46 protein-coding genes (1 of these 46 running past the window's edge) are annotated in these 46,031 nt (G+C 64.5%); 25 read left to right on the top strand and 21 right to left on the bottom strand.

Annotated elements, in window-relative coordinates; translation table 11 throughout:
• Positions 1–253: 253 nt before the first annotated feature.
• Positions 254–892: a YceH family protein gene (locus tag NKI95_RS17930; RefSeq protein WP_352718522.1), complete on the top strand. Its 639-nt coding sequence runs from the start codon at positions 254–256 to the stop codon at positions 890–892.
• A 211-nt stretch (positions 893–1,103) separates the two neighbouring features.
• On the opposite strand, the gene NKI95_RS17925 is transcribed toward NKI95_RS17930, so the two are convergent.
• A complete protein-coding gene (locus NKI95_RS17925; protein ID WP_352517650.1) occupies positions 1,104–1,529 on the bottom strand; it encodes an OsmC family protein in 426 nt (141 codons plus the stop codon).
• A 31-nt stretch (positions 1,530–1,560) separates the two neighbouring features.
• On the opposite strand from NKI95_RS17925, the gene NKI95_RS17920 reads away from it, so the two are divergent.
• The 3 genes from NKI95_RS17920 to NKI95_RS17910 all read left to right on the top strand — a co-directional run bounded on the left by NKI95_RS17920 (position 1,561) and on the right by NKI95_RS17910 (position 2,989).
• A complete protein-coding gene (locus tag NKI95_RS17920) occupies positions 1,561–1,974 on the top strand; it encodes a hypothetical protein (RefSeq protein ID WP_352718520.1) in 414 nt (137 codons plus the stop codon).
• A gap of 2 nt (positions 1,975–1,976) precedes the next feature.
• Positions 1,977–2,333 (top strand): YciI family protein, encoded by a 357-nt coding sequence (locus tag NKI95_RS17915; protein WP_352718518.1) that lies wholly within the window; start codon positions 1,977–1,979, stop codon positions 2,331–2,333.
• Between the two features lie 128 nt (positions 2,334–2,461).
• Positions 2,462–2,989 (top strand): hypothetical protein, encoded by a 528-nt coding sequence (locus NKI95_RS17910; RefSeq protein WP_352718516.1) that lies wholly within the window; start codon positions 2,462–2,464, stop codon positions 2,987–2,989.
• A gap of 227 nt (positions 2,990–3,216) precedes the next feature.
• Here NKI95_RS17910 and NKI95_RS17905 read toward each other — a convergent pair whose 3' ends face one another.
• Both NKI95_RS17905 and NKI95_RS17900 read right to left on the bottom strand, forming a co-directional pair.
• The gene (locus tag NKI95_RS17905) at positions 3,217–3,906 is read right to left on the bottom strand and encodes a hypothetical protein (RefSeq protein ID WP_352718514.1); all 690 of its coding nucleotides are present in this window, start codon (positions 3,904–3,906) and stop codon (positions 3,217–3,219) included.
• A gap of 599 nt (positions 3,907–4,505) precedes the next feature.
• Positions 4,506–5,747 (bottom strand): ubiquinone biosynthesis hydroxylase, encoded by a 1,242-nt coding sequence (locus NKI95_RS17900; protein WP_352718539.1) that lies wholly within the window; start codon positions 5,745–5,747, stop codon positions 4,506–4,508.
• 100 nt (positions 5,748–5,847) lie between these two features.
• Here NKI95_RS17900 and tesB point away from each other — a divergent pair, with 100 nt between their 5' ends.
• The 6 genes from tesB (at position 5,848) to NKI95_RS17870 (ending at position 13,393) form a co-directional block, all read left to right on the top strand.
• On the top strand, positions 5,848–6,723 hold the full coding sequence (gene tesB / locus NKI95_RS17895; protein WP_352718512.1) for an acyl-CoA thioesterase II: 876 nt from the start codon (positions 5,848–5,850) through the stop codon (positions 6,721–6,723).
• Positions 6,724–6,942: 219 nt separating this feature from the next.
• Positions 6,943–7,281 carry a P-II family nitrogen regulator gene (locus NKI95_RS17890; RefSeq protein WP_292664109.1) on the top strand — a complete coding sequence of 113 codons (339 nt, stop codon included), beginning with the start codon at positions 6,943–6,945 and terminating at the stop codon, positions 7,279–7,281.
• A 49-nt stretch (positions 7,282–7,330) separates the two neighbouring features.
• Positions 7,331–8,653 carry an ammonium transporter gene (locus NKI95_RS17885; protein WP_292664120.1) on the top strand — a complete coding sequence of 441 codons (1,323 nt, stop codon included), beginning with the start codon at positions 7,331–7,333 and terminating at the stop codon, positions 8,651–8,653.
• A gap of 327 nt (positions 8,654–8,980) precedes the next feature.
• A complete protein-coding gene (locus NKI95_RS17880) occupies positions 8,981–11,635 on the top strand; it encodes an FtsK/SpoIIIE family DNA translocase (protein ID WP_352718510.1) in 2,655 nt (884 codons plus the stop codon).
• Between the two features lie 134 nt (positions 11,636–11,769).
• Entirely contained in the window at positions 11,770–12,453 is a 684-nt protein-coding gene (locus NKI95_RS17875; RefSeq protein WP_352718507.1) for an outer membrane lipoprotein carrier protein LolA, read from the top strand.
• Between the two features lie 133 nt (positions 12,454–12,586).
• The gene (locus tag NKI95_RS17870) at positions 12,587–13,393 is read left to right on the top strand and encodes an exodeoxyribonuclease III (protein WP_352718504.1); all 807 of its coding nucleotides are present in this window, start codon (positions 12,587–12,589) and stop codon (positions 13,391–13,393) included.
• A 20-nt stretch (positions 13,394–13,413) separates the two neighbouring features.
• Here NKI95_RS17870 and NKI95_RS17865 read toward each other — a convergent pair whose 3' ends face one another.
• Genes NKI95_RS17865 through NKI95_RS17855 form a run of 3 tightly spaced genes read right to left on the bottom strand, consistent with a single transcriptional unit; the run spans position 13,414 to position 16,608 of the window.
• Positions 13,414–14,265 carry a TIGR01459 family HAD-type hydrolase gene (locus tag NKI95_RS17865; RefSeq protein ID WP_352718501.1) on the bottom strand — a complete coding sequence of 284 codons (852 nt, stop codon included), beginning with the start codon at positions 14,263–14,265 and terminating at the stop codon, positions 13,414–13,416.
• Positions 14,262–15,563: an FGGY-family carbohydrate kinase gene (locus NKI95_RS17860; RefSeq protein ID WP_352718499.1), complete on the bottom strand. Its 1,302-nt coding sequence runs from the start codon at positions 15,561–15,563 to the stop codon at positions 14,262–14,264. Before NKI95_RS17860 ends, NKI95_RS17865 begins: the two co-directional genes overlap by 4 nt.
• Before the next feature lies 1 nt (position 15,564).
• A complete protein-coding gene (locus NKI95_RS17855) occupies positions 15,565–16,608 on the bottom strand; it encodes a class II aldolase/adducin family protein (RefSeq protein WP_352718496.1) in 1,044 nt (347 codons plus the stop codon).
• 229 nt (positions 16,609–16,837) lie between these two features.
• On the opposite strand from NKI95_RS17855, the gene NKI95_RS17850 reads away from it, so the two are divergent.
• From NKI95_RS17850 to NKI95_RS17825, 6 genes are all read left to right on the top strand, one after another.
• The gene (locus NKI95_RS17850; RefSeq protein WP_352718494.1) at positions 16,838–17,620 is read left to right on the top strand and encodes a DeoR/GlpR family DNA-binding transcription regulator; all 783 of its coding nucleotides are present in this window, start codon (positions 16,838–16,840) and stop codon (positions 17,618–17,620) included.
• Positions 17,617–18,996, top strand: a complete 1,380-nt coding sequence (locus tag NKI95_RS17845) for an FGGY-family carbohydrate kinase (RefSeq protein ID WP_352718492.1) — start codon at positions 17,617–17,619, stop codon at positions 18,994–18,996. The genes NKI95_RS17850 and NKI95_RS17845 overlap by 4 nt, the downstream gene beginning before the upstream one ends.
• Positions 18,993–20,537, top strand: a complete 1,545-nt coding sequence (locus tag NKI95_RS17840; protein WP_352718489.1) for a sugar ABC transporter ATP-binding protein — start codon at positions 18,993–18,995, stop codon at positions 20,535–20,537. Before NKI95_RS17845 ends, NKI95_RS17840 begins: the two co-directional genes overlap by 4 nt.
• Before the next feature lie 20 nt (positions 20,538–20,557).
• Positions 20,558–21,535, top strand: coding sequence for an ABC transporter permease subunit (locus NKI95_RS17835; RefSeq protein ID WP_502909187.1), 978 nt, complete (start codon positions 20,558–20,560; stop codon positions 21,533–21,535).
• Between the two features lie 85 nt (positions 21,536–21,620).
• Positions 21,621–22,559 (top strand): ABC transporter substrate-binding protein, encoded by a 939-nt coding sequence (locus tag NKI95_RS17830; RefSeq protein WP_352718484.1) that lies wholly within the window; start codon positions 21,621–21,623, stop codon positions 22,557–22,559.
• Positions 22,560–22,669: 110 nt separating this feature from the next.
• Positions 22,670–23,563, top strand: coding sequence for a sugar phosphate isomerase/epimerase family protein (locus NKI95_RS17825; RefSeq protein WP_352718482.1), 894 nt, complete (start codon positions 22,670–22,672; stop codon positions 23,561–23,563).
• 142 nt (positions 23,564–23,705) lie between these two features.
• Here NKI95_RS17825 and NKI95_RS17820 read toward each other — a convergent pair whose 3' ends face one another.
• Together NKI95_RS17820 and NKI95_RS17815 are read right to left on the bottom strand one after the other, a co-directional pair.
• The gene (locus tag NKI95_RS17820) at positions 23,706–24,161 is read right to left on the bottom strand and encodes a Crp/Fnr family transcriptional regulator (RefSeq protein WP_352718480.1); all 456 of its coding nucleotides are present in this window, start codon (positions 24,159–24,161) and stop codon (positions 23,706–23,708) included.
• 125 nt (positions 24,162–24,286) lie between these two features.
• Positions 24,287–24,970 carry a response regulator transcription factor gene (locus NKI95_RS17815; protein ID WP_023680479.1) on the bottom strand — a complete coding sequence of 228 codons (684 nt, stop codon included), beginning with the start codon at positions 24,968–24,970 and terminating at the stop codon, positions 24,287–24,289.
• Between the two features lie 144 nt (positions 24,971–25,114).
• On the opposite strand from NKI95_RS17815, the gene NKI95_RS17810 reads away from it, so the two are divergent.
• Complete coding sequence (locus tag NKI95_RS17810; protein WP_352718537.1) at positions 25,115–25,651, top strand: L,D-transpeptidase family protein; 537 nt, start codon at positions 25,115–25,117, stop codon at positions 25,649–25,651.
• A gap of 109 nt (positions 25,652–25,760) precedes the next feature.
• On the opposite strand, the gene NKI95_RS17805 is transcribed toward NKI95_RS17810, so the two are convergent.
• Positions 25,761–26,006 (bottom strand): hypothetical protein, encoded by a 246-nt coding sequence (locus NKI95_RS17805; protein ID WP_352718478.1) that lies wholly within the window; start codon positions 26,004–26,006, stop codon positions 25,761–25,763.
• A gap of 162 nt (positions 26,007–26,168) precedes the next feature.
• Here NKI95_RS17805 and gcvA point away from each other — a divergent pair, with 162 nt between their 5' ends.
• Positions 26,169–27,089 carry a transcriptional regulator GcvA gene (gene gcvA, locus NKI95_RS17800; RefSeq protein WP_352718477.1) on the top strand — a complete coding sequence of 307 codons (921 nt, stop codon included), beginning with the start codon at positions 26,169–26,171 and terminating at the stop codon, positions 27,087–27,089.
• A gap of 3 nt (positions 27,090–27,092) precedes the next feature.
• On the opposite strand, the gene NKI95_RS17795 is transcribed toward gcvA, so the two are convergent.
• The 6 genes from NKI95_RS17795 to tsaD all read right to left on the bottom strand — a co-directional run bounded on the left by NKI95_RS17795 (position 27,093) and on the right by tsaD (position 31,233).
• A complete protein-coding gene (locus tag NKI95_RS17795) occupies positions 27,093–27,509 on the bottom strand; it encodes a DUF1761 domain-containing protein (RefSeq protein ID WP_352718475.1) in 417 nt (138 codons plus the stop codon).
• 48 nt (positions 27,510–27,557) lie between these two features.
• Complete coding sequence (locus tag NKI95_RS17790) at positions 27,558–28,214, bottom strand: class I SAM-dependent methyltransferase (protein ID WP_352718473.1); 657 nt, start codon at positions 28,212–28,214, stop codon at positions 27,558–27,560.
• A complete protein-coding gene (locus NKI95_RS17785; protein ID WP_352468158.1) occupies positions 28,211–28,636 on the bottom strand; it encodes an EVE domain-containing protein in 426 nt (141 codons plus the stop codon). The genes NKI95_RS17790 and NKI95_RS17785 overlap by 4 nt, the downstream gene beginning before the upstream one ends.
• Before the next feature lie 181 nt (positions 28,637–28,817).
• Positions 28,818–29,114 (bottom strand): YciI-like protein, encoded by a 297-nt coding sequence (locus NKI95_RS17780; protein ID WP_352718470.1) that lies wholly within the window; start codon positions 29,112–29,114, stop codon positions 28,818–28,820.
• A 26-nt stretch (positions 29,115–29,140) separates the two neighbouring features.
• Positions 29,141–30,151, bottom strand: coding sequence for an NAD(P)H-dependent glycerol-3-phosphate dehydrogenase (locus NKI95_RS17775; RefSeq protein ID WP_352718469.1), 1,011 nt, complete (start codon positions 30,149–30,151; stop codon positions 29,141–29,143).
• Positions 30,148–31,233: a tRNA (adenosine(37)-N6)-threonylcarbamoyltransferase complex transferase subunit TsaD gene (gene tsaD / locus NKI95_RS17770; protein WP_352718534.1), complete on the bottom strand. Its 1,086-nt coding sequence runs from the start codon at positions 31,231–31,233 to the stop codon at positions 30,148–30,150. Before tsaD ends, NKI95_RS17775 begins: the two co-directional genes overlap by 4 nt.
• Positions 31,234–31,337: 104 nt before the next feature.
• Between tsaD and hemC the strand changes: the two genes are divergently transcribed.
• The 6 genes from hemC (at position 31,338) to NKI95_RS17740 (ending at position 37,846) form a co-directional block, all read left to right on the top strand.
• A complete protein-coding gene (gene hemC, locus NKI95_RS17765; protein ID WP_352718467.1) occupies positions 31,338–32,264 on the top strand; it encodes a hydroxymethylbilane synthase in 927 nt (308 codons plus the stop codon).
• A 1-nt stretch (position 32,265) separates the two neighbouring features.
• Positions 32,266–32,982, top strand: a complete 717-nt coding sequence (locus NKI95_RS17760; protein ID WP_352718464.1) for a uroporphyrinogen-III synthase — start codon at positions 32,266–32,268, stop codon at positions 32,980–32,982.
• 495 nt (positions 32,983–33,477) lie between these two features.
• Positions 33,478–34,968, top strand: a complete 1,491-nt coding sequence (locus tag NKI95_RS17755; protein WP_352718462.1) for a COG4223 family protein — start codon at positions 33,478–33,480, stop codon at positions 34,966–34,968.
• 7 nt (positions 34,969–34,975) lie between these two features.
• Positions 34,976–36,592 carry a heme biosynthesis protein HemY gene (locus NKI95_RS17750; RefSeq protein ID WP_352718460.1) on the top strand — a complete coding sequence of 539 codons (1,617 nt, stop codon included), beginning with the start codon at positions 34,976–34,978 and terminating at the stop codon, positions 36,590–36,592.
• A 39-nt stretch (positions 36,593–36,631) separates the two neighbouring features.
• The gene (locus tag NKI95_RS17745; RefSeq protein WP_023678200.1) at positions 36,632–37,111 is read left to right on the top strand and encodes a tellurite resistance TerB family protein; all 480 of its coding nucleotides are present in this window, start codon (positions 36,632–36,634) and stop codon (positions 37,109–37,111) included.
• Between the two features lie 18 nt (positions 37,112–37,129).
• Positions 37,130–37,846 carry a glutamine amidotransferase gene (locus NKI95_RS17740; protein ID WP_352718458.1) on the top strand — a complete coding sequence of 239 codons (717 nt, stop codon included), beginning with the start codon at positions 37,130–37,132 and terminating at the stop codon, positions 37,844–37,846.
• Between the two features lie 82 nt (positions 37,847–37,928).
• Here NKI95_RS17740 and NKI95_RS17735 read toward each other — a convergent pair whose 3' ends face one another.
• From NKI95_RS17735 to NKI95_RS17710, 6 genes are all read right to left on the bottom strand, one after another.
• Positions 37,929–39,170 carry an MFS transporter gene (locus NKI95_RS17735; protein WP_352718457.1) on the bottom strand — a complete coding sequence of 414 codons (1,242 nt, stop codon included), beginning with the start codon at positions 39,168–39,170 and terminating at the stop codon, positions 37,929–37,931.
• A 184-nt stretch (positions 39,171–39,354) separates the two neighbouring features.
• Positions 39,355–39,819: a Ros/MucR family transcriptional regulator gene (locus NKI95_RS17730; RefSeq protein ID WP_292657166.1), complete on the bottom strand. Its 465-nt coding sequence runs from the start codon at positions 39,817–39,819 to the stop codon at positions 39,355–39,357.
• A 164-nt stretch (positions 39,820–39,983) separates the two neighbouring features.
• Positions 39,984–40,688, bottom strand: a complete 705-nt coding sequence (locus NKI95_RS17725) for an ROK family protein (protein WP_352718455.1) — start codon at positions 40,686–40,688, stop codon at positions 39,984–39,986.
• Between the two features lie 19 nt (positions 40,689–40,707).
• Positions 40,708–42,084, bottom strand: coding sequence for a glucose-6-phosphate dehydrogenase (zwf, locus tag NKI95_RS17720; protein WP_352718453.1), 1,377 nt, complete (start codon positions 42,082–42,084; stop codon positions 40,708–40,710).
• A 22-nt stretch (positions 42,085–42,106) separates the two neighbouring features.
• Positions 42,107–43,123: a phosphogluconate dehydrogenase (NAD(+)-dependent, decarboxylating) gene (gene gnd / locus NKI95_RS17715; RefSeq protein ID WP_352718451.1), complete on the bottom strand. Its 1,017-nt coding sequence runs from the start codon at positions 43,121–43,123 to the stop codon at positions 42,107–42,109.
• Between the two features lie 46 nt (positions 43,124–43,169).
• The gene (locus NKI95_RS17710) at positions 43,170–45,623 is read right to left on the bottom strand and encodes a glucan 1,4-alpha-glucosidase (RefSeq protein WP_352718449.1); all 2,454 of its coding nucleotides are present in this window, start codon (positions 45,621–45,623) and stop codon (positions 43,170–43,172) included.
• Between the two features lie 217 nt (positions 45,624–45,840).
• On the opposite strand from NKI95_RS17710, the gene NKI95_RS17705 reads away from it, so the two are divergent.
• A protein-coding gene (locus NKI95_RS17705; RefSeq protein ID WP_352718446.1) for an ABC transporter substrate-binding protein crosses the window boundary here: on the top strand, positions 45,841–46,031 show its 5' portion. It continues 823 nt past the right edge of the window; the window shows 191 of its 1,014 coding nt (coding positions 1–191); the start codon lies at positions 45,841–45,843; its stop codon lies off the right edge, out of view.

Here is a 46,031-nt window from a genome sequence, read left to right as displayed (position 1 = left end):
AGATGATGGTGGAGCGACGGGTATAGGGTTGCGGCCGGGATTGTCTCATCCGCAGCGATCCTTCGCGCCCCCCTCTGTCCTGCCGGACATCTCCCCCTCTAGTGGGGAGATTGGCAGTTTCGGCGCGGGGCTTTATTCGGCAACGCTGGAGATTGGCGAAATCGGCTATATTGCCAATCTCCCCCCTGGAGGGGGAGATGTCCGGCAGGACAGAGGGGGGCGCTGTCCCGCCGACTTCAAATGGATACCACCTATGACCGACTCCGACCTTCCCATCCTCTCCCCCGTCGAGGCGCGCGTGCTCGGCTGCCTGATCGAGAAGAAGGAACTGACGCCCGACGTCTATCCGCTGACGCTCAATGCAGCACTTGCCGCCGCCAACCAGAAGACGGCGCGCGAGCCGGTGATGTCGGTCGAGCTTGGCGAGGTTAGGCGGGCGCTTGGCCAGCTCGAGCAGAAGGGCCTTGTCAGGCAGGTGTTCGCGTCGCGCGTCGAGCGCTACGAGCATGTGGTGGCACAGCGCTTTTCCCTGACCTCGGCGCAGATCGCGCTGCTCGGCCTGTTGCTGCTGCGCGGCCCGCAGACGGCCTATGAATTGCTGGCACGAAGCGAGCGCATGGCGCGGCTGCCGTCGATCGACGAGCTTCGCGGCAACGTCGATCTGCTGATCGGCCGCCGGCCACCGCTGGTGCAGCAGATCGATCGCGGGCCAGGCCAGCGCGAGGATCGCTATGTCCATCTGCTCAGCGGACCGCCGCAGCTGCCGGCTGCCGCAGCCCTGCAGTCGTCCTCGCCGGCGTCGGATCTGGAGACGCGCGTGCACGCCCTCGAGCAAGAGGTCGCGGCATTGCGCGCCCGCCTCGACGCGCTGTCCGGCGACGGCACTACATAGTCACTCGAATGCCGGCGGGACAGCGCCCCCCTCTGTCCTGCCGGACATCTCCCCCTCAAGGGGGGAGATTGCGCTGTCATCTCCACTTTCGCCAATCACCAAGGTTGAAGGACGAGAGCCGTCGCCAAAACTGCCAATCTCCCCACTTGAGGGGGAGATGCCCGGCAGGGCAGAGGGGGGCGCGAAGGATCGCCGACGTTCGTTTGGCGGCTCACCCGAGCCTGGCGTCGAGCGATACTTTGATGGCGCCGAGCGCTTTTGAGACCGGGCATTCGGCCTTGGCCTTCTCGGCCAATTCCTTGAACTTGGCGGCATCGATGCCCGGCACCTTGCCGACCAGCGTGATCGCGCTGCCGGTGATGCCGGTGCCGGGGACCAGCGTTACCACGGCCTTGGCGTCGAGCTCGGCGGCCGGCGTGCCGTTCTCGGCGAGAAAATGCGAAAGCTGCATGGCGTAGCAGCCGGCGTGGGCGGCGGCGATCAGCTCTTCCGGGTTGGTGCCGGATTTGCCGCTCTCGTCCTCGAAACGCATCTTGGCCGAATAGGGCGTGCCCTTCAGCACCCCGCTCTGGGTTTCGAGTGTGCCTTTGCCTTCCTTGAAACTGCCTTTCCAAACGGCGTTGGCGGTGCGGTCCATCAATTCCTCCTTGATTGTCGTGGCTGAGCCCGTGATCGGCATCCAGTCGACTATAGCGCGCGCGGGAGCGAAGGCCACCCGCGCTTTCGTATCGACAGCAGCATGGTCGGGCAAAATCGCTCGGGAAAAAAATCGCGAAAAAAATATGCGTGCAAAAATGTCGACTTCCATCTGTCCCGGCCGTCCTGCGGGCGGCCCCGGAATTGGTGGCCGGATGGAGGACCACATGAACAATCTGTTTTCTGCTCACTGGGCAAGCACCAGCCACAGGGCCGGTGAACAACAAGCCGACTGGTCGCACCTGCCGCCTTCCGGCTTCGGCCGGCTGCTTGCGGCGATTGCCATTATCGGCATTGCGGTGTCCTTTCTCGATTATGCAGCGGCCAAGGGCCAGGCCAATGTTTCCGTAGCCTCGTCCTACGGTCCAACCCAGGAATGGAGGTAAAGATGAAATACGTTTGCCTGGTCTACGGTGAAGAAAAAGATCTCTACGCCATGACGCCAGCGAGACTGGCCAAGCTCGACGCCGATTCGCTGGCCTATGACAGGTCGGTGGCGCAAAGCGGACGGCTGGTCATCGCGCAGGCGCTGCAATCGGTGAAGACGTCGAAGACCGTGCGCCGGCGCCAGGGCAAGCGGCTGGTCACCGACGGCCCCTTCGCCGAGACCAAGGAGCAGTTGCTCGGCTTCCTGATGATCGAGGCCGGGGATCTCGACGAGGCACTGGAGATCGCCGGCGGCATTCCGCTGGCCGAAATCGGCACGATCGAGGTGCGGGCGATCTACAACGTGCCGGGGTCATGAAGGTGTCTCGGCAGTTGGCGGCCAACAGCGCGGGCGGACCGTCGTTTTCTTGGTTGCACGCAACTTTTGCGTGTTGAAGCAAAGCAATACTTCTCCTATCGTCGCCCGAGGTTGGGGGATCTTGGGGCATGCATATATTGATTGCTGCAATCGGCCTGCTGGGGGCAGCGGCGTTCTGGTGGTACCGGCTGAAGACCATGAACGACGCGGCGCGTGAGGTTGCCGACGTCGTTGGCCGCGTCCAGGGCAATATCCGCCGCAAGAAATTGCGCAAGCAGGCGGCGCTCTCGCCGCTGACGGCAATCGACGATCCGGTCGTGGCCGCCGCGACGCTGATCACCGCCATTGTTTGCGAGCATGGTCCCGTGCTGCCGCAACGCGAAGCTGCCATTCGATCGGTGATCTCGGAGATTGCCGACAAAAAGCAGACCGATGAAGCGGTGATCTACGCCAAATGGGCGGCATCGCAAATCGACGACGCCACGGTCGTCATCGACAAGCTGGCACCGTTCCTGCGCGAACGGCTCGACGTAACGGAGCGAAACGATTTGCTGCAGATGGTGAACCGCGTGGCGCAGACCGGCGAGCAGCGCCTGCAGATATCAGACCAGCGCATGCTGCGGTTGCGGCAGAAGCTCGGCTTCGAAGTGAGTTGAGCCATCGCATTCCACTTTTGAAAGAACGAGAAGGTACCCATAACCATGGCTAGGACGTCAAAGCTCTAGGTGTAGCGGTCCGAGATTATCCGCACTCCGGCCCGTGATCATCGCGATTTTCGGACCACATTAATTGCGACTATAGATCCCGATCCGCGCCGGCCCACAATAATTCAGACTGGCCCCAGATTATGTGAGACGGGACCAGTGGGTGGAGTTGAGGGCAATTAGCCCTCAACAGTGATCTTGATAGCCGAAGGATCGACGCCGAAAGTGAGAGCAAGGCGGCGCTTCGCCTCGGGAATAGTCAACGGCTCGGCAACGATCTCGGCGACAGCGGCGGCGAGTTCACTCGACTCATCAGCTTCGGCTAGGTCTTCCTCCTCAACCTCGTTACTGGTTGCGCCGAACAGCGGAACGCGATCCTTTGGCGGAAACTTCAAACCGATACCAGCGCCGACAAATGAAACCGGCTCGTTGGCTTCCTTGTGGTACAGGGAAATCCAGTTGCCATGTGAGGTATCGACATTCGGGTTTGCCGCATAACGGGCCTTGAAATTCCTATTCAAGCGATCCCGAACCTCAGAGGCTGAAAAGTCGTGAACGAGGCCAATCTTTTCCTTCCCTTCCTCGCGGGTATTGAGAGCGACAACGATAACTCGCTGCACCTCGACATCATCCATGCCCAACCAATTGCCGGTCGCGTCCTCGCGGGGGAAGGCAAACCACTGGTCCTGTGACGTACGGATAGCGACGTTGAACTCCTCCTTGCCCTTCTTCACACGGCGCAGGCTCTTCTTTCCGGCACGCAGAACGCGCGAAACCTCATAGCCCTGAGCTTCTAGGTATTCGATACCGATTTCAAACAACCGCTTGGCGTGCTGTATCTTTTCAGGCGATGCATAGATGTTGGCCATTTCTTCCTCATTTAACTTGCATTCTACGCTTACATTGTGCCAACAAATCGACGGCAAATCAAGGACAATCGGCGGACAAATATAAAATTGGTACAAAATACCCTAAAATCCCAAAATAAGTCCATACGAAATGAAAGAGAACAGCACTTTGAGATTTTTTGGGTAAATTATTCCTACCGCCGGAGGTTTCAGAAGGCGTTCGGCCGCCGGGAACGTTCGTGATGAAAGCCATCCCAGCCCGGCGAACTGTTGCGCGAGGACGTGCTTGCGCCACTCGGCATAGAGGTGACCGATGCTGCGCAGCGGCTCGGGACTTCTCGCACCACCCTGTCGCGTGTTGTTAACGGCCAGGCATTTATTGCGGGCCGGCGCAGATCCATAGTCGCGATTAATGTGGGCCGAAAATCGCGATAATCCCAAGTGCCGATAATCTCGGGCCGCGACATCTAGGGTACAAATGGAACCAGTGGCCTATGTTGCGGCGCAGTAGCCGATCTGATCGGCACGCTGTTGTGGGACTGATTGAGGAAATGCAGAGCGGGCGGTTCGGGTTCGGCGTCCTGATTGCCGTGGTGGTTTTCTGCCATCCTTTGTGGGCGCTAGATCGCTTCCCCTTTCAATAGCCGCGGCGTGTCGCCGGACAGCCCCGATGCCTGGCGGATGAAGAAATCCTTCAGGCGCGGCATGCGCTCGACCAGGCCGAGGCCGATGTCGCGGACGGCGCGCAGCGGGCCGATGTCGTTGGAAAACAGCCGGTTGAGCACGTCGGTTGTGACGCCCATCTGCACCGTGTCGAAGCGCCGCCACTGCTGGTAACGCTCGAGCACGTCCAGCGCGCCGATGTCCTGGCCGAGCCGGTCGGCCTCGACCACCACTTCGGCCAATGCCGCCACATCCTTGAAGCCGAGATTGAGGCCCTGGCCGGCGATCGGATGGATGCCGTGGGCGGCATCGCCGACGAGCGCAATGCGCCGTGCGACGAAGGCGCGGGCAAGCGTCAAGCCGAGCGGCCAGGCGCGCGGCTTGTCAGCAAGGTGGATTTCACCAAGCTTCAGACCAAAACGCAGTTCCAACTCATGCTCGAAGACGAGGTCGTCGCCATCGACCAGTTTCTGCGCATCCTCTGTCCGCTCGACCCAGACGATCGACGAGCGGTTGCCGTCCTTGCCAGGCTTCAGCGGCAATGTGGCGAAGGGGCCCGCCGGCAAAAAATGCTCTTCGGCGCGGCCATTGTGCGGGCGCTCATGGGCAACGGTGCAGACGATGCCGGACTGGCCATACTCCCATTTCACCGTCTTGATGCCGGCCATGTCGCGCAGCTTCGAGTTGACGCCGTCGGCGGCGACCAGCAGGCGCGCCTTCAGCGTCGCGCCATCGGCAAGATGCACGGTGATGCCGGCACCGTTGATGTCGAAGGCGCTGACGGCGACGCCTTCGATGATGCCGATGCCGAGTTGTTCGGCGCGCCGGCGCAAGGCGCCGTTCAAATCCTTGTTGGCGACCATATGCGCAAAGGGTTCGCCGGGCGCGACCTCGCCGTCGAAGGTGAGGAACACCGGGCGGACCGGATCCGTCGTGCGCGAATCGGTGACGATCATTTCGGTGATCGCCTGCGCCTCCGGCGCGATCTCGTTCCAGACGCCGAGCTGGTCGAGCATGCGGCACGCGGCGGCGGCAATCGCCGAGGCGCGGCCGTCCTCCTGCCAGACGCCGGCCGGTGCGGCATCGACGACGGCGACGGCGAGGCTCGGCCGCGCCTGCTTCAGCGACACGGCGGCGGCCAAGCCGACATAACCGGCGCCGGCGACCAGAACGTCGAGCGAATTCTTGCTGTCGACCATGGCAATTCCTTTCGCAGCCTGACTGTCGCCGGGCATTCCGCCCTTGACTGCCCGCTGTTCCTGTCGGAAACCGCCATGGTAATTTTGCGGCGAGGTCAAGATGACGGCAGCCATGGACGAGCTTCTCAGCATTCTCGACCTCGAGCAGCTGGAACACAATCTGTATCGTGGTCGCAGCCCCAAGCTCGACTGGCAGCGCATCTTCGGCGGCCAGACCATCGCCCAGGCGCTGATCGCCGCGCAGCGAACGGTTCAGCCCGAGCGCCACGTGCATTCGCTGCATGGCTATTTCATGCGGCCGGGCGACACCAAGGTGCCGATCATCTACGAGGTCGACCGCATCCGCGACGGCGGCTCCTTTACTACGCGCCGCGTCGTGGCGATCCAGCACGGCCAGGCGATCTTTTCGCTCGAAGCTTCGTTCCAGCAGGATGAGGTCGGCCTGGAACATCAGGTGCCGATGCCGCAGGACGTGCCGGCGCCCGACACGTTGCTGTCGCAGCGCGAATTGCTGGGCAAGTTCGGCGAAGCCGTGCCCGACGGCATCAAGCGCTATTGGGAGCGCGACCGGCCGATCGAGATGAAGCCGGTGATGCTGAAGCATTATACCAGCCGGGAAAAGCTCGAGCCGAAGCAGAACATCTGGATCCGCACCACCGGCCCGGTGCCGGCGGACCGCGGCACGCAGGCGGCCGTGCTCGCTTACCTCTCCGACATGACGCTGCTCGACACCTCGACCTTTGCCCATGGCCGCGCCATTTTCGATCGCGATATCCAGGCAGCCAGCCTCGACCACGCCATGTGGTTCCATCGCAGCCATCCGCTCGACGACTGGATGCTGTACACGCAAGACAGCCCGTCGACGCAAGGATCGCGAGGCTTTACCCGCGGCTCGCTGTTTGCGCGCGACGGCACGTTGATCGCCTCGGTTGCCCAAGAAGGACTCATCCGGCTGAAGCGGCCGCCTGCGGAGTAGGCATTTTTCGAAATTTGCCTATTTTTTAAGCATATGCCCTGCCGCGCCTGTGAACAGGCAGTCGGCAAACCTTCCCGATTTCGTTGTTTAACAATAGCTTAACACCCTGCTTCGGCAATTGGCACGGAGCTTGAATCCTAGCGGGCACTCTCCGGCTCTCATGGGGATCGGCGAAGTCGTGCAAACGCGGGGACCCGCAACAGCAAAGGGTGAAACCTTATGAAGATCGTGATGGCAATCATAAAGCCGTTCAAGCTCGACGAGGTGCGCGAGGCGCTCACCGCAGTCGGCATCCAGGGCCTGACCGTCACCGAAGTAAAAGGCTACGGACGTCAGAAGGGGCACACGGAAATCTATCGCGGGGCGGAATACGCGGTCAGCTTCCTGCCGAAGATCAAGATCGAAGTCGCGGTCGCTGTCGACATGGTCGACAAGGCCGTCGACGCCATCACCGCGGCGGCCAAGACCGGCCAGATCGGCGACGGCAAGATCTTCGTTTTCGGCATCGACCAGGCGGTGCGCATTCGCACCGGCGAAACAGACACCGACGCGCTTTGAGCCGCGGATACGTATTCCAATGGAGAGTTCAATGAATATTCCTTCCACCTTGAAGATAACGGGACGCGCGGCCGTTTTGGGCTCGCTCGCTCTCGCTGCACTGGGCACGGTTGCTGCGTTCGCGCAGGAAGCGGCTCCGGCAGCACCGGCTGCCCCTGCGCCCGCGCTCGACACCGGCAACACCGCCTGGATGCTGACCTCGACGGCCCTGGTGCTGATGATGACTATACCGGGCCTGGCGCTGTTTTATGGCGGCATGGTGCGCAAGAAGAACGTGCTCGCCACCATCATGCAGAGCTTTGCCATCACCTGCCTGGTGACGGTGCTGTGGTTCATGTTCGGCTACTCGCTGGCCTTCTCGGATGGCGGCGGCATGAATGCCTATCTCGGCGGCTTCTCGAAGTTCTTCCACAACGGCATCACCACCTCGTCGCTGTGGCTGCCGGGGGTGGCGAACATTCCTGAGTTCGTCTTCTCGATGTTCCAGATGACCTTCGCCATCATCACGCCGGCGCTGATTGCCGGCGCCTTCGCCGAACGCATGAAGTTCTCGGCGCTGCTCATCTTCATGGGAGCGTGGCTGCTGGTCGTCTATGCCCCGATCGCGCACTGGGTGTGGGGCGGCGGCTTCCTCGGCACAGCCGGCGTTCTCGATTTCGCCGGCGGCACGGTCGTTCACATCAATGCCGGTGTTGCCGGCCTGGTCTGCGCGCTGGTTCTCGGCAAACGTGAAGGCTACGGCACCACCAACATGGCGCCGCACAACCTCGTCTACTCCGTGATCGGCGCTTCGCTGCTGTGGGTCGGCTGGTTCGGCTTCAACGCCGGCTCGGAACTGGCCGCCGACGGCCTTGCCGGTGCCGCGATGCTGAACACCCAGGTTGCCGCTGCCGCTGCGGCGCTCGCCTGGATGTTCGCCGAATGGATCGTCGCCAAGAAGCCGAGCATTCTCGGCATCATCTCGGGCGCCGTCGCCGGCCTGGTCGCGGTGACACCGGCTTCCGGCTTCGTCAATCCGACCGGCGCCTTTATCGTCGGCATCGTCGCCGGCGTGCTGTGCTATGTCTCGGCCGTCAAGCTCAAGCACGCGTTCGGCTATGACGACTCGCTCGATGCATTCGGCGTGCACGGCATCGGCGGCATCATCGGCGCATTGCTGACCGGCGTGCTCGCCGATCCGGCGATCAACAGCCTCGGCTCGGGTGCCTCTGTCGGCAAGCAGCTCTACGGTATCGTCTTCACCATCCTGTGGACGGCGATCGCGAGCTTCGTGATCCTCTACATCGTCAAGGCGCTGGTCGGCCTGCGTCCTTCCACCCAGGAAGAGGTCGAAGGGCTCGACATCAGCCAGCACGGCGAAGTGGTGCCGTAAGGTTAAGGCAATTGGCTGGCGCCGGTGTTTTGCCGGTGCCGGGAATATCCCGTCGTGATGCTCCTGAAAGGGCTCACGCCTTGAGGCCCGGAAGATCTCCGGGCCTCTTTTTTTGTGTGCAGGCGGCCGTTATGGCTCGATCACAATCGCTTGATCAAGGTGCTCGATCCACCGGCGGCGTGAAACAGCGGCCGCAGCTGCGCCCGTTCCGACGACGCAGATTGCCCATGGTTAATGCGCCCTTAACCTTCCCGCCGCTAGTCTGACAGCCGAATCTGCCGTGTTGCGCGTCCGCGCCCGGCCGGGCAACGACAGACGAGGAAGAGCATGCGTTCAGGGGCTTCAGCACCGCTTGCGCTGGCCGATACGGAGCACGGCATCCGGTCGTTCGCGAGGCGCCAGGTCGGGCGGCTGGTCGGTGCCGGGCTGTTTGCTCTGGTTGGTTTCGGCGTCGCCGCCCTTGCCACCTGGAACGTCGCCGATCCGAGCTTTTCGCACGCCACCGATAATATCGTCACCAATGCAATGGGTTATGCCGGCGCCGTCTTTTCCGACATTGCCATGCAGTTCTTCGGGCTTGCCGCCGTTGCGGCGCTGGTGCCGGCGGTGATCTGGGGATTTCTGCTGTTTACCGCGCGCGGCGTCGACCGGCTGCCGAAACGGGCGCTGGCCTGGTTCGGGTTTTCGCTGCTTGGCGCGGCAATTGCCGGCTGCGTGGTGCCGCCCAAGACATGGCCGCTGCCGACCGGCCTCGGCGGCGTATTTGGCGATATGGTGCTCAACATTCCCGGCCTGGTCATCGGCGGTTATCCGACCGGCCTCGTCGCCAGCGTGCTCGCCGTGCTCCTGGCAGCGCCGGCGCTGTGGGTATTCTTGTATGGCTCGGCGCTGATTTCACGCAAGAACGGCTTTGCCGTCCTCGAACAGCCTGCCGTGCCCGATCCGCAGGACGACCTGCTTTTCGACAATGAAGAGGACGAGGGCGACGAAGGTATATTGGCGCTTGGCGCCATCACCCACTGGTGGCTGTCGCTGCGCGCCTATCTGCGCCGCCGCGCCGCGCGCCGGCGCGAGCACGACGATTTCGAGCCGGAGATGGAGCCGCGCCCCAGCGCCTGGCGGCGGGCGGCCGAACGGGTCGAGTCGGCCGAGTTCGCCGAAGCGCGGATGAGCCCGGGCGGGCGCGCCCGCGTCGAGCCGGAATTCTTCGCCGCCATGGTCAACGACCGCAGTGCCTCGATCGACCCCGACGATGCCGACGTCTTCGACAACGATGACAATGACGACATGGATTTTGCACCGGAGCCCGTGGGCCAACGGCGCAGCGCCCCGACAGCGCAGGTTCAGAATTTCCGATCCGATGCGGCCACGCGCGTCGCAGCGCCGGCACCCCGCCCGGCTCCGGGCGCCCGCGTCCAGCGCGAAGCGCAGACCACACTGATCGGCTCGGAAAGGTTTGAAATGCCGTCGCTGCATTTCCTGTCCGAGCCGAAGAATGTCGTGCGCGATGCCAGCCTGTCCAAGGACGCGCTGGAGCAGAATGCCCGCCTGCTCGAAGGCGTGCTGGAGGATTTCGGCGTCAAGGGCGAGATCATCCATGTGCGTCCCGGCCCGGTCGTCACGCTTTATGAACTGGAGCCGGCGCCCGGCATCAAATCGTCGCGGGTCATCGGCCTTTCCGACGACATCGCCCGCTCGATGAGCGCCATCGCCTGCCGTGTCGCCGTGGTGCCAGGCCGCAACGCCATCGGCATCGAGCTGCCGAACGCCAAACGCGAGACCGTCTATCTCAGGGAGATACTCGCCAGCCGCGATTTCGAAACGACAAAGTCCAAGCTAGCGCTGGCGCTGGGCAAGACCATCAATGGCGAGGCGGTGATCGTCGACATCGCCAAAATGCCGCACGTGCTGGTCGCCGGTACCACCGGCTCGGGCAAGTCCGTCGCCATCAACACCATGATCCTGTCGCTGCTCTACCGGCTGACGCCGCAGGACTGCCGACTGATCATGATCGATCCAAAGATGCTGGAGCTCTCGGTCTATGACGGCATTCCGCATCTTCTGACGCCGGTGGTCACCGATCCGAAGAAGGCGGTGGTGGCGCTGAAATGGACCGTGCGCGAGATGGAGGACCGCTACCGCAAGATGTCGAAGGTTGGCGTCCGCAACATCGACGGCTTCAACGCGCGCGTGCAGCAGGCCGAGAAAAAAGGCGAAAGGATCTCGCGCACCGTGCAGACCGGCTTCGACCGCCAGACCGGCGAAGCGATCTACGAGACGGAGAACCTCGACCTCGAGCCGATGCCCTACATCGTCGTCATCATCGACGAGATGGCCGATTTGATGATGGTCGCCGGCAAGGACATCGAAGGCGCGGTGCAGCGCCTGGCGCAGATGGCGCGCGCCGCCGGCATCCATGTCATCATGGCGACGCAGCGTCCGTCGGTCGACGTCATCACCGGCACCATCAAGGCAAATTTCCCGACCCGTATCTCGTTCCAGGTGACATCGAAGATCGACAGCCGCACCATCCTGGGCGAGCAGGGCGCCGAACAGCTGCTCGGCATGGGCGACATGCTCTACATGGCCGGCGGCGGCCGCATCCAGCGCGTGCACGGTCCCTTCGTCTCCGACGACGAGGTGGAGAAGATCGTCGCGCATCTGAAGCTGCAGGGCGTGCCGGAATATCTCGACGCCATCACCGAGGACGACGACAAGGACGACGATGAGCCGTCGGGCAAAGGCAGTGGCGGCGGCGACGGCGGCAATTTTGACGATTCCGACGACCCCTACGACCAGGCGGTTGCGGTGGTGCTGCGCGACGGCAAGGCCTCGACCAGCTACATCCAGCGCCGGCTCGGCATCGGCTACAACCGCGCCGCCTCGATCATCGAGAAGATGGAGAAGGAAGGCATTGTCGGCCCGGCCAATCATGCCGGAAAACGCGAAATCCTGGTACCGACGGAGGACGACAAGTTCTAGAGCGCATCAGCGCCGGCAACTTTGAACCTTTTGGCGCGTTGCAACGGATGAGCGCCGTGCGGCCCGCCAAACTTAAGCCCAACTGGGGGGCCAGACCAATATAACGAGCAAGCAATCAAATGATGGTGACCGGCATGAAAAACGCAACTCTCGCCCCAAGCAGGGATTTCGCCCCAACCCGCCGGCATGTGCTCGGCCTCGGTCTGGTCCTGGCCGGTGCGGCGGCCGCCAACCTCGTGCCCGGCTTCCAGTTGCTAGCGTCGGCGCAAGCAGCGGTTCCGGCGACGGCGCAGAAAATCGCCGATCATTTCTCCTCGGTCAAATCGATGAGCGGCGAGTTCGTGCAGTTCGGACCCAAGGGCGAGCAGACCGGCGGCAAGTTCTTTCTGGAACGGCCGGGCAAGATCCGCTTCAATTATGACGGCGCCTCGAATTTCAGGGTGATTTCCGACGGCAAGTCGGTGGTCATCCTCAACAAGAAGCTGCGGACCTCCGACCTCTATCCGCTGTCGAAGACGCCACTGAAGCTGCTGCTCGACGACAAGATCGATCTCTCGGGCGGACGCGTCAGAAGCGTCAAGGAAGAAAACGATCTCACCACTATCCAGCTTGCCGACAAATCCGTGTTCGGCAATTCGAAGATCACCATGATGTTCGATCCGAAATCCTATGAATTGCGGCAGTGGACCATCACCGATGCGCAAGGCAAGGACACAACGGTGATGATCTTCAACACCAAGGAGGGCGTCAGCTTCGCCCCCGACACCTTCGCCATCGACTATACGGCCAACCGGGAACTGAACACCAAGACTAGGTAGCTTTCTACCGCTGCGGGATGGCTTTCCGCGTTGGTGCGGGCGGCTTGTCTTTACGGTGCGCGGCTGGCAGTAGTTTCCGCGATTGACTTCCGTCGGAGCCATCCGGCGGATCTTGCGTTGTCCGGAACCCCACATGCCGTTTTCCGTCGCTACCTGGAACATCAACTCCGTCCGGCTGCGCATGCCGATTGTCGAGCGCCTGCTGGTCGAGCAGGCGCCGGACGTGCTTTGCCTGCAGGAAACCAAGGTTCCGGACGAATTGTTTCCGGAGAAGGCGTTCCGCAAGCTTGGCTACGAGCACATCGCCTTCCATGGCCAGAAGGGCTATCACGGCGTTGCGACCATAGCGCGTCGTCCGATCGAGATCGTCGAAAAGCGCCGCTTCTGCGAGATCGACGACAGCCGGCATCTGTCGGTCACCGTCAACGCCGGCGGCAAGACGATCCTGCTGCACAATTTCTACGTACCGGCCGGCGGCGACGAGCCCGACCCGACCGTCAACCGCAAGTTCAAGCACAAGCTCGATTTCGTTGCCGAGATGAACGCCGTCCGCGCCGAGCATGACGAGGTTTCCGGCTCGATCCTGGTCGGCGATCTCAACGTCGCGCCGCTCGAGCACGATGTCTGGTCGCACAAGCAGCTCCTCAACGTCGTCAGCCATACGCCGGTCGAGACGGAAAATTTCGAGGCAATGCGGCTCGCCGGCGACTGGATCGACCTGATGCGGCTCAATGTGCCTTACGAGGAGAAACTCTACACCTGGTGGAGCTATCGCGCCCAGGATTGGCAGGCCTCAAATCGCGGCCGCCGCCTCGACCATATCTGGTCATCGCCAAACCTGGTGCCGCATTTTGCCGGCTATGAAATCCTGCGGCCGGCGCGCGGCTGGGAACGGCCCTCGGACCATGTGCCGGTGATCGGGCGTTTCAACCTCGATTAGCTTTGTCTCGCCTTAACAACTCAGCGAAACCTGAAGCTATCCGCGATGTAGTCGGGACGGGCGTTCAGCGTGGCGAAAACGTCCTCCAGGTCAGGCGCCCCCGCCAATATGCCCGACAGGACCAGCGTCGTCGCGACGCCGACGCCGTTGCCGCCGGCTATGTCGTGCTCGACGCTGTCGCCGACGCAGACCACGCTGTCGCGCTCCGGGTGGCCCGCCAGTGCCAGCGCTGCCTCGAATATCTGCGGATTGGGCTTGCCAATGCGTGCCACGCTGCCGCCGAGGCTCTCATAGAGATCGGCGAGCCGGCCGGCGCCGAAGCGAGGGCCGACGGCAGTCAGCATGATCTTGTCGGGATTGGTGCAGAAGCATGGCACCCGCCGCGCCGCTGCCGGACCAAGAAGCCGGCGATAATGGTCGAGGTCGTAGCGATCGCCCTCGCTGGCGGAAATCAGCACCAGTTCTGCATCGTCGCCGTCCTTGGCCAGGACGAAGGGCAGGCCGTCGACAGCCGAACGGTCATTGTCGCGGCGGATCAGCAGGCATTTTGTCTGCGGGCGCAGGGCTCCGGATGCCGCCATTTGATGGAAGGAGCGCCACGCCACCTCGCCGGAGGAGACAAAGTGGTCCCAGCTTCCCGGTTCGAAGCCGAGCTTCAGCAGGCGGCGCTCATTGGGTTGCGCCCGCTTGCCGGAATTCGAGATCAGCACGATGGTCTTGCCGGCGCGCTTGAGTGCCGACAAGGCTTCGACAGCACCTGGATAGGCGCTGGTGCCGTCGTGCAGCACACCAAACTGGTCGAGCAGGAACACCTGATAGCGCTCGGCCAGCGCGGCGACGCCGTCGAGGTGTTGAATTGCCTTGGCCGTCATAAAAGCCCCGCTGCGCTTGCGCCCATCAGCGCCAGCCGCGCCGTGCCGGCAGCGGCCTCCTCCGAAAGAGCCGGCACGAGAGCGACGCCAAGCTTGCGCTGCCGGATCGCCGTCCAGGCCGGATTGGCCGCACCGCCGCCGACGCTCCTGACCGATGTCAGCCGGGGTGCGCCGAGTTCGGCAAGCCGGCGATAGCCGAGCGCCTCGATCGCCGCAATACCCTCGAACATCGCTTTCAGATAGTCGGCGTCGTCGGCGGGCCGCGGCTCGAGGCGGGGCGGCAGCGCTGGATCGGCTATGGGGAAGCGTTCGCCCGGTGCCGGAAGCGGGTAATAATCGAGGCCGGTCTCGGTTGCCGGATCGATCTTTTTGCTGAGCTCGACAATGCGGGCGACGGGGAAATGCTGGGCCAGCACCTTGCCGCCGGAATTCGAGGCGCCGCCCGCCAGGTAGGTGTCTCCCAGCCTGTGGCTGTAGATGCCGAATTGCGGCGCCGAGATCGGCCGGTCGGAGAGGATCTTGATGGTCAGCGACGAGCCGAGCGCGGTAACGCCGTCGCCCGCGGCACTCGCACCGGTCGCCAGGAACGACGCACAGCCATCGGTGGTGCCGGCGACGACAACCACGTCACGCGTCAGGCCGAACATTTTCGCGGCGCTGGCGGTGAGCGTGCCCGTGACATCGCCCGGCCGCACGACGCGAGGCAGGAATTCCGCGCGCATGCCGGTCGCCGCGATCCAGTCCGGCCAGCGCCGGGCCTCGACGTCGTAGCCGGTCTTTAGGGCGTTGTTCTCGTCGCTGACATCGAAGCGGCCGGAAAACTGTCCGGCGATCCAGTCGGCCTGGTGCAGCACAGTGGCGACGCCGGGCAGGTGCTGGAAAGACAGCGCCTTGGCGAGACCGGACGTCGCCCCAAGTGCAGCGCTCGTTGCCGGTGCCGCGCCGGCTATTGCAGTCAGAATGGTGTCGTGAGCGACCTTGTCGTTGTACATCAGCGGTTCGGCCAGCGGCCGCCCGGCGCCGTCGACCGGCAGCAGCGTGCCCGACGTACCGTCGACGGCGATCGAACGCACTGCCGCGCGATCGATACATTTGAGCAGTTCCGCCAACGTCGCGCCGACCGCCTCCCACCATATGGCGGGGTCGCGGCCGTTCAGCCCAAATCGCTCGAGGGCAATAGCGGAATGCGCGGCAATGGAAAAGTCCGGGCGCATGGCGACGGCGCGCGCGCCGGATGTACCGATGTCGATGCCGATGGCAAGCGGGCCAGTTGATAGCGGGCTTGACGAACGCGGCATGTCAGCTGCCTCCGGCATTGAGTTTCTGGCGATATTTTTCGGCGTCCCAGTTGATCAGCTCGTCATTTTCCGCCGCTGTCAGATAATTCAGCTTCGCCGCGACATCGACCCGCGCCGTGACGTCGGAAAGGCAGCGCTGCATGGCGTCGGCACCGGCGCCGGCGTCGCCGCGAATCAGCACGCCGAGGCCGGGAAACAGGATCGCCACGGGTGCGGCGCCGCAGCGCTCGATGACGCGCTTCACGTCCTCGCCCGGTCTCGCCACGACCGAGCCTTCGCCGAGAAAGATGACGTGGTCGGGGTAGAGGCTGCCCCCTGACGCCATGCGGCAGCTTTCGGGGTCGATCGCCACCGCATGCGCCTCGACGTCGGCCGGCAATCTGTAGTCGCTGTCGCCGGCGCGCGCCATCAATGCCGTGGTGTCCGCTTTCGCCACCTGGCGCGGCGGTCGCGCCAACAGCCGTGTCACGCGCCGCAGCAGCATGTCGGCCGCGGCGACAGTGTCGGCGGCAACGACCAGGCCGTGATTGCCGAGGATCAGGATATCGACGCCTGGCCGCAGGCGCTCGGCGATGCCCTGGGCGAGCGGCAGGCCGGGCCGGCGATAGGGAACATACGCCCATTGGTGGCCGTCGAGCCGCCTGGCGGCCTCCGCCTCGCAGTCGGCCTGCACGGCCAGCGAAATGGTCTCGACGCAGTGGACATGCAGAACGATGCGCTGCGGCATCAGCGCATGCACCGTGGTCTCGATCGACGGGCGCAAGCCGCGTGGATTGAGGGCGCCGATGGCGAAGGCCTGTGGCTGTTCGGCGGCTGGGTCGCGCCGTTCGATGGCGTCGAGCAATGGCGGGATGCTGACCGGCACCATGATGTCCGCGGTGAGCGCGTCCTTCAGCCAGGTGCCGGAGGCCTTGATCCAGAGCGTGTCGCCGGCTTTCAGCGAGGTGTTGCCGCCGGCGGCCTGGGTCAGATGCGGGTCGCTGCCGATCTCGGCCGAAAGCGACCGCAGCGCTGCCATTTCCTGCGCATCCGCACTGATCGTCATCGAAATTCCTCCACAAACCGGCCGCGTGGCCACGGCTTTGGACGTCCCGGTGCCGGGACGAAGACCCGACGCTGGTATCGCAGATGCGAGTAAGTTACGTCAACAGTGATGTTATCGCGTCAAATCAGGCTTGCAATCCGAGGTGCGTTGAGTAAGTTGCACCAATTGCCGTTCAAAATGGCAATGCGGTGCAAAATGCTTGGGAGGCAAGCGCATTGGGAGGTAAGGGTTGAGCGACTCCGGCCGCCAGCGCCAGATTGTCGAGCTTTTGCGGGACCGGCCTTTCGCATCGGTGCGCGAACTGCAGGAGCGGCTTGGCGTGTCGGCGGCGACGGTGCGGCGCGACATCGACAAGATCGACGAGGCCGGCGAAGCGCGCAAGGTCTATGGCGGCATCTCGGCGCTCGATGGCGCTTCGCAAGCCGGCGTCGCCTACGCCAGGCCCTATGACGAGAACCGCGACCTCGCCGTCGAGGCCAAGCGGCAGATCGCCGCCCTCGCCGCCACCATGGTGCGCGACGGCGACGCGGTCATCGTGCATGGCGGCTCGACCTGCTTCCATCTCGGCGTCAAGCTCGCCGACCGCAACATCCGGCTCTACACCAACTCGATGCCTCTCGCGGCCTATCTCAGCGACCACGGCCGTTGCAGCCTCACCGTCGCCGGCGGCGAACTGCACCGCGAGCCGGGCATCATCCATTCGCTGACGCAGACGGTACCGTTCTACGCCTCCAAGTTCTTTCTCGGCGCGCAAGGCATCGGCCAGGAAGGCCTTCTGGAATCGCATCCGCTGCTGGTCCGCTCGATCGTCGAGCTCAGCCTCTGCGCCGACCAGATCGTCGTGCTGGCCGACAGTCGCAAACTCTCGATCCACGCGCGCAATGTGGCGTTGCCGCTGTCGCGGATCGGCACGCTGGTCACCGATGACGGCCTGTCCGACGCCGATGCGCGCATGCTCGAGGATGCCGGCGTCATGGTGCGGATCGCCGATTCCTCGGGAGGCGCCCAGTGAACGTCGCCGTCCTCGATTTCGGCAAGACCAATTCGAAGCTGTTCGTCTTCGGCCAGAACGGACAGATTCTCGACGAGCGCCGCACCCAACCAAGCTGGATCCGCAAAGGCGGCTTCAGCGTGCTCGACGACCCAGCGCTTCACGACTGGGCCGCTCGCGCCATCGATGAAGCGGTCGACAGGCATGGCGTGGACGGGCTGATGGTATCGGGCCATGGCTGCACCTTCGCCCTGATCGACGATACGGCGCTGACGCATCCAATCCTCGATTACGAGCAGGAGCCGCCAGCCGAGATCGCCGCGGAAATCGATCGCCGCATTCCGGATTTTGCCGAGACCTTCTCCCCGCGCCTGCCGCTTGGCTTCAACTATGGACGCCATATGTTGTGGCTGAAAGCGGTGGAACCTGGTGCCTTCACCGCAGCGAAATCGATCCTCGGCTACCCCCAATATTGGAGCTGGCGCCTTGGCGGCCGGCCGGTATCGGAAGTGTCCTATCTCGGCTGCCATTCGCATTTATGGGCGCCGCGCAAACGCGATTTCAGCTCGCTGGTCGATGCCGAGGGCTGGCGCGGCCAGATGCCCGCCTTCGAGCGTGCCGGCGCGGTGATCGGCGAGCAGCGCTTCGGTCAGGCCGAGAAGCCAGTCGCCATCCATAATGGCGTCCACGACAGCAATGCTGCGCTCCATGCCTACCGCCGGCAGCAGCTCGGGCCGGTGACCGTGGTCTCGACCGGCACCTGGGTGGTCGTGCTTAATCCGGACTGTCCGCTCGATGCACTCGATGGCGAGCGCGACATGCTGGTCAATGTCGATGTCGACGGCGGCCCGGTGCCGACCATCCGCTTCATGGGCGGCCGCGAATTCGCCACGATCAGCGCCGGCTGGCAGGGCGCAATCGCGCCGTCATCGATACAACGGGTGATCGACGCCGGCATCATGGCGCTGCCGAGCTTCGCCCCCGGCGGCCCAATGCCGCACCGCCGCGGCGAACTGGTCGGGCGTACGCCCAATGCCGAGGAACGCGCGGCCATGGCGCTGCTCTATGTCGCGCTGATGCTCGATCTGTGTCTCGAGCTGATCCATTCGGACAATACGGTGATCGTCGACGGCGGCCTGAACAATGGCGGGCTGCTTGCCGCGTTGCTGGCGCAGTTGCGGCCCGGGCAGACCTTCCTGCAGGGCGCAACACTGGAGGGCAGCGCCACCGGTGCCGCCGCACTTGCCTTCGAAAGCGTCGGACGCGAGTTTGCCACCGAGGCGCCGGAGGCGGTGCATGCGGCAAGCTTCAGCGGCCTCGCCGGCTATCGCAACCACTGGCGCGGCCTTGCCGCCGACCGGGCTGTGGCCAGCGCAGCTGCAGGAGATGCCCGATGAGCGCCGCCGCCCGGAGCGAGACAGTGCGCCAGCCTGTGCTGGAGATGCGTCACATCTCGAAGACGTTCGGTGCGATCCGCGCCTTGCACGATGTGTCGCTGACCGTTCACGCCGGCGAGCTGCACGCGCTGATGGGCGAGAACGGTGCCGGCAAGTCGACGCTGATGAAGGTGCTGTCCGGCGCCTACCGGCCGGACCCCGGCGGCGAAATCCTGATCGACGGCATGCCTGCCGCCACCGGCGACCCGATCAAGGCACGCGCCGCCGGCATTGCAGTCATCTATCAGGAGCTGTCGCTGGCGCCAAATCTGTCCGTGGCGCAGAACATTTTTCTCGGCAACGAGCCGCGACGGTTCGGCATCGTCGACCGCGAGCAGTGCAACCGGCGCGCCAGCGAGATCATCGCGCGGCTCGGCGTGGCCTTTTCGGCGCGCACTCCGGTCGCCAGCCTGTCGCTCGGCGAACGCCAGCTGGTGGAAATCGCCCGCGCGCTGTCGACCAATGCGCGCATCATCGTCATGGACGAGCCGACCACGTCGCTGACCTCGCGCGAGACCGACCGGCTGTTCGAGGTGATCGCGACGCTGAAGTCGCAAGGCATCGCCATCATCTACATCAGCCACCGCATGGAAGAGGTCTACCAGCTCGCCGACCGCGTCAGCGTGCTGCGCGACAGCGGCTATGTCGGCACACTCGACCACGCCGACCTGAACGCCTCGCGCCTGGTATCGATGATGGTCGGGCGCGATCTATCGACCTTCTACAAGAAGGATCACCGACCGCCGGACAGCAAGCGCGCCGTCGCGCTGTCGGTGCGCGGCATGTCGGACGGCAATCTCATAAAGAATTGTTCCTTCGACCTCCACAAAGGCGAGGTGCTGGCACTGGCCGGCCTGGTCGGTTCGGGCCGCACCGAACTGGCACGGCTGATCTTCGGCGCCGACAGGCACATATCAGGCACGCTGGAGCTCGGCGGCAAACCGATATCCATCAGTTCGCCGAGCGAGGCGCTCGATGCCGGCATCGCCTACCTGACCGAGGACCGCAAGCAACTTGGCCTGTTTCTCGACATGTCGATCTCCGACAACATCAGCATGGGCGTGCTGGCAAAGGACGCGAAGGCCGGCGGTCTGCGCGACTTCACGGCAGCCGAAAAGCGCGCCGCCAAGGCGGTGTCCGACCTCTCCATCCGCACCAGCTCGGTGCAGGCCAATGCCGGCTCGCTGTCGGGCGGCAACCAGCAGAAGGTACTGCTCGCCCGCCTGCTGGAAACCGAGCCGCAGGTCGTCATCCTTGATGAGCCGACCCGCGGCGTCGATGTCGGGGCGAAGTCGGAAATCTATCGGCTGATCGACAATCTGGCCAAGAAAGGCATCGCCATCCTGATGATCTCCAGCGAACTGCCTGAGGTGATCGGCATCGCCGACCGCGTGCTGGTGATGCGCGACGGCACCATTGCCGGCGAGGTGACGGCGTCGGAGGGCGAGCCGCTGCGGCAGGAAGCGATCATGGAACTTGCAACGGGAGCGGCTCAGCGATGACCGACAAGGTGGCCGACACGATGAAAGCGGACGACCGGGCGGTCGGCAGAAGCACGAGGTGGCGCACCGCCATCGCCGCACTCGGCATGCTGCCGATCCTGATCCTGCTGGCGGTCGGCTTCCAGTTCATCAATCCGCGCTTTTTCACCCAGACCAATCTGCTGATCGTCATGCAGCAATCGTCGATCAACATCGTGCTGGCGGCCGGCATGACCTTCGTCATCCTGACCGGCGGCATCGACCTGTCCGTCGGCTCGATCCTTGCCGCCTCGGCGATGGTGGCGGTGATGGTGTCGCTGGTGCCCGATTGGGGACTGCTGGGCGTGCCGGCCGCCATTCTCGTCGGCCTCGGCTTTGGCGTCATCAACGGGCTGCTGATCGCCTATATCAGACTGCCGCCCTTCATCGTCACGCTGGGGTCGCTGACCGCCGTGCGCGGCGTCGCCCGCCTGCTTGGCCAGGACACCACGGTGTTCAACGCGGACCTGCCGTTCGACTTCATCGGCAACGGCTCGCTGTTCGGCATTCCGTGGCTGGTCATCATCGCGCTGGCGGTCGTCGTTCTGTCCTGGCTGGTGCTCAAGCGCACTGTGCTCGGCACCTGGATCTACGCCGTCGGCGGCAACGCCGAGGCCGCCAGGCTGACCGGCATCAAGGTGCCGCTGGTGCTGCTCTTCGTCTACGGCGTTTCCGGCCTCCTGGCCGGCCTTGGCGGCGCCATGTCGGCGGCCCGGCTCTATGCCGCCAATGGGCTGCAGCTAGGCCAGTCCTACGAACTCGACGCCATTGCCGCGGTCATCCTCGGCGGCACCAGCTTCGTCGGCGGCGTCGGCTCGATCTGGGGCACGCTGATCGGCGGCCTGATCATCGCCGTGCTGTCCAACGGACTCATCCTCGCCGGTGTTTCGGACATCTGGCAGTACATCATCAAGGGATTGGTCATCATCGTGGCGGTCGCCCTCGACCGTTACCGGCTCCAGGCAGGAGCAAGAACGTGATGGCCCTTAGTCGCCGGCATCCAACGAGCCGGTTTCATGTGTAACGCACCGTGAGAGGCGCGGGGCATAAGGAGGAAAATGAACAATGAAGACCATCGCTAAACTGCTCTGCGGCGTCGCCCTTGCGGCCGCCGTCATCGCGCCGGCATCGGCCAAGGATCTGAACAAGGTCGGCATCTCGGTCGGCCTGCTCGGCAACCCGTTCTTCGTCGCCACCATCAAGGGCATCGAGGACGCGGCCAAGAAGATCAACCCGAATGTGCAGGTGACGTCGGTATCGGCCGATTACGATCTCAACAAGCAGGTTTCGCAGGTCGATTCCTTTATCGCCGCCGGCGTCGACGTCATCATGCTCAACGCCGTCGATGCCAAGGCGATCGCACCGGCGGTGAAGAAGGCGCAGGCGGCCGGCATCGTCGTTGCCGCTTTCGACGTTTCGGCGCCGGGCGCCGACGTCACCGTGATGACCAACAACGTCAAGGCCGGCGAAGAGGCGTGCCAGTATCTGGTCGACCACACCGGCGGCAAGGGCGACTACGTCATCCTCAACGGCCCGGCCTCGTCGTCGATCCTGGAGCGGGTCAAGGGCTGTAAGGACGTGCTGACAAAACACCCCGACATCAAGATCCTTTCCGACGACCAGAACGCTGAAGGCTCGCGCGACGGCGGCCTGAAAGTGTTCCAGTCGCTGCTGACCCGTTTCGACAAGATCGACGCGGTCTTCGCCATCAACGATCCGACAGCGATCGGCGCCCAGCTTGCGGCCAAGCAGCTCAACCGCTCGGAGTTCATCTTCACCGCGGTCGACGGCGCGCCGGATATCGAGAAGGAACTCGCCTCCGGCACGTCGATGATCAAGGCCTCGGCTTCGCAGGATCCCTATGTGATGGCCGGCCAGTCGCTGACGATGGCGGCTGACCTGCTTGCCGGCAAGAAGCCGGCCGAGCCGACGGTGCTGCTCGATCCGAAGCTGATCACGGCCGACAATTTGAAGGATTACAAGGGCTGGACCGCGGCTCGCTAAGCCTCCCAAGCCTGGTGCGGCCGGGATGACCGGCCGCACCTTTTTTTCTGAGCAACGGATTGCCAAAAACCGATTTGGATTTGGGTCCGCTGGAATAACCGGAGACGATCATGTCGCGCATCGGAATCCATTCATTCGTCTGGTCGGCGAGCTCGGCGCAGAGCGACCTCGAGCGGACGCTGGCCAACACCAGGGAAGCCGGCTTCGACCTGATCGAATTCTCCTATCTCGACCCCGCCAATGTCGACATTGACGGCTTGGCCAAGCGGATCGCCGATCTCGGCCTCGGCGTTGCGATCAGCATCGGACTGCCGGCCGACGGTGATATTTCGAGCGCCGACAAAACGATTGCCGCGCACGGTGTCGAAATCCTGAAACATACGATCGCGCTGACCCGCGATCTCGGCGGCCAGAAGGTTGCCGGCATCCTCAGCACCAGCCACGGCTTGCAGAGCGAGGCGCCGACGCGCGACCAGTGGAACCGCAGCGCCGGGACGCTGGCCGAGGTGGCGGAGACGGCAAAATCAGCCGGCGTCACCCTCAACCTCGAAATCGTCAACCGCTTCGAAAGCAATCTGCTCAACACCGCAGCGCAAGGCATGGCCTTCATCGCGGACAGCGGCTCCGACAACATCTTCCTGCATCTCGACAGCTTCCACATGAACATCGAGGAGGCCGATGTCAGCTTGGCCATTCGCAACGCCGCAAGGAAGATTGGCTATGTCCATATCGGCGAGAGCCATCGCGGCTTCCTCGGCACCGGCAATATCGAGTTTGCCGGGATATTCGATGCGCTGACCGCCATCGGCTACAGCGACGACCTCAGCTTCGAATCCTTCTCCTCGGAAATCGTCGACGAGAACCTGTCGCGGAAAACCGCGATCTGGCGCAATCTGTGGACCGACAATATGAAGTTGGCCAAACATGCGCGCCGCTTCATTGCGCTCGGACTGGAGACGGCGCGGCGCAAGGCCGAGCTTGTTTCCGCAACGCACCGGCCTTGAGCCCTCGCGGTTCCAATCTGGTTAGGCCAGAGGCGCTACATTAGACCGGTTCGTCGTTTCACGGAACCGCAGAACCGGTCTATCTCTCTGTTTTGACGCAATTCCGGACGGAAAACCGTTTCACACTTTTCCTGGAATTGCTCTAGCCGGCAAAACGCGGCCCAAGTTCCTCGATCCGGCGGATCATCGCCTGGAAATCCTCCGAGATGCGCTGGTGCAGGTGAACCGCCAGCTCCGGGTATTCCTCGAGGATGCGGCGGAACATCTTGCGGCTGAGCCGCAGCACTTCCGAATCGATTTCGGCGGAGGCGCTGGTCAGCCGGTTGGTATCGGCGATCAGCGCCAGTTCGCTGAGCATGGTGCCGGGGCCGGCGGTGCCGATCGGGATGCGCTCGCCATCGTGCTCGCGGTAGAGGACGATGCGGCCGCTGATCACGATATAGGCGCAATCAGCCTCGTCGTCCTCGCGGTAAAGCTTGTGGTCGGCTTGCAACTTGGTGGTTTCGGCGCCGAAGGCGAGCAGACGCAGCTGTTCCTGCGTGAAGCCCTCGAAGAGCCTCACGGCGGACAGGATGCGGATGTCGTCATCCAGCGCCATCTAGCTATGTCCCCGAACCGTCAGTCCGACTCCTCCCCTACGAGGCCGATCCAGAACCACCTCCAGCCTCAGGACCGTACCCGAAAAGCGCCCCGCCCGGATCGCTTATTTGAATAATGAAATGTTTAAGGAACCAGCTTGTAGCCGCCGCTTTCTGTCACGAGAATTTCCGCGTTGGAAGGATCGCGCTCGATCTTCTGGCGCAGCCGGTAGACATGAGTTTCCAGAGTATGCGTGGTGACGCCGGAATTGTAGCCCCAGACTTCCTCCAGCAGCACGTCGCGGGTCACCACCTTCTGGTCGGCGCGGTAGAGATATTTGATGATCGAGGCTTCCTTTTCCGTCAGCCGCACCTTGGCGCCGCGCGGGTCGATCAGAAGCTTTTGGCTGGGCTTGAACGTGTAGGGGCCGACCGAGAAAGTGGCGTCCTCGCTCTGTTCGTGCTGGCGCAGCTGGGCGCGAATGCGGGCCAGCAGCACGGCAAAGCGAAACGGCTTCGTCACATAGTCGTTGGCGCCGGCCTCGAGGCCAAGGATGGTGTCGGAATCGGTATCATGGCCGGTCAGCATGATGATCGGCGCCTTGTAGCCGCCCTTGCGCAATATCTTTACCGCCTCGCGGCCATCCATGTCGGGCAGGCCGACATCCATGATGAGCAGGTCGATAAGCCCGCCGCGCGCCGTGGCGACGCCTTTGGCGGCGGTCGCTTCCTGCAGGACATCGAATTCCTCATAAAGCGACAATTGCTCGACAAGGGTGCCGCGCAGGTCGTCATCGTCGTCGACGATCAGAATGGTGCGTGAAGTCATGGATCAATCCGTTGTTTTGAAAAGAGATTTCAGTTGACCGCTGCCTGTTTATGCGGAAGCTGACCGGCACAACAGCCGTTCACAGTGATTTGTTCCGTGGCACGATCATACAAGAAAAAACACGATCGCAATGCAGTCGGCGCAATTTTGCCGAAAGGGCTCACCGTACTCACCGTGCGCGCGCGGCCGGGCCATGCCAGCCAGGGCTTTCTGCAGGCCGGCAAACTCGTGTTTCCATGTGCGCTGGGGCATGGCGGCATCTCGGCCGGCAAGCGCGAGGGCGACGGCGCCACGCCGCTTGCCTCGATGCGGATATTGTCGGGATATTTTCGCGGCGACCATTTTGCCGGCGGCCGCCGGACGCGGCTGGCGATGACGCCGATCGGCCGCGACCTCGGCTGGTGCGAAGTGCCTGGGGACCGCAACTACAACCGTCCGGTCAAAATCCCCTATGGCGCCAGCCATGAGCGGATGCTGCGGGCCGACGACCTCTATGACGCCTGCCTGGTGCTGGACTGGAACATTGTGCCGCGCCGGCGCGGGCGCGGCAGCGCCATCTTCTTCCACCTGGCGCGCCCCGGCTTCACGCCGACGCAAGGCTGCGTCGCGGTAACAGCCCGCACCATGGCGCGGCTGCTGCCGCTGTTGTCGGAGCGGACGGTGGTAAGGGTGGTGAGGTAAGGGAGTAGGGGAATAAGGGAGTAGGGGAATAGGGGAATAGGGCAGTAAGGCAGTAAGGGGTAAGACAGGCGCGGGCGCGTCGCTTAGCTTTTCCTACTCCCCTACTCCCCTACTCCCCTACTCCCCTACTCCTTTGCCACCCTATGTCGAGAAGGCCGAGCCGGCCGAGTTCCCGGTCCATGGCGCGTGCGATGTCCTTGCGTTCGCCGCCGATGTCGCGCAGCTGGCGATCGGAGAGATCCTCGACATTCTCGTAGGGAAGACTGATCGCGATTCTCGCATGCCGAAGCCAGTCAAGCACGGCGCGCAGCCAGGCCGGGCGGAGGGTTACAGAGCGCAAGGCGATGTCAGACATGGTGCAATCCGCTTCTCCGGACATCAAATCCGGTTTGATGTTTCTTCGATGCTCAGAGCATGGCGGATTGAAATTCAAACGGGAAACGAGTAGTTTTTTCTGCATCTTCAAGTTTTGTTTGAGGATTGGAATGCTCGATCGAACCCTCCTCGTCTGACACTGATGGCGCGCCCGTTGCCTGGAACCCGTGCGCTGCGGACGCTGGAGGCAGCGGCCCGGCACCTCAATTTCACCCGCGCCGCCGACGAGCTCGGCCTGACGCCGGCAGCGGTCAGCCACCAGATCAAGGAAATCGAGGATCAGCTCGGCATCGTGCTGTTCACACGCACCAGCCGCACGATCCGGCTGACCGAGGCGGGAGCGATGCTGTTCGAAGCTTCGACCGACGCGCTCGACCTGCTTGGCCGGGCCGTCTCACGGGCGCAGAAGACGGCGCGTGGATCGGCGCTGCTGAAGGTCACCCTCGATGCGCAATTCGCAACGAAGTGGCTGATGCGGCGCGTCGACGATTTTCGCAAGCAGCATCCGGCGATCGAGCTGCGTTTCGACATCAGCTACGAAGTGCGCGACTTCGATCGCGACGACGTCGATCTCGGCATCCGTTTCGGCACCGGCAAGTATCCGGGGCTTCGCTCGCACCGGCTGTTCGAAAACGTCATCATTCCCGTCTGCAGTCCGGCCCTGCTGCGGTCAGGGCCGCCGCTCAAGGAACCGCGCGACCTGTTCCATCATACGCTGGCCCATATCGAGTGGTCGCGCCAGGGCGTCACCTGGCCGAATTGGAGCATATGGATGGCGGCGGCGGGCGTCGACGATTTCGACGACAGCCGGACCATCGTGTTCGGCAATTCGACGGATGCCGTTCAGGCCGCGCTCGACGGCAACGCGGTCGCGCTCGCCGATTTCGCCATGGTGGCAAACGATCTGTCCGAAGGTCGGCTGATCCGGCCCTTCGAACTCGGCATCAAGGTCGCGCCCGAATTCGCCTATTTCCTGGTCTATCCCGAAGGTACGGCGAATGATCCGCGCATCGTCGCCTTTCGCGATTGGCTTCTCGAGGAAATCGCCAGGACCCCGACCTGACGGTCAGCCCGCCGCCGCGCCGAACCAGCCGATCACCGCGCCGATGAGAAGCAGCACGCCAAGCCAATGGCCGACATCGATGAGCGTCAGATCCCAGCCGAAGCCTTCGTAGCGATGGTTGACAGAAAGCGTCGTGGCGACGAACCCCAGCCAGAGAACGAAGCCGAAGATCACCCCGGCAAGCAGGCTCGGTTCGCCGCCGGTCACGGCGCCGATGATCAGCGACATGACCAGCGCCATGACGAGCTCCGCGACGAAAGAGACGACGAAGGGCAGCATCGATTTGCTCATCGTCGCCGGATCAAGCTTGGCGGCCTTCAGCCACGGCTTGCTCAAGCCCATGTACCAGGCCGCGCCGAACAGCCACGCCACGACGGCGGCGACGATTACCGCCAGCCAATTGATTGCTGAAAAATCCATGGTTCCCTCCGGTCGATTGCGCGATGGAACGCCTGTTCGCCGACGCCGTCAAGCAAAGCGCCAGACGGTGGTGCGCTTGACCTCGGCGTCCTCCAGCGCCCGCGTCACCGCCACTTCGTAGACGGCAAGCGGCTCCAGCCCCGCCTTCGGCAGATAGGAGCGGCCGGGATCGCCGACGAGGATGTCGCCGCCGCGCGCCTTCAGCGCGGCGAACCACGGCATCAGCCTGTCGGCGAAGGTTTTGTCGTAGAAGACATCGCCTGCCAGCACCACGTCCCAGCCGGCATCGGTACCGATGCAGTCGCCGATGAGGAATTTTATCTCGGCCCCATTGGCCTCGGCGTTGAGGCGGATCGCGGTCGCGCAGAACGGGTCGATATCGGCGGCGATCACCTCCGCGGCGCCAGCTTTGGCCGCGGCAATGGCGACAAGACCGGAGCCGGAGGCGAAGTCGAGCACGCGCTTGCCGCGCACCGCCGCCGGATTGTCGAGGATGTAGCGGGCAAGGCCTTGGCCGCCGGCCCAGGCAAAAGCCCAGAAAGGCGGCGGCAGGCCGATTTCGGTCAGCTCGTCCTCGGTCCGCTGCCACAGTTCGTGCGCCTCGTCGGCCAGATGCAGGCGGATCTCCGGCACATGCGGCGGCGCCGTCAGCGCCGTGTTGTCGAGGATGAATTTCCTGGCGCTGTCCGGCGTCAGCGCCGTCATGGCGCCGGCGTCAGGCCGCCCATGCGGCAAACCTCTTGCCATTCGGCCGGCGTCACCGGCTGCACGGACAGCCGCCCGAGCCGCACCAGCGCCATGTCGGCCAGCTTTGGATTGGCCTTGGCCTGCTCCAGCGTCACCGGCTTCGGCATGTCCTTGAAGGCGCGGATATCGACGCATTCCCAGCGGGGATCGTCGGTGGTGCTGTCCTGATGGGCCAGAGCGCAGACTTCGGCGATGCCGACGATGTCGAGCCCGTCATTGGAATGGTAGAAAAAGCCGAGATCGCCGATCTGCATCGCCTTCATGTTGTTGCGCGCCGCATAATTGCGCACGCCGTCCCATTGCGTGCCGGCCTTGCCCTTGGCCTTCAGCATTTCGAAGGAGAAGACCGAAGGTTCGGATTTGAACAGCCAGTAGTTCATCTCAGTTGTCCCGTTGCCGTTGTCGGTTTGTCACTATCCAGCGTTGGCGCTGCCCCTCACCCTTACCCTCTCCCCGGAAGGACGGGGAGAGGGGTCGCCAGCGCTGGAGCTTCTCCCTTCTCCCCGTTCGTCACGGGGAGAAGGTGCCGGTAGGCGGATGAGGGGCAGCGCGAACGAACGATCATTCACTCACAGGTTTGTTAAAACTCCAGTTCCACTGCCGGATTTCGACGCTTTCGAACAGCCCTGCCTTGGTATAGGGATCGGCCGCCGACAGGGCGTTTGCCGCAGCCAGATCGGGCGCCTCGACAACGGCGAGGGTGCCGTTCGGCTTGCCGTCTGCGTCGAGGAACGGGCCGGCGAAGGCCAATTTCTTGTCGCCGTTCAGCCCTTCCAGGAAGGCAAGGTGCTTGGGCCGCGTATCGAGCCGCACCTGCAGGCTTCCTGGTTTGTCCTTGCAAATCAACGCAAACAGCATCTTTCCATCTCCGCAATCGTTCGGGATCACATGTCGGTTTCGGTTTTGAGCGGCCTTGTCATCAACGCCGTCACAGCCTGGTCTATAGTTATGGTGCCCTCCAGTATGGCGGCGACGGCGGCGATGATCGGCGCGTCGATCCGGCGCTCGCCGGCGATGCGGGCGGCGATTGCCGCCGTCGGCACGCCTTCCGCCAGAGGCAGGCCGGCGAGCGGCTTGCCTTGCCCCAGCGCCAGCCCATAAGCGAAATTGCGCGACTGGGCGGACGAGCAGGTGAGCAGCAGGTCGCCGAGGCCTGAAAGCCCCATCAGCGTCTCCGGCTTGGCGCCAAAGGCGGCGCCGATGCGGCGCAATTCGACGAAGCCGCGCGTCACCATCGCCGCCTGGGCGCTGGCACCGAGCCCGGCGCCGGTGACGGCACCCGCGGCAATGGCAAAGACGTTCTTCAGCGCGCCGCCGATCTCGACGCCGATTAGATCGTCGCTCGAATAACAGCGCAGATTTTCCGCCGAAAAGCGGGCGGCAAGGTCGGTGGCCAGAGCCTCGTCGCGGGCGGCGACCACGACGGCCGTCGGCAGGCCCCTGGCGACGTCGGTGGCAAAGCTTGGGCCGGACAAAGCGGCGACCGGATTTGCCGGCAGGATTTCCTCGGCAATGGATGACAGCAGCGCGCCGGTGTCGCGCTCGATGCCCTTGGCGCAGAGGACCAGCGGGACGCCTTTCGGCATATGGCTGGACGCCGCCGTCAGCATAATCCGCAACGATTGCGCCGGCGCCACCGCCAGCACGCAGTCGGCGCCGTCGAGCGAGGCCTCGATGTCGCTCGTCGCCACGATGCCGGGATCGAGCGCGATGCCCGGCAAATAGCGCGGATTTTCGCCACGGTCGATCGCCGCGACGGTCTCCGGGTCGCGCGCATAGAGGCGGACGAAATGACCGGCTCGCAGCATGGCCAGCGCCAGTGCCGTGCCCCAGGCGCCGCCGCCGAGCACGGCGACGCGCCAGCCGCTTGGCGCCTTGTGTTCGCTGCCGGTCACGCCTTGGCCCCACGCCGGCCCGAGCCGACCATCGGGGCCGAGACGCTGTCCAGCGGCCAGCGCGAGCGCGGCACGAAATCGGCCGCGTTTTCGCCTGATATGCCGGCGCGCAGGCGCTCGATGCCGGCCCAGGCGATCATCGCCGCATTATCGGTGCAGAGGTTAAGCGGCGGCGCGACGAAGCTGAACCCGGCCTGCTCGCACAGGCCCTGCAATGTCGCCTTGATGGTCCGATTGGCGGCGACGCCGCCGGCGACAACCAGCGCAGGCTCGGCCTTGTCCGGGAATTGCTGACGGAACCGGGTCAGCGCCCGCGCAACACGGTCGCCCAGCGCATCCGCCACCGCCGCCTGGAACGAGGCGCAGATATCGGCAACATCCTGGTCGCTCAGCGGGGCAATCGCGGTTGCCGCCTGGCGCACCGCGGTCTTGAGGCCGGAGAAGGAAAAATCGGGCTGCGCCGAGCCCTTCATCGGGCGCGGAAACGCAAAACGCGCCGCATCGCCATTTGCCGCCGCCTGCTCGACATTCGGTCCGCCCGGATAGGGCAGGCCGAGCATCTTGGCCGTCTTGTCGAAGGCCTCGCCAAGCGCGTCATCGATCGTCGTCGCCCAGCGCTGGTAGTCGCCGACGCCGCGTACGGCGACGATCTGGGTATGGCCGCCGGAGACCAGCAGCAAGAGGTAGGGAAAGCCGAGCCCGTCGGTCAATCTGGCCGTCAGCGCGTGGCCTTCGAGATGGTTGATGGCGATCAGCGGTTTTTTGGCTGCCGCGGCGATTGCTTTGGCCGTCATCAGGCCGACGATCAGCCCACCGACAAGACCGGGACCGGCGGTGGCGGCAATCGCATCGATGTCGGCGAGCTCGACGCCGGCATCGGCCAGCGCTGCCTCGATGATGCCGTCGAGCGCCTCGACATGGGCGCGCGCGGCGATCTCCGGCACGACGCCGCCGAAAGCAGCATGCTCCTCGATCTGGCTGAGCACGATGTTCGACAGGATTTGCGGCGTGCTGCGACCGTCCAGCGCCACCACGCTGGCGGCGGTCTCGTCGCAACTCGTCTCGATGCCCAGAACGCGGATCAATTCGTCGCTGTCCTCGATGATTGTGCAACCGGCCTTTCCCCGATAGGAGAAAGCCCGGAAAACGGCCTCGATCTGCCGGGGGTTATCACGGACGGCGATTCATGCAAACAACCTTGAAAATCGGAACACGCGGCAGCCCGCTGGCGCTGGCGCAGGCGCATGAAACGCAGGCGCGGCTCATGGCCGCGCACGGTATGTCGGCCAAGGCGTTCGAGGTGGTCGTCATCTCGACCAGCGGCGACCGCATCCAGGACCGGCCGCTGTCGGAAGCCGGCGGCAAGGGCCTGTTCACCAAGGAGATCGAGGAGGCGCTGCTGGCGCGCCGCATCGATATCGCCGTGCATTCGTCGAAGGACATGCCGACGCTGTTGCCCGAAGGGCTGGAACTGTCCGCCTTCCTGCCGCGAGAGGACGCGCGCGATGCCTTCATCGGCAAGGCGGCGCGAACGATTGCCGGCCTGCCGCAAGGCGCCAGGGTCGGCTCGTCGTCGCTGCGGCGCCAGGCGCTGATCCGGCGGATGCGGCCGGACGTCGAAGTGGTGATGTTCCGCGGCAATGTGCAGACGCGGCTGCGCAAGCTCGACGACGGCATCGCCGACGGCACCATCCTCGCTTATGCCGGGCTGAAGCGGCTCGGGCTCGAAGACGTCGTCACCGACCTGATGCCGCTCGACGTCTTTCCGCCGGCGCCGGGGCAAGGCGCGATCTGCATCGAAAGCCGCATCGGCGACCGCGACGTGGAACAGATGCTGACGGCAATCCACGACGGACCGACCGGCGAGGCGCTGGCCTGCGAGCGCGCCTTCCTGGCGGCGCTCGACGGCTCCTGCCGCACGCCGATCGCCGGCCATGCGACGATATCGGGCGGAACGGTTTCCTTTGCCGGGCTGATCATCTCGCCCGATGGCACGCAGTCGCATGAAGTCAGGCTTGAAGGGCCGGCGCAGGAGGCGGCGCGCATTGGCGCGGAAGCCGCCGCGACCGTTCGGGCCAAGGCCGGCGAAACATTCTTCGACGGCTGGACCTGACATGCTCTGCGTCCTGGTGACGAGGCCCGAACCGGGCGCCTCGCGCACGGGGCGCCGGCTGGCGGATGCCGGCTTTCAGCCGATCCTGCTGCCGCTGACCGAAACGCTGGCGCTGCCGGTCGACGCCGGCGCGCTCGCTGACGCCGCCGCGGCGGTCGCGGTCACCAGCGCCAACGCCCTTCTGCATGCGCCGAAAGAAGTGATCGCGGCGCTCGCCGGCTTGCCGTGCCACGCCGTCGGCAGGAAGACGGCGGAAGCCGCCCGCGCTGCCGGGTTTATGTCGGTCAGCGAAGGCCCGGGAAATGCCGAGGCGCTGGCCGATGCACTTGCTGGTGGTTTTGCCGGGCAGACGATCGTCTATCTCTGCGGGCGGGTGCGGTTTCCGGGTTTCGAGGAGCGGCTGCAGGCGGCGGGCGTTCAGGTCCGCGCCGTCGAGACCTACGACACCGTTGCGCTGGATTATTCCGACGAGGCCGTGCTTGCGCGCCTGTCCGCCCGGCCGGTCGAGGCGGTGCTGCTCTATTCGGCCAAGGCGGCCATGGCGATGCAGGCCTTGACTAGCCGGCCGGCGCTGCGCAGTGTTTTTGAAAAAACGCGCTTTTTCGCATTGTCGGGGCGCATCGCCGCGGTCCTGGGCAAGGTCGCCGGCGAAAGGATCCGGATTGCGCCTAAGCCCAGCGAAGATGCCGTGCTGGGGCTTTTGCAGGCGTCGCGCTGACTGCCATCCGCCGCTGCTCTGTGCCAGCTTGTTCCAAACGTTGGCGCCGCCCCTCACCTGCCTGCCGGCATCCTTTCCCCGTATGGTGACGGGGAGAGGGGTGCCTTCGCCGAGGATTTCGCCAACCTCCAGCGTTGCAGAAGAAGCGTCGAGACTCGTGACAGCCCCTTCTCCCCGTCACTATACGGGGAGAAGTGCCCGGCAGGGCGATGAGGGGCAGCGCCAACATGGACGATTGCCCTCGAGCCACATTTTGTTCTTGCTTTGTGCCGGCAGCTATGCTAGAAAATCACCCATGGTGCTGATTCGCCCCAACGACCCGCCGCCGAGGCGGGTTTTTTGTTTCTGGCCCCGCATGGCATTTCCCAAAACCGCTGCGGCGTTTTGCCAAAACTGAACTCCAAGCCGTGGCGTCATCACGCCGCCCCTTTTCACCGCTTGGTGATGTGCTAGACCCTTTCAAACCATCCGAAGCGAATTTTGCGGAGCCCGAGCATGGTCAAGACGCCGAAGATGCGGCATTCCAAGAGCCGCCGCGAGCCGGTGACCATCGAGCTCGAGCCTGGCGCCGTCTCGCGAGTCGCCGACGAACAACATGTCGCGACCTCGCAGACTGACGAGGCGCGGGCCGAGGAAGCGGCGAATGCCTCGCAGCCGGAGCCGCCTGAAGAGCCGGTGCATGCCGACCAGACCGATCTCGAGCCATGGGAACATGCCGACGCAGCCGCGCGGGCTGGCACGCAAGAGCCGGCGGATGCCGGCGCCGATTCTACCAGGGAAGCGGAAACCCCTTATCCCACCGGTTCGGATGCGCCGGCCGGCCGCTCCACGGCTTCCGACTACAGTTTCGAAGATGCATCCAGCGGAACCAGGGCCAGCGGACCGGGGACCCCGAGCTCCGGCGAGAACCCAGCTGAGACGAGGGACGACCACATGGCAGCGCAGCCGAAGCGGAGCGGCATCAACGGCATCGCCGCCGGTATTGTCGGCGGCGTCATCGCGCTCGCCGCGGCCGGCGGGCTGCAATTTGCCGGTCTGCTCGGTGCGCCGGGGTCAGGCCCCGTGTCGCTCGACGCGGTCAATGGTGAGATCGTTTCGCTGAAACGCGAGGTTGCGGACCTCAGACAGGCCGGCGCCAACAATGACGCATCGGCCAAGGTGGACGGGCTGTCGTCGGCGCTGGACCAGGTCAGGGCGGACGTTGCGGCGCTGAAGTCGGCGGTCGAGCAAAGTGGCGCCGGCGACAATGCCGGGGTGACAGCACTTGGCGACAAGGTCCGGCAGATCGAGACGGCGGTCGCGGCCCTCGGCAAGGCCGGCGGCACGGCGCCCGTCGATCTCGGCCCGCTCAACGAAAGGCTGGCCGCGCTCGACGCGCTGGTGAAATCCGCCGGCGACACGGCAAAGGCGCAGGAAGGCCGGCTTGCGGCCCTGGAACAGTCGGTTTCACAGCTCTCGGGCAAGGTCGATGCACAGGCTTCCCAGCCGAAGATCGCGCTGGCCATTGCCGCCTCGGCGCTCAAGGCAGCGCTCGACCGTGGTGCGCCGTTCGCCGCCGAGCTCGAAACCTTTGCCGCGATCGCACCCCATGCACCCGAGATCGCGACGCTGCGCGCCTATGCCGAAAAGGGCGTCCCGACGCGGGCCGAGATCGCCGCCGACGCGGACGCCGCCGCCAACTCCATGGTCGCTGCCGCGACGCCCGTCGACCAGAATGCCGGCATCCTGCAAAAGCTGCTGTCGAGCGCCGAATCGCTGGTCAAGGTCAGGCCGATCGGCGCCGTCGAAGGCACCGGCGTTCAGGAAACCGTCGCCCGCATGGAGGTCGCGGTCAATCAGGGCGACTACGCCAAGGCGCTCAGCGAATACGAAACCCTGCCTGACGCGGCCAAGGCCGCCGGCGCCGACTTTGCCGGCAAGCTGAAAGCGCGGATGGAGGTCGAGATGCAGATCGAGTCGCTCATCGCCGGCGCGATGAAGGCGTGAGGAACCAATGATCCGCATCCTCGCCTTCCTCGCCGTCGTCTTTGCGCTCGGGCTCGGCTTCGCTTGGCTGGCCGACCGGCCGGGTGAAATGCTCGTCACCTTCAACGGCTATCAATACCAGGTCAGCCTGATGGTCGCGGCGGTTGCGGTCGTCGCCGTGGTTGCCGCGGTGATGATCGTCTGGTGGCTGGTCAAGGCGCTGTGGAACAGCCCCTATACGATCTCGCGCTATTTCCGCGTGCGTCGCCGCGACCGCGGCTACCAGGCGCTGTCGACCGGCATGATCGCGGCCGGTGCCGGTGATGGCGCGCTCGCCCGCAAGAAGACCAAGGAGGCGGCAAAGCTGATCCGTTCCGACCAGGAGCCGCTGATCCAGTTGCTCGACGCGCAGGCCTCGCTGCTCGAAGGCGACCATGAGGGCGCCCGTGAAAAATTCGAGACCATGCTCGACGATCCCGAAATGCGGCTGCTCGGCCTGCGCGGGCTTTACCTCGAGGCCGAGCGGCTCGGCGACCGCAATGCAGCCCGCCACTATGCCGGCCGCGCGGCGGCGGTGGCGCCGCAACTGGCCTGGGCGGCCGAATCGACGCTGGAAGACCTGACCGGCCGTGGCGATTGGGACGGTGCGCTGAAACTGGTCGACGCCCAGAAGTCGACCCGGCAGATCGAGCGCGATGCGGCCAACCGACGCCGCGCCGTGCTGCTCACCGCCAAGGCGCAGGCGCTGATCGACAGCGATGCCAATGCCTCCCGGATGGCGGCGCTCGAAGCCAACCGGCTGCGGCCGGATTTCGCGCCGGCGGCGGTCGTCGCGGCGAAATTGCTGTTTCGGCAGAACGACGTGCGCAAGGGCTCGAAAATTCTCGAGGCGGCGTGGAAGGCCGAGCCGCATCCCGAGATCGCCGAGCTCTATACCCATGCCAGGCCGGGCGATGCCGTGCTCGACCGGCTGAACCGGGCAAAGAAGCTGCAGGACCTGAAGAAGAACCATGCCGAGTCCTCGCTTGCCGTGGCGCGCGCCGCGCTCGATGCGCAGGATTTTTCAACCGCCCGTCGGGAGGCGGAAGCCGCCATCCGAATGGATCGCCGCGAAGGCGCCTATCTGCTGCTCGCCGATATCGAGGAGGCCGAAACCGGCGACCAGGGCAAGGTGCGGCAGTTGCTGTCGAAGGCGGTGAGGGCGCCGCGCGACCCGGCCTGGGTCGCCGATGGCGTCGTCTCCGAACGCTGGGCTCCGGTATCGCCGATCACCGGCAGGCTCGACGCGTTCGAATGGCGGGCGCCGATGGAGCGGCTTGGCCAGTTGATCGACAGCCATGAAGAGACGCCGGAGGCACCGGTGCCGGCCATCGCGGCTCCAGCTAAGCCGATGGAGGAAACAGCCGAGGCGATCGAGCCCACAGCGGTTGCTGCCGAGACGCCGAGCGCGGCGACCGAGGAGAGGCCGGAAAACCGTGCCGGCGAGGATCATGTGACACCGGTCACCGCGGCGGCGTTTGCCGCGGTGCCGGAAGATGCCGAGGCCGTCGAGCCGGCGCAGGAATTGACGCGGCTGCCCGACGACCCCGGCGTCGATCCCGACGACGCGGCGGATAAATCGACGCGCCGGTTTCGTTTGTTCTGATCAGGGTCGAGTGGACCCGGGCTTATTGGGAATGATTTGATGTTCGAACGCGTTCTGTCGTTTCTAAGGGATCTGCCGTCCGGGGGTGGCGCCAGCCCCAGCGCCGACGATCCGCGCATTGCGGCGTCCGCCCTGCTTTTCCACGTGATGAACGCCGACGGGGTGCGCCAGGATACCGAATGGGAGCGGTTCAAGAAGGTGCTGGCGGAAAGCTACTCGATCAGCGGCGACGAACTCGATGCGTTGGCGGCTGCCGGCGAGCGGGCCGACAATGAGGCGATCGACCTCTACGCCTTCACCAGCGTGCTCAAGCGCCATCTCGACGCCGAGGCGCGAAAGGCCTTCATCGGTCTGATGTGGGAGATCGTCTATGCCGATGGCGAGCTGCACGAACTCGAGGACAATACCGTCTGGCGGGTCGCCGAGCTGATCGGCGTCGAACGTCGCGACCGTGTCGAGGCGCGCCTCAAGGCGGCGGCCGCGGCTCCAGGTGCTGCCGGAACGTCAAGCGACGAATAGACAGGATCCCGCCTTCCAATGCCGCCCAAGCCAAGCCCGAGACCAAAGATCCTGATCGTGCTGCATCAGGAGCATTCGAGCCCCGGGCGGGTCGGCCATATGCTTATCGAGGAAGGCTTCGATCTCGACATCCGCCGCCCGCCGCTCGGCGAGGCCTTGCCGCAGACGCTGGATGGCCATGCCGGCGCCGTGGTGTTTGGCGGGCCGATGAGCGCCAATGACGGCGACGAGTTCGTCCGCCGCGAGACCGACTGGCTTAAAATTCCGCTCAACGAGAACCGGCCGCTGCTGGGCATCTGCCTCGGCGCGCAAATGCTGGTCAAGCATCTTGGCGGCAGGGTCGAGGGTCATGGCGAGGGTCTCGTCGAGATCGGCTGGTATCCGCTGAAGGCGACCGAAGCGGGCAGCAGGCTGATGCATTGGCCGGAGATGGTTTATCAGTTCCATCGCGAGGGCTTTTCGCTGCCGAAGGACGCGACACTTTTGGCGACGGCCGAAACCTATCCCAACCAGGCCTTCCGTTATGGCGACAATGCCTGGGGCATCCAGTTCCATGGCGAATTGACCCGGGCGATGATGCAGCGCTGGGTGGTGCGCGGCGCTCACCGCTTCGGACTGCCCGGCGCCCAGCCCGGCCGCGACCATCTCGGCGGCCGGCTGATCTGGGACATGCACCTCAAGCGCTGGCTCGGCGAGTTCCTGCCGATGATTTTTGGCAAGCCGGCGCTGCGGTGAGATCAGTGCATGTCGCCCAAAAGTGTGCAGCGGTATTGGGATAACGACATGCACAAACAAACGAACTAGAGCGCGTCGCGCTTTAGTTTCGTCCCCTGAGATGACGCACCTTGCGCAGCTGCGGGAACAGCACCGCCCATAGGCCGGCGACAGCGATCGCCCCGACGCCGCCGACCACCACGGCCGGAACCGTGCCGATCAACGCCGCCATGGTGCCGGCGCGGAATTCGCCGAGCTCATTGGAGGCGCCGACAAACACCTGGTTGACAGCGTTGACGCGGCCCCGAACGTCGTCCGGCGTCCACAGCTGGATCAGCGTCTCGCGGATATAGACGCTGAACATGTCGGTGGCGCCGAGCAGGGCAAGGGCTGCGATCGACAGCCAGGTGATGGTCGAGAGGCCGAACAAGACGGTGAACGCGCCGAACAGCGCAACGAAGCCGAGCATGACAAGGCCGGCATGGTTGCGGATCGGGTGTCCGGCCAGCCAGATGGCGACGCAGATGGCGCCGACGCCCGGCGCCGAGCGCAACAGGCCGAGCCCCCACGGGCCGAGTTCGAGGATATCGCGCGCGTAGACCGGCAGCAGCGCCGAGGCGCCGGACAGGAGCACCGCGAACAGATCGAGCGAAATGGCACCGAGCACGATCTTTTCGTTCCAGATATAGCCGAAGCCGGCGAACAGGGTCTGTACCGTCGGCCTGTCGGTCCGGCTGCGCTGGGCAGGTTTCGGGATGGTGAAGATCAGCACGGCGGCGATGAGCATCAGCACGGCCGCGGTGGTGTAGGCGGCTTCCGCCGAAAGCCCGTAGAGCAGGCCGCCGGCGACCGGCCCGACGATGGTTGCCGTCTGCCAGGCGGACGAATTCCAGGCGATGGCGTTGGCGAAATCCTCGGGCGGCACCAGATTGGCGAACAGCGATGAGGAGGCCGGCCCGAAGAAGGCGCGCGCGATGCCGAACATGGCGAGCACGATGAAGACCGGCATCGGCCCGGAGAGGCCGCGCAGCGTCAACAGCAGGAGGGCCAAGGCGCAGCCCGCCTCGACCAGCACAGCCAGCGCCATAATCAGCCGGCGCCCGAAACGATCAGCAACGTCGCCGGTGACCAGCACCAGCAGCAGCGAAGGCAGGAACTGGACGATGCCGACAAGGCCGAGGTCGAACGGGTCGCGGGTCAGGTCGTAGATCTGCCAGCCGACGGCGACCGACACGATCTGGGTGGAGAATGTCGAGAGGAAGCGCGCCGCCCAGTAGCTCAGGAACGGCCGGTGGCGAAAGGCGGCATAGCGCTGGTCGGATGGTACTTGGGATTCTGTGGTCATGGAATAAGGCCCCGTGGCGGCGATGTCGGCCGGCGGGGCACTTCCACGATGGGCGCTGGTCCGGCCAAGAGAGCCTTTAGCCCAGTTCGGCGCAGGGCGCGCGCAAAAATCCGGCCTGGATCAACAATTTCCGCTCCGCCGGGCGTTGCCGCTGGCGGAGCAACCGGACCTGATCCGAACGCTTTTAGGCCGTCGCCTTGGCCTTCCTGCCCCTGCCCTTGACGGGCGCGGGCGGGGCGGCTTTGCGGCCGAGGCCGATCGCCTTGGCGAGCTGCGAACGCGAGGCCGCGTAGTTGGGAGCGACCATCGGGTAGTCGGACGGCAGGCCCCATTTGGCGCGATAGGCGTCGGGCGTCAGCCCGAAATGGACGCCGATATGGCGCTTCAAGGATTTGAACTTCTTGCCGTCCTCGAGACAGATGATGTAGTCCGGCGTCACCGATTTCTTGGGATTGACGGCAGGCGTCAGCGGCGCGGCGACCGGCACTGCCGGTTGCCCCAGCCCGCCTATGGAGGCGCTGACGCTGGCGATGAGATCGCCGAGGCCGGAAGCCGGCAAGCGGTTCTTCTCGACATATGCGGACACGATATGGGCGGTCAGCTCAAGCAGGTCGATGTCCTTGCGAGCGTTGTTGCTGTCGTCGATCAATCTATTTCTCCGTCCGTGGGGGTCGCAGAAATTCCTAGTCGGCAAATCTGCGCAATGCAATGACGCCGCACCACGTCACACATTATTTTGAATAATAATACTAACGGCAGCGCGGGATTAACAACCCTGAGCCGGTGCTCGATAATATCAGACAATCAGCAATATCAGATAATCAGGGATTTGTCGCGCCATAGTCGAAATCCGCCCTCGAAGGCGCGTGTGTTGTCGCCGCGTCTGCAATCGGCGGGCAGGTCAGCGAGTTCATCGACATTGCCGCCGCCGATGACCACGTAATCCGGCTGCATGGCGGCGCGAAGCCGGTCGACCACGTCGAAGACGTGTTTGCGCCATTTCTTCTTGCCGCGCTTTTGCAGGCCGCGTTCGCCGACATAGTCTTCGAAACTGCCGCGCTTCTTGTAGGGAAGATGGGCAAGCTCCATCGGCTGGGCGACGTTATCAACGATCATCGCAGCCCCCAGGCCGGTGCCGAGGCCAAGGAACAGCATGCGGCCGCCCTCATAACTGCCGATGGCCTGCATGAGCGCATCGTTGACGACTTTCACCGGCTTGCCGAACTCAGCGGCGAAATCGCAGCCGACCCAGCCCTTGCCGAGATTGGCGGGTTCGGTCAAAGGCCGGTTGTGGTGCACCGGACCCGGATAGCCCATCGAGACGACATCGTATTGCAGCCCTTCGGCCAGCGTCTTCACCGCCGCGACCATCTGCTGCGGCGTAAGCTCCGGTCCGGAAGCGGTCTTGCGCTCGTCGCCGCCGGCGCTGGTGCGGATCTTGACGTGCGAGCCGCCGATATCGATCGCAAGCACGATCTTTTCTTCGTCCGATGCCTGTTGCTTCACCGCTTTGGCCACCGCTTTCGCCTCCCAGAAATCATTTTGTTGGATTGATCCAGCCGTTCGGCGGCCCGAATCCAGCCATGGCTTCGGCCGGCCCCCACGTCTTTGGCGCGTAGACAGGGGGCGGCGTGGTGTCGCCGAGCACCGGACCGACGATGCGCCAGGCGAGCTCGCTGGCGTCCTGGCGGGTGAACAGCTGGCCGTTGCCGTTCATGGCGTCGCCGATCAACCGCTCGTAAGGCGGCATGTCGCCCTTCGAGTCGTCGAGCGCGGTGAGCTCGACCTGCTCGCCGACCATGTCGTCGCCGGGCGCCTTGCGCCGGGCTCCGATCGAGATCGCCACCTGCGGGTCGATGCGGAAGCGTACGTGATTGCAGTCGCCGGGTTTGATTGGATCGAAGACGTCGAGCGGCGGCCGCTTCAGCCGCACGATGACCTCGGTGGCGTGCACCGGCAGGGATTTGCCGGCGCGGATGAAGAACGGCACATCCTGCCAGCGCCAAGTATCGACGAAAAAGCGCACCGCCGCGAAGGTCTCGACCGGCGAGTTCGGCGCCACGCCCGGCTCGTTGAGATAGCCGTCGAACTGGCCGCGCACGACATCGTCCCTGGTCAGCGTCCGGATCGCCCGCAGCACCTGCACCTTCTCGTCGATCAGATCGTCGGCCGAGCGGCCGACCGGCGGCTCCATGGCGAGCAGCAAGAGGATGTTGAGCAGGTGGTTTTCGATGACGTCGCGGATGCAGCCGACCTCGTCATAGAAGCGGCCGCGGCCCTCGACACCGAAATCCTCGGCCATGGTGATCTGCACGCTCTCGACGTAATTGCGGTTCCAGATCGGCTCGAGGAAGGAATTGGCGAAGCGGAAATAGAGTAGGTTCTGAATCGCCTCCTTGCCGAGATAATGGTCGATGCGGAAGATCGACTTCTCGTCGAAGACCAGATGCAGCACCCGGTTCAGCCAGCGCGCCGATTGCAGATCGTGGCCGAATGGCTTTTCCACCATCAGGCGCGCGCCCTGGGCGGCGCCGGATTGTTCCAGCCCCTGGACGACGACCTCGAACATGGCCGGCGGCACCGCCAGATAGTGCAGCGGCCGCTCAGCGCTGCCGAGTGCGGCTTTCAGCTTCTCGAAGGTCGCAGACGCACGGTAGTCGCCGCTGACATAGCGCAGCAGCGATGCAAGCCTGGCGAAGATCTTCTCGTCGATGCTGCCGATGGCGTTGACGATGCCGTCGCGGGCGCGCGCCTGCAGCTTGGCGAGGTCCCAGGGATCGAAGGCGACGCCGATCACCGGCTCGCTCAGCGTCCCCTTGGCCACCATGGCGTAAAGGGCGGGGAAGATCTTCTTGTGGGCGAGATCGCCGGTGGCACCGAAAAGCACCAGCGTGTCCGATCGTTCCTGGCTCATGGGCGTGCCTCCCTGTCGCCCGTCACGAGCCGGCCTTGGGTTTTTCGACATGGCCGCCAAAGGCATAGCGCATGGCGGACAGAAGCTTGTCGGCGAATTCGGATTCGCCTTGCGAGGAGAACCTGTCGAACAGCGCCGACGACAGCACCGGCGCCGGCACGCCGGTGTCGATCGCCGCCTTCAGCGTCCAGCGGCCTTCGCCGGAATCCGAAACCCGCCCGCCGAACTGCGTCAACGAAGAATCGGCCTTCAGCACGCCGGCCGTCAAATCGAGCAGCCACGAGCCGATGACGCTGCCGTGCCGCCAGACCTCGGCCACTTCAGCGATGTCGATGTCGAACTGGTAATATTGCGGGTTTTCCAGCGGGCTGGTTTCGGCGTCGGCGGTGCGCTGCCGCTTGCCGGCATTCGCCGACTTCAGGATGTTCATGCCCTCGGCATAGGCGGCCATGACGCCGTATTCGATGCCGTTATGGACCATCTTGACGAAATGGCCGGCGCCGCTCGGCCCGCAGTGGAGATAACCGAAGGGAGCGGTTCCGGCGTCCTTGCCGGGGGCAGGCGAAGCGGTGTCGGCGCCGGGCGCCAGCGTTGCGAAGACCGGGTCGAGATGCTGGATCGCGCTGTCGGGACCGCCGATCATCAGGCAATAGCCGCGCTCGAGGCCCCAGACGCCGCCGCTGGTGCCGACATCGACATAGCTCAAGCCTTTCAACGCCAGGCGCGCGGCGTGGTCGACGGCCTCGTGATAATAGGAATTGCCGCCGTCGATGATGATGTCGCCCGGCTCCATCAAGGCGGCCACCTGGTCGACGATCCTGCCGGTGATCGCCGCCGGCAGCATCAGCCAGGCGCTGCGCGGCTTCGCCAGCTTGCCGACGAACTCCTCCATCGAGGCGGCTCCGACCGCGCCGGCGCTCACAAGCGCCGCGACGCTCGCCGGGTTGATATCGTAGACGACGCATTCGTGGCCATCACGCAGCAGGCGCCGAACCATGTTGGCGCCCATCCGGCCCAGTCCCATCATTCCTATCTGCATGGTCTCGTCCTGCCTTACTTGAGGGATCGATGATCTAGTGGCGCTGTTATTGAAGCATGATCTTTTCCGAAAACCGGTCTCCACTTTGCGGGATCATGCTCTCTCCGGTATCGCCGATGCCGACAGAAAAGTCAGCGTTCTCCCAACGGCCGGCATCGGACCAGAAGAATGTGAAGACAATGCTATTGCCCGGAGCGGCGTCGGCAACCGGCAACTCCGCGAGATGGATGCCGAAAAGATTCGCGGTGGTCTCGGTGTCATGGACGGTTGCCCAATTGTCGCTGCTCCAATGAACCACCGCCCGGGCCAGAAGTTCGATGCGCAACGCCTTGCCTGCCGGGATGGTACGGATCTTGTGGTTGAAGCGCCATGCCCTGAGGCGCGACACGGTCCTGCCCTCGATATAGCGCTTGACGCCTTGCGGCGGCATGTCGAACACCGTGCCGTCGCGCAGCGAACGCAGCAGTTTGATGTGCTCGGAATGCGCCCAGACCAGTGGCTTGGCGCTGCCGGAGGGGCCGCCATGCCGCAATTCGCGCTCCGGCATGTCGGGACCGTCCCAGACCTGCTCCGGCAGCAGGCCGCCTGGCCCGGCAGAGTTCTCGAACGTGCCGAGCAGGCTTGCCGCTTTGTCCTTGCGCCCCGCCGCCAACTCGTAATGCGCGCGCTCGCCGACCAGCAGCGGCCTGGGCCGGCCCGGGCCGGTTCCATCGAAGGGTGCGCCGTCGGCATGCTCGCCATAGCCATCGCCATTGTAGCGGTACCAGAGCGGGCCCTGCGGCAGTTCGCAGCGCAATTGCGCGTCGATGACCTTGACCGTGTCGAGGATGCGCGGATCGTCGGCTGCCCTCAAGCCGAAGCGGACCAGCGCCAGCGCATCCGGGCTGACGATCGCCTCGGCCGGGCGGTTCGCATCGCCCGGCGGACGGTTCTTGATCGGCACAAAGCCGTCCTTCGGCGATGCCGCGCCGGCCGTCTCGGGCGGGGCGATGCGGACATAGTAGCCTTCGACGCCGGCTTCGTCGCATGCGGCGGTGCCGGCGACGTAGGTCCAGCGCTCGATCTGATCGTTCCAGATATCGGCGGTTTCGCGCAGATAGTTTGCCGGCTCTGTTTTGCCGGCGGCATCGAACATGTCCGCAGCCGCAAGCAGCGCCGCAATCTCGACCGCAAGTGTGAACGGGCTGTAGCCGGCGTCTTCTTCCCAGCGGTCCTCGCCGGTGACCGGGCCGTTGCGCACGACATAGGCGGCAGCGCGCTCGATCATCGGCATGAAGGAGGAGAGTGCGGCAGGCGGCAAATGGCCGGCGCGGCGTAGCGCGTCGGCGAGCAGCAGCGGGAAGGCGCATTCGTCCATCTGAATGCCCGGCCAATAGACCGACCCGTCGAGCCAGGCGTTCTGCGGCCAATGGCCGTCGGGCTGCTGGATCGAGCGCAGATAGCCAAGGATGCGCAAGGCTTCCGCCGGGTCGCCGGCGGCGAGGAAGCCGCCGGCGGTTTCGACCAGATCGCGCGGCCAGACCAGGTGATAGCCGCCGAGGTCGTCGTCGCCCTTGTTGAAGCCCCACGGGATCGACAGGCTGGCAACGGCTGCTCCGGCAGACGACCGGTGTGCCGCCAGCACCGCCGTGCTGAGGCGGTAGGGATTGAGGCCGGACGCCGCATGCCGGTCCAGCGGCAGCAATCCAGACTGCCATTGGCGCCATTTGTCGATGTAGGGTCTGGCTGCGGGCCCAAAACCTTGGTTCAGGCTGGCGAAAGCAGTCTCCGCCGCCTGTTGCGGCGTCGTGCCGAAGCCCAGTGCCAGCAATATTTTTGGGTTTGCGGCCGAAAAGCCGATCTCGCCGATCAGCGCGACATTGCCGTCCTCGGCCCTGCGGCAGGCCGGATCGAGCCGGCCGCCTTGACGAAGCTGCTGCCAGCCGTCGGAGACGCCGACATAGCCGGCCGCGCACGCCTTCCACGGCAGCGACGAGACGAGCGCCAGGCAGGTGCCGCGTCCCGATGCAAACAGGACAGGCTGTCCTTCATGGTCGTCGATCCAGGCGGTGTTGCCCATGCCGGCGTTGACGAGGTGCGGCGCCAGCAGCGCGTAGACGCGGTAATCGGCGGCCGCGCCTTTGAGCGGCGTGAACATAATCTGCTGCAGCAAGACGGGACGTTCCGGATCCGTCAGGATGCGCTTTTCGATCCTGTAGGTTCCATCGCTTGCGGTGTTGACCAGCCGGTAGGCAGGTACCCCGTCCTCGAGTGGTTCGATGCTGTGCTCGGCGTCGCGCTTTTCTTCCGAGAAATAGCCGTCCGGTCCGGTGACGATCAGCCCCAGGTCGCGGGTGCAGGCGCTGTCGAGGCGGGGATAGTAGATCTCGTTGAGGATACCGTGACTAATGGTGAACCAGATCGGGCAGGCCGGCGAGAGCGCGGTGCCGACGCCGCTCTTGGCGCTCGACGTCCAGCGCGCCGGAATGCCGGGTGCACCCGGGGCAAGATTCGCTGCCATTCAATCGATCTCCAGCGCCATCCCTAGACCAGGAGTCGAACCGGTTTCAATGATTGCACCGCAAGTTGATCGCCGGCCATGGATTGCTGTTGACAGCTTGTCGCCTATCTGCATTTGTCTGATAATAGATAAAAAACAGCATTATGAGCGTATCAGCCATTAGCCACCAGCCAGCCATTAGCCACTATAAGACAGCAACTCACGGGAGGAGTATGACATGAAGAAAATATTCGTTTTGGGCGCCCTTGCGGCAATGCTTGCCGCAGGTACCGCGCTTGCCGACACCAGCGGCAAGAAGATCGCCTTCTCCAACAACTACGCCGGCAATTCGTGGCGGCAGGCGATGCTGGACAGCTACGGCATTGTCACCAAGAAGGCGGTTGCCGACAAGGTGGTCGGCGCCGCCGA

The organism is Mesorhizobium sp. M0306 (genome assembly GCF_040321655.1).
Classification (GTDB): domain Bacteria; phylum Pseudomonadota; class Alphaproteobacteria; order Rhizobiales; family Rhizobiaceae; genus Mesorhizobium.
The sequence above is the reverse complement of the archived record's forward strand: the minus strand, read 5'-3'. Positions and strand labels throughout refer to the sequence as shown.

What these genes read in the sequence shown, in the direction of transcription:
- NKI95_RS17930 (WP_352718522.1), top strand. Translation starts at nt 254, where the DNA reads ATGACCGACTCCGACCTTCCCATCCTCTCCCCCGTCGAGGCGCGCGTG.
- NKI95_RS17925 (WP_352517650.1), bottom strand. Translation starts at nt 1,529, where the DNA reads ATGGACCGCACCGCCAACGCCGTTTGGAAAGGCAGTTTCAAGGAAGGC.
- NKI95_RS17915 (WP_352718518.1), top strand. Translation starts at nt 1,977, where the DNA reads ATGAAATACGTTTGCCTGGTCTACGGTGAAGAAAAAGATCTCTACGCC.
- NKI95_RS17910 (WP_352718516.1), top strand. Translation starts at nt 2,462, where the DNA reads ATGCATATATTGATTGCTGCAATCGGCCTGCTGGGGGCAGCGGCGTTC.
- NKI95_RS17905 (WP_352718514.1), bottom strand. Translation starts at nt 3,906, where the DNA reads ATGGCCAACATCTATGCATCGCCTGAAAAGATACAGCACGCCAAGCGG.
- NKI95_RS17900 (WP_352718539.1), bottom strand. Translation starts at nt 5,747, where the DNA reads ATGGTCGACAGCAAGAATTCGCTCGACGTTCTGGTCGCCGGCGCCGGT.
- tesB (WP_352718512.1), top strand. Translation starts at nt 5,848, where the DNA reads ATGACGGCAGCCATGGACGAGCTTCTCAGCATTCTCGACCTCGAGCAG.
- NKI95_RS17890 (WP_292664109.1), top strand. Translation starts at nt 6,943, where the DNA reads ATGAAGATCGTGATGGCAATCATAAAGCCGTTCAAGCTCGACGAGGTG.
- NKI95_RS17880 (WP_352718510.1), top strand. Translation starts at nt 8,981, where the DNA reads ATGCGTTCAGGGGCTTCAGCACCGCTTGCGCTGGCCGATACGGAGCAC.
- NKI95_RS17875 (WP_352718507.1), top strand. Translation starts at nt 11,770, where the DNA reads ATGAAAAACGCAACTCTCGCCCCAAGCAGGGATTTCGCCCCAACCCGC.
- NKI95_RS17870 (WP_352718504.1), top strand. Translation starts at nt 12,587, where the DNA reads ATGCCGTTTTCCGTCGCTACCTGGAACATCAACTCCGTCCGGCTGCGC.
- NKI95_RS17865 (WP_352718501.1), bottom strand. Translation starts at nt 14,265, where the DNA reads ATGACGGCCAAGGCAATTCAACACCTCGACGGCGTCGCCGCGCTGGCC.
- NKI95_RS17860 (WP_352718499.1), bottom strand. Translation starts at nt 15,563, where the DNA reads ATGCCGCGTTCGTCAAGCCCGCTATCAACTGGCCCGCTTGCCATCGGC.
- NKI95_RS17855 (WP_352718496.1), bottom strand. Translation starts at nt 16,608, where the DNA reads ATGACGATCAGTGCGGATGCGCAGGAAATGGCAGCGCTGCGGTCGCTT.
- NKI95_RS17840 (WP_352718489.1), top strand. Translation starts at nt 18,993, where the DNA reads ATGAGCGCCGCCGCCCGGAGCGAGACAGTGCGCCAGCCTGTGCTGGAG.
- NKI95_RS17835 (WP_502909187.1), top strand. Translation starts at nt 20,558, where the DNA reads ATGAAAGCGGACGACCGGGCGGTCGGCAGAAGCACGAGGTGGCGCACC.
- NKI95_RS17830 (WP_352718484.1), top strand. Translation starts at nt 21,621, where the DNA reads ATGAAGACCATCGCTAAACTGCTCTGCGGCGTCGCCCTTGCGGCCGCC.
- NKI95_RS17825 (WP_352718482.1), top strand. Translation starts at nt 22,670, where the DNA reads ATGTCGCGCATCGGAATCCATTCATTCGTCTGGTCGGCGAGCTCGGCG.
- NKI95_RS17820 (WP_352718480.1), bottom strand. Translation starts at nt 24,161, where the DNA reads ATGGCGCTGGATGACGACATCCGCATCCTGTCCGCCGTGAGGCTCTTC.
- NKI95_RS17815 (WP_023680479.1), bottom strand. Translation starts at nt 24,970, where the DNA reads ATGACTTCACGCACCATTCTGATCGTCGACGACGATGACGACCTGCGC.
- NKI95_RS17805 (WP_352718478.1), bottom strand. Translation starts at nt 26,006, where the DNA reads ATGTCTGACATCGCCTTGCGCTCTGTAACCCTCCGCCCGGCCTGGCTG.
- gcvA (WP_352718477.1), top strand. Translation starts at nt 26,169, where the DNA reads ATGGCGCGCCCGTTGCCTGGAACCCGTGCGCTGCGGACGCTGGAGGCA.
- NKI95_RS17795 (WP_352718475.1), bottom strand. Translation starts at nt 27,509, where the DNA reads ATGGATTTTTCAGCAATCAATTGGCTGGCGGTAATCGTCGCCGCCGTC.
- NKI95_RS17790 (WP_352718473.1), bottom strand. Translation starts at nt 28,214, where the DNA reads ATGACGGCGCTGACGCCGGACAGCGCCAGGAAATTCATCCTCGACAAC.
- NKI95_RS17785 (WP_352468158.1), bottom strand. Translation starts at nt 28,636, where the DNA reads ATGAACTACTGGCTGTTCAAATCCGAACCTTCGGTCTTCTCCTTCGAA.
- NKI95_RS17780 (WP_352718470.1), bottom strand. Translation starts at nt 29,114, where the DNA reads ATGCTGTTTGCGTTGATTTGCAAGGACAAACCAGGAAGCCTGCAGGTG.
- hemC (WP_352718467.1), top strand. Translation starts at nt 31,338, where the DNA reads ATGCAAACAACCTTGAAAATCGGAACACGCGGCAGCCCGCTGGCGCTG.
- NKI95_RS17760 (WP_352718464.1), top strand. Translation starts at nt 32,266, where the DNA reads ATGCTCTGCGTCCTGGTGACGAGGCCCGAACCGGGCGCCTCGCGCACG.
- NKI95_RS17755 (WP_352718462.1), top strand. Translation starts at nt 33,478, where the DNA reads ATGGTCAAGACGCCGAAGATGCGGCATTCCAAGAGCCGCCGCGAGCCG.
- NKI95_RS17750 (WP_352718460.1), top strand. Translation starts at nt 34,976, where the DNA reads ATGATCCGCATCCTCGCCTTCCTCGCCGTCGTCTTTGCGCTCGGGCTC.
- NKI95_RS17745 (WP_023678200.1), top strand. Translation starts at nt 36,632, where the DNA reads ATGTTCGAACGCGTTCTGTCGTTTCTAAGGGATCTGCCGTCCGGGGGT.
- NKI95_RS17740 (WP_352718458.1), top strand. Translation starts at nt 37,130, where the DNA reads ATGCCGCCCAAGCCAAGCCCGAGACCAAAGATCCTGATCGTGCTGCAT.
- NKI95_RS17735 (WP_352718457.1), bottom strand. Translation starts at nt 39,170, where the DNA reads ATGACCACAGAATCCCAAGTACCATCCGACCAGCGCTATGCCGCCTTT.
- zwf (WP_352718453.1), bottom strand. Translation starts at nt 42,084, where the DNA reads ATGAGCCAGGAACGATCGGACACGCTGGTGCTTTTCGGTGCCACCGGC.
- gnd (WP_352718451.1), bottom strand. Translation starts at nt 43,123, where the DNA reads ATGCAGATAGGAATGATGGGACTGGGCCGGATGGGCGCCAACATGGTT.
- NKI95_RS17710 (WP_352718449.1), bottom strand. Translation starts at nt 45,623, where the DNA reads ATGGCAGCGAATCTTGCCCCGGGTGCACCCGGCATTCCGGCGCGCTGG.